Below are 53839 nucleotides of genomic sequence, written 5' to 3' on the forward strand. Positions count from 1 at the left end.
CGCAGCGATGGGCGTGGTCTTCACCACCATGTTCGCCGCCGGTGTGCTGTTGCTGGAACAGACCGACACCTCGACCGTGCATCTGGACGTCGAGCATGCGCTTTACGGCAACCTGGAAAGCCTGATCTGGCTGGACGCCACGGGCTGGGCCTCGGTGCTGGACGCCGCGGCGCTGGCAGGCCTGCCGCCGGAACTGCCGCGCATCGCCCTGACGCTGGCCGGTGTGGTTCTGTTCACCTGGCTGTTCTGGCGACCGCTCAAGATCTCGACCTTCGACGAGGGGTTCGCGCGCACGATGGGCATACGAACGGGTGCCTTGGGTATGGCGCTTGTGATCGTGGCGGCGGTCGCAGCGGTTGCGGCGTTTGACGCAGTGGGGTCAATCATCGTGATCGCGATGTTCATCTGCCCGCCTGCCGCGGCGCGGATGATGACAAACCGGCTGGAAACCCAGATCGTATGGAGTGTTCTCTTCGCCGTACTGTCCGCCGTTTCAGGCTACATACTGGCCGGGTACGGGCCACTGTGGCTGGGCGGTGCGGATGCGGTCAGCGCGGCAGGGATGATTGCGACCATGTCGGGTCTGATACTGGCGTTGGCCGCCGTATTCGGCCCGTGCCGGACCCGTGCCGGGGCGCCTGCGGCTGCCTGAAGCGGCGCTTTCCCGCCAAACGTTGACGTAACGTCTCGGCTAAAACCTGCCCAAGTGAATGCGCATTCAGAGTTAACGCGAAATTCATCAGGTCCCGTGCTAGGGACGGGTCAATTGAACTTCGAACGACCACCACTCACCAAAGAACGTTCGGGCAATTGTGATCATGACGCCGCTATCAGACCGGCGCGATGCAATTGTCCGAACGCCCCCTCGTTTCCCGAAATACAGGTTTCAAATCGGTGGCAGAATCGCTCGTGATTGTGCTAGGTCTGGTGGTATGGCGCAGGCATACCCCAATATCGGCGAAAATCGCCCCAAAATCCGTCAACTTGACGACGCGGCGATAAATCGTATCGCTGCGGGTGAAGTGGTGGAGCGCCCTGCCTCGGCGGTTAAGGAACTGGTCGAAAACGCCATTGATGCGGGGGCGACGCGGATCGCCATAGATATCGCCGATGGCGGCAAGACGCTGATTCGAGTCACAGACGATGGCTGCGGCATCGCGCCCGAGGATTTGCCGCTGGCCTTGTCCCGCCATGCGACGTCAAAGATCGATGGGACGGATCTGCTGAACATCCACACCTTCGGCTTCCGGGGTGAGGCGCTGCCGTCGTTGGGTGCCGTTGGCCGCCTGACCATCACAAGCCGCGTGCCAGGGGCGGATGCGGCACAAGTGCATGTGTCGGGCGGGAAGATAGAGCCGGTTAAACCGGCGGCTCTGCGCGCAGGCACCGTGGTCGAGCTGCGCGACTTGTTCTTTGCCACACCCGCGCGCCTGAAGTTCATGCGCACCGACCGGGCCGAGGCACAGGCGATCAACGACACGGTCAAACGTCTGGCCATGGCCGAGCCCTCGATCACTTTCGTCCTGCGCGACGTCTCGGGCGGGGGAGAGGGGCGTGTGACCTTCCGCGCCGACCGCGAGAACGGCGATCTGTTTGACGCCTTGCACGCCCGTCTGGCCCGCGTGATCGGGCGCGAGTTTGCCGAGAACGCGTTGCAGATCGATGCCACGCGCGAGGGCATCCGGCTTTACGGTTACGCCGCGTTGCCGACCTATTCCCGGGGGGCAGCGGTGGCGCAGTACCTGTTCGTGAACGGGCGACCCGTTCGCGACAAGATGCTGACCGGCGCGTTGCTGGCAGCCTATTTCGATTTCCTCAGCCGAGACCGCCATCCGGCAGCAGCCCTGTTCATCGATTGTGATCCGACGCTTGTGGATGTGAACGTACATCCCGCCAAATCCGAAGTGCGGTTCCGTGACCCGGGTCTGGCGCGCGGGTTGATCGTGTCTGCCCTGCGTCATGCGCTGGCCGATGCCGGGCACCGGGCGTCCTCGACCGTGGCCAATGCCACTTTGGGTGCGATGCGGCCGGAACCGGCGCATCCGGCGCCGGCGCGGGTCTACCAGATGGACCGCCCTTCACCAGCCGCGCGCCAGGCGGCCTACCGGGCGCAGGCCCCGGGCTTTGCCGAACTGGCAAACGACTACAGCGGAAGCATCGTTGACGCGGCGCCTTTGGCGTCCGCGATTGCGACGGTGGAAGAACCGCCTGCACAGGACCTGCCGCTGGGTGCCGCGCGCGGGCAGGTGCATGAGAATTACATCATTGCCCAGACCGCCGATGGCATGGTGATCGTTGATCAGCACGCAGCGCATGAACGGCTGGTCTATGAAAAGCTGAAAAACCAGATGGCCGCAAATGGCGTTGCCGCGCAGGCCTTGCTGATCCCCGAAATCGTTGAAATGTCCGAAGGGGATTGTTCGCGTCTGATGGCGGTGGCCGAAGATCTGTCCCGCCTTGGCCTGACCATCGAACCCTTTGGAGGCGGTGCAATCGCCGTTCGCGAAACCCCGGCCATTCTTGGTGAGGTCGATGCCAGGGCGATGATCCTGGATATCCTGGATGAGCTGACCGATCAGGGCGAAAGCCAGAAGGTACAGGCGCGGATCGAGGCGATCCTCAGCCGGGTGGCCTGCCATGGTTCCGTCCGGTCAGGCCGTCGGATGCGGGCCGAAGAAATGAATGCTCTGCTGCGCGAGATGGAGGCCACTCCACATTCCGGCCAGTGCAACCACGGTCGACCCACCTATGTCGAATTGAAGCTGAGCGATATCGAACGCCTGTTCGGGCGCAGTTGATCCTGCGCCCAAGACAGGCTAAGGGGAATAAAACAAGAACATCCGAGGCAGCATGATCGAGATTGCAGGTACCCAATACGCGTTGAACGACCCATTGATTCTGATCGTGGGTGGAGTGGTTGCGCTGATCTTGCTGCTGTTGTTCCTGTCGCTGCGGGCGGCCAACCGCTCAGCCCGGATGGCGGAACCGCTGGCGCGGCAGATGGCGCATCTGGGCCAGCATGTGCAGCAGTTGGGGCAAGGGCAGGAGCAGCTGCGTGGCGGGCTGCAGCACGTGTCGGACACGCAGGCCAATGCGCAGGTTCAGGTGATCCAGACGGTCGAGGCGCGCCTGTCTTCGGTCCAGCAGCAGATGAACGACCGGCTGGCGGACAACGCGATGAAATCGGCCCGCGCCCTGGCCGAGATGCAGGAACGGATGAAGGAATCGCTGCACGGGTCGTCGAAACAGACCGCGACCTCGCTGACCCAATTGCAGGAAAGGCTGGCCGCCATCGACAAAGCGCAGGACAACATCACCAAGTTGTCAGGGGATGTGCTGTCCTTGCAGGATATTCTTTCCAACAAACAGCGGCGCGGGATGTTCGGGGAAATCCAGCTGAACGACATCGTGTCCAAGGCGCTGCCGACCGACAGCTATTCGTTGCAGGCCACCCTTTCGAATGGCAAACGGGCGGATTGCCTGATCCACCTGCCCAACCCGCCCGGCCCCATCGTGATCGACGCAAAGTTTCCGCTGGAAGATTTCGAAGCGCTGGCCGCTGCTCAGACACGAGTCGAAGTGGACAGATGCCTGAAGGCCTTTGGTGCGGCGGTTAAGGTGCACATCAGGACTATTTCCGAGAAGTACATTCTGGACGGTGAAACAGCCGACGGTGCGCTTATGTTTGTTCCGTCCGAAGCCATCTATGCCGAATTGCACGCGCGCCTGCCCGAAGTGGTCCGCGAAGGGTTCGCGGCACGTGTCTGGATCGTTTCACCCACGACCTGCATGGCAACGCTGAACACGATGCGCGCGATCCTCAAGGACGCCCGGATGCGCGAACAGGCTGGCGCGATCCGCCGGGAGTTGGGCATGCTGCACAAGGATGTCGAAAGGCTGGGCGATCGCGTGGCCAATCTGGACCGGCATTTCGGGCAGGCCGCCAAAGATATCTCGGACATCAAGATCAGCGCCGAAAAGGCGGGACGTCGGGCACAACGGCTGGACAATTTCGATTTTGAGGAACTGTCCCCGGACGATCACGCCAACGTGGTGCCCTTGGGCAAAACCGAGGCCTGATCGCGCGGGTCAGATCCGCAGGAATGGCTGGAACAGGCGCGGCATCAGTTTGGTGAATTTCAGGGGCGCGTCCGTCACCGCCAGACAGATGCAGTCGGCCGAGATGTCGGCCACCGGCATGTGATGCAGGTCTTGATCGGCGATTTCGACATCACCACGCGCAAAGTGGTCGACCTCATCCGAAAACGCGCCCTGCAACACCATGGTCAGTTCTGTTCCATGGTGGCTGTGATCCGGTACGGCAGACCCTGCAGGGATAAACAGCAACCGGGCCGTTGACTCGCGTGTCGTCGGCAGAATCGCTTGCTTGACGCCCATGCCAATCGGCCTCCAGCGGATCGCGTTCACATCGCCACCGACGTAATCCTGCAAGGGCGCGGGCAGAACGGAACAGGCTGGCCGTGCGGGCTTGGGCGTCGGCGCGCCCTGGGAAATCAAGGCCATGGTCGCCGCCAGCGAATCCTCGCCCATTGCGGGCATCTCGGCCTGATCCTGCAAAAGCTCACCACCAATGATGTTGTAGCTTTCAGCCGCAGCCCGGCAGCGGTCGCACAGTGACAAATGTGTCGCGACCATCAGATCGAATGCTTCGGGCAGCGTACCTGCTGCATAGGCCATCAGCAGGTCGTCGGTCAGGTGATGTTTAATTGCTTCTGTCATCGTTTTCTCAGTTCATCGCATGGCGCAGGCGATCCAGCGCCAGTCTAATTCGTGATTTGATTGTTCCCAGCGGCAATCCGGTTTCCGACGCGATTTCGCGGTGACTCAGATCGCCGAAATACGCTTTTTCGATCAGTTGGCGCTGCGCTTCGGGCAGAGCCTTCATCGCAATCCGCAATTTGTCGGTTTCCTGTTGCAGGGCAACAACCTCGGTTTGATCTGGTTCGGCTTCGGGTCCCCAGCCCAGATCCTCGGGTTCGGGGCGGCGTTGTTTGCGCAGGATGTCGATCCGCTTGTTCCTTGCAATCGTGAACACCCAGGTTGCCACAGTGGCGCGGGTCGGATCGAACAGATGCGCCTTGTGCCACAACGTTGCCATCACCTCCTGCGCGCATTCTTCAGCGGTGGTGCCATCGGCACCGGACTTGATCAGGAACGCCTTGATACGTGGTGCAAAATGCCGGAACAGCTCGGCAAAAGCCGCCTGATCCTGCGTGTCACGGATGCGCTTGACGTGATCAACCCATTCGGACCTGACACCGCACTTCTTTTGCGTTCCGTTCAATTGTTTACCCTTGATGCGTTTCTTTGCGACCCAAGGCTGGCCCGCGCCACTTGGGGGCGCAGGATCGTCGAGCGTCGCGGTGTCGATCTCGGTAAACATAACCACATTACGTGGCAGCGCCAAAGCCGGATCATTTAGCCCTGCATTTTTTGATCCGATTTGCCTATCTGGCCGTAACAAAACTGAAATCAGCGCATTAAGTTTGCAGACACTGTATTATTGGCAGACTGACAGGAACCCGTAGCCGCATGAACAAAATCGACCATATCGCGGGACACACCTATCACAGCCGGAAAGGTGCGATTGAGAACGCGTTTCGGTATTCGGTCGATTTCATTCTGTTCGACCCCGAAAACCTGCCGAAAACACCATATCTGTTCTCGTTTCGGCGTGCCAACCTGATGAACTGGCGCGACCGCGATCATGGTGGCAGCCCAGGTGAAGGGCAGGGCGTGAACTGGCTGCGCAGCAGGCTTGAGGAGATGGGCTTGCCCTCGCCGTCTCGAATCTTGCTGCTGACGCAACCGCGCGTACTAGGGCACGTGTTCAACCCGGTCAGCTTCTGGCTTTGCCTTGACCCCGACGCGCAACTTTTCGCAGTGATCGCCGAAGTGACCAATACCTATGGCACGCGTCACAGCTATGTTTGCCACAAGCCCGACCTGTCGCCGATCCAGCCCGAAGATCGAATAGTGGCGGACAAGAAGATGCATGTTTCTCCGTTTCAGAAGATTGAAGGGACGTACAGCTTCCGGTTTGACTTCCGACCGGACCGAGTTGGCGTCATGATCGACTATTCCCGGAAGGATGGCGGATTGGTGGCAACCCTGACCGGGTTGCGGGCACCGTTAACCAACCGCTCTATCCTGACGGCGCTTGTCCGTCGCCCCTTTGGGGCGCGCCGGGGATTTGCCCTGATCCTGTGGCAGGCTTTGAAGCTGTGGATCAAGAAGGCCACGTTCCGACCCTTTCGAACCGCACCGGTGCCAGAGCAACCGGTGTCGCGCCCCCGCATGTAAGATTCCCTCAGACTAGGCGACGTTTGCGTAAGATCAAAGACGCGGCCGTTGCGTCGTGATTGTGATAGCCTGAAACCCGCGAACATAAGGAGATGGGACATGCTGGAAATTTCGGCCAGAAAGGTTGCCCAGGTGGCAATGATGGGGCGCGAACTTGGGCGTGCCGAAGCAGAGCTGCGCGCTTTCGTCGACCGCATGAGCGAAGACGAGCAGGCCGAGCTGGTGGCGATCATGTGGATCGGCCGCGAGAGCTTTTTTGCCGAAGATCTGGCCGAAGCCATCGCAACCGCAAAGTCCGAGGCCTCGACCCCCTGCGCCGACTACCTGATCGGCACGCCGCACTTGTCGGATCACCTGGAAAACGGGCTGGATGCGCTGGGGATTTCGGCCGAGGATGTCGAGAATGACCTGATGTAGGCTCCATTGGCCTGAACCATCGAACAGGGCCAGAGTCGTCTGATCCTAACTTTGGATTTCGAACACCCGCAAGCCGAACATTAATTCGGATTAATCCGGTGTTTTGACATCGTTAACACTCCGCTCCTTTATCAGAACTGTGACCAGAAACGTTGTTCGGATGAGAAGGAGAAGGCGATGGCACATGTACACACAGCCAGACCGCAGCGCAGCTTCTTTGCCGGTCTGAGTTCAGAATGCCGCGCGCTCAGGGATGAGTTTGCGCGTCGCCGGCAGGTCGCTGAGTCGATGCAAACGCTGGAAAAAATGACTGACCGACAATTGGACGACATTGGCATCCCGCGCCATCGGATCGCACGATCCGCCTATCAAAGCGTCTATGGTCAGTCGCCGGTGGAACTGCGTCGCTAGGCTGGTTCGTCCCGACACGGACCGATCTTTGTCTGCAATTCAAGGAACAAAACGATGTTAGATACTATTGGAGTACACCAGGAGCGCCCCATTGCCAGCGCATTGCTGCTTTTTGACCGGGCCATGCAAATCCGTGCTGTTCGGTCTGATATTGTGCGGGCCGCTCAGGAGCTGAATCGTCTGTCCGATAACCAGCTGTCCGAGCTTGGAATCAATCGGTCTGACCTTGATGAAACGATCCAGCTTTACATCTGAAAGCGGTATGTCGTAACAGCCGCATCGTCACGCCGATGCGGCTGTCTTCTTGCGCGCTGAGAAAAAGCTCAGCTTGTGTGATCCACAATCTGCAAATGTTGCGCCAGCGTGTCGATTTCGCCCATCCACGCCGCCACCAGCTTGGGATCGCTGGGCGCCGCATGAACGCCAGCGGGAATGGCGCGGTTCAGGACGGCTTCGACGGCCAATGAGACCGGGATCGATACCAGACGGGCCATGGCAGTGCCGCGTTCATCGCCCCAGGCGTCCATGACGTAGGTTTTGTGCCAGACCTCGGCCCCGTCTTTTTCGGCCTTCAGGCCGACGCACAGAACCACGCGGTCGGGTTCGCCGTCGTCATAGGCGTTTTCTTCCCAGAACTGATCGGACATCTCTTTCAGCCGCGCATCGCCTTCCGGTCCGGTCAGGGTTTCGATTTCGTGGAACACGTCCGACCAGGCATCCGCCCAGCCGTTCAGACGCAGAGTACCGCGGACGAATTCCTTGACCGGCCAGTGATCCTCGAAATGATACTGCGCCATGAACGGGATCGAGTCGCGGTTCGGGTAAACCTCAAAGCTTTCCGGCGCTGGCAGCGGCGCGATATAGCTGCTGATCGCATCCCATGGACGGGCGACATCCAGCGGGGCGTAATCGCGGATCGATTTCGAGGGCGAGCGCAGCGCCTTGAGCACACCCAACGGCGACCAACTGAACTTGTACCGGAACGGGTTGGGGTTCTTCGGGATACCGCCGCAATACGAGATGAAGCTCAGGTGGTTCTGCGGATCGAACGCGTCCGATGCGCGGTACTCATCGACCAGTGCATGTGCCATCAGGTGGTCGATACCCGGGTCCAGTCCGACCTCGTTGACCAGTACCACGCCGGCCTCGCGTGCCTTTCCGTCCAGCGCGCGCATTTCGGGCGCGATATAAGACGACGAGACAAAATTCGCCCCTTTCGAAATCGCCAGCTCCGCCAGCGGCACATGCCAGTCGCCCGGCAGCATGGACACGATCACGTCGCCCTTTTCCAGTACCGCACCAATTGCGTCGATGTCGAAAGCGCGGATGTCATCCGTCAGGTCTCCGACCTCGGCTTTGGCTTTTTCGATGGTCCGGTTCCAGACAGTGATCTTGTGCCCGCCCTCGAACAGGCGGCGCAGGCCGGGAATGGCCGATAGGCCGGTGCCACACCAGTGAATCGTCATCGCTCAGATCCCTTCGATATGTGTTTTGTAAGTTGCTTCTGCCCGGCCCCAAACACCACTTTCCAGATCGGTCAGGGTCAGCAGAGAGGGCAGCAGTTGCGCCGCGTAGTCTTCGGAACTTTCAACCGGCAGCATCGACGGCAGGTTGTCGATGGCCATTACATCCATCACCGGATCACTTGCTACGCGCAGGGCGGGGACGTCCCAGGTGGTGGCCCGGTCATAGACCGGAACCGGGTTGTAGTCGCTGTCCGGGTCGCAAGCCACGTCACCGATGGCGGTCAGCTTGCGAGTTGCGGTCAATGCCTCACGCGGGACGAAGACGGGCGTACCGGGGCGGGCGAAGATGCAGTTCAGGAACAGGTCATGGTCGAGAATTTCCGGAAAGGGCCCGCCGCTGGCGGTTTCGGCCATGTCCCATTTGGTAACAGTAACGCCCATGGCTTCGCACAGATCAGCCGCGCCTGTGCCAACGCGGCCCAAGGCACCGATGACAATGGCGCGGGGGCGGTCGGTGCCGGTCGCGTCCAGTTCGGCCAGAAGCTCCGCGTTCAGCGCATCTTTGCTGGGATAAACACCCACGGGCGGACATACCTCATTGCGCTGCTGTGCGGCCCACGTCTTCAGCGTCACCGCCGCGCCTGCGTACCCGGCCCAGTACCCGAAAGCCGCAACCCGGCGGTCGTTTTCGTCGACCAGGTATTCCAGGTCATAAAGCGTGCCGCCACCGGTCTTGAACCGCTCCAGCAGCGCGCGGCCAGAATGCTGGCCCTTAAAGGCGTGGCCGAACATGATGTGTCGATGCCGCAGGAGCGTGCCATCCTCGGGCAGTTCCTTGAGGCCGAAGATGATCGCGTCCCGCGGGGCGTCGGGCCATGAATTCTCGGCCGCGATCTCACACCCGGCGTCCTTGTAGCCGTCGATCGGGATCGCACGGACATGGCTTTCCTCGACCGTCACGCGGATGCCTGCGGCAAGCAGCGCGGCGGCGCCTTCGGGGGTCAGGCCGACCCGTTCTTCGTTCGGGCGCTGTTCTGCCCGGACCCAGAGATGTGTCATTCGTTGTCCTTTTGTCAGAGCATTCCGGTGGCGCGCACCGCCTGAACCGATGCGCGTGCTTCCATCGCCTCGCGGAAGGCGACAATCTTGGAAAAGGCCGAGACGTCCACGCCGTCGCCCTCAAGCCAGCTGCAGACGACAAAAAGATATGCATCAGCCACCGAGAACGCCTCGCCCAGCACAAATGGTCCGCGCAGACCGTTCGACGAGATATAGTCGCAGGACGCGGTCATCGTCTGCGGTACCTTGTCCTTCATATCCTTCCAGCTGGCTTTCTTGTCTGCCCAACGTGGCCCGCGCAGCTTGTGCGCGTGGTTCACATGCATCGTTGAGGCCAGATAGTACATCACTTCGCGCATACGGGCCGCCATGATCGGGTCGTCAGGCACCAGCCCGGCTTCGGGCGCTTTGGCAGCGATGTAGTCCAGCAGCGCGCCTGTTTCGGTCAGAATGCCGCCGTCAACGGCCAATGCCGGCACGCGTCCTTTGGGGTTGATCTGCTTGTAGGCCGGTTTGGTCTGCTCGGCTTCTGCAAAATCCAGACGTATGGCCTCGTATTCCAAACCCGCTTCCTCCAGCGCGATGGCGACGGCGACCGATATGGTGCGGGGCGCGTAGTAGAGTTGCATCAGATGGCCTCCGGTTTCCTTACAGATGGGTCTGGGCAAACTGCCGGTCGGGCGCTTCCAGATGTGGCACGGCATTGAACAGAACCGTACTGAGCTGCGGGCCGATCGGATGCAGACGATGCATGGACGTGTTCATGATGGCAAGAGCCACGCGAGCCATGGAAGGTATGTCCAGCCCCATCGCCTGCCGCACGACCATGGAAATCAGTCCGCCCGAGGTGACAACGATGGCCGGGCCACCCTCGGTTCCGATATCCCGCAATGCCGCCGAAACCCGGGCTTCGAATTCAGCGAAGGTCTCTGGTGTGTTGCGGATATCGCCGCTTGCCCAGGCCGCAAAGGTTCGGGGCAGGTGTTCGACAAAACCTTCCCGGTCGATTGGGACGGCCACGCCATGCTGTTCCTCGAACAGCTTTGCGATTGTGAAATATTCAATCTCGTTCAGCCGCGCGTCGCGCACCGGGTTGAGGAGACCCATACTGGCAGCGGTCTCCACATGCCGGGTCAGGGTGCCACAATACGCCCGCGTGTGATGCGTATGCGTATCCTTGAGGTACCCCCCAAGCCACCGCGCCTGCTGATGGCCCAGCTCGCTGAGCTTGTCATAGTCTTTTTCATCACGCGCAGAGGTGTTGGCCTGTCCGTGACGAACCAGTGTAATATGTGACATGGTGGTTCCTCTTGGCGTCATGTCTTAAGACAGCTTCATTGCCGGGGCCAGAGGTGTTGCACCCGCCCGGAGTGAAAAATCGCGGATCCGATGCAGCGGAAGACTTGCAGGTCAAGGCGCAGCCCATAAGGTTGATCGGCACAAAGGGGGCAATCATGGCTGTCGATGAAAACCGGTTTCTGGCCGATCTGCACAAATTGCGTTCATTTGGGGCGGCGGGTGTTGGGAAGGGCGTGGTAAGGCCCGCCTATTCCGACGCGGATATCGCGGCGCGCCGCTGGCTGGCCGGTCGGATGGAAGACGCCGGACTGCGCCCGCATTTCGATCCGGTCGGAAACCTGTTTGGGTTGGCCGCCGGTCCGTCGCTGCTGATGGGGTCGCATTCCGACAGCCAGCCAGAAGGTGGTTGGCTGGATGGTGCGCTGGGCGTCATCGCGGCACTTGAAGTGGCGCGCGCAACGGATCGCGCGATTTCGGTCGTCAGCTTTCAAGATGAAGAAGGGCGGTTTGGCGTGACCACCGGGTCTGCCGTGTGGTCGGGAACGCTGCCTTTGTCCGCAGCGGATGCTCTCACCGATCATGAAGGCACGGCATTTTCCGAGGCCCGTGCCTTGATGAGTGGTCTGGCTCAGGACTTCGTCGATCCCGATCAGTTCACCGGGTTTCTCGAGATGCATATCGAACAGGGACCCGCGCTGGACACCAGCGGGGATCAGATCGGTGTCGTGACCGACATCGTTGGCATCCGCGACATGAAAATCACCTTTGAAGGACAGCAGAATCATGCGGGCACTACACCGATGCATCTGCGTCGGGATGCGTTTCAGGCAGTGTCCCTGTTCAATTCGCTGATCAACGACCGGTTCCGGAATGTGGTTGCGCCCGAAACGGTCTGGACGATTGGCCATGTCGATCTGCATCCCAACGCCTCGTCCATCGTGCCGGGGCTTGCGCGTTTCTCGATGCAATGGCGCGACGGTACATCTGACCGGCTGGAACGGATGGAGCAGATCATCCGCACGACCGCGCAAGAGGTCGCCGATCAGATGAACATGTCGGTGACCTACGGGCCGTTGCTGGGGCTGGAGCCCGTGGCGATGGATCGGGAACTCCGCGCGGCGCTGGAACAGGGGGCGGAAAGAATTGCCCCATCCCGCTGGCGCTCCATGCCGTCCGGCGCGTTGCATGATGCAACCAATGTGTCCCGCCTGATGCCGGTTGCTATGCTGTTCGTGCCGTCGATCAACGGGATTAGTCATGACTTCTCAGAAGATACGTCCGAACATGATCTGATCGCGGGGCTGCATGTTCTTGAACATGCAGTCAACGCGCTGCCTTCGGGCAAATCCGTTGCCTGACGGAGAAAAGTTTCCTAAAGGGGAATTGTTGGTTGTATATCCTGGTATACAACTGCTGCCAAAAACAACGTTTGCGCCTCAGCCATCTGAGATTGTGTCGTTGCCGTTTGTTTTGCAAAACTACAAGCGTTGAAGTCAGGAGAGAACAGGAATGTCGACGTATTATTCTGAAGAGCACGAGTGGCTGCGAGTTGAAGGAGAAGTTGCGACGCTGGGGATTACGGTTCATGCGGCTGAGCAGCTTGGCGATGTTGTTTTTGTCGAGCAGCAGGAAGCGGGTGACGAGTTTGAGAAGGGCGGCGAGATCGGCGTGATCGAGTCGGTCAAGGCGGCGTCCGAGCTTTATGCGCCGGTGGATGGCGAGATTGTCGAGGTGAACGAGGCGCTGGCGGACAATCCCGGTTCGCTGAACGACGACCCCGAGGGCGAGGCGTGGATCTACAAGATCAAGATCGCGGATGCGTCGCAGCTGGAGGATCTGATGGATCTGGACGGCTACAAGGCCCTGATCGGCTGAGCAAACGGCGGGTTCCGACGGGATCCGCCCCCTTCTTTCACCCGGAGCCGCTGATTTGGGCTCCGCCCGTTTGGGCCTGAAACTGTCCCCGGACAGGTTCCAGGACGGCCCTTACCCCACGCCGGAGGCTCCTGCCAGAGCGGCTGGGTGAGACATTTCATGAGGAGCGCTGCAATGGCCTTCAAACTGACCGATTACGAAGCCTATGACTTCGCCAATCGCCGCCACATCGGCCCGTCGCCCACCGAGATGCGCGACATGCTGAAGGTGATCGGCTTCAAGACGCTGGACGAGCTGATCGACGCCACCGTCCCGCCGGCGATCCGGCAGACAGAGCCGCTGGACTGGGGTCCGGCGATGACCGAGCGCGATGCGCTGTTCCACATGAAAGAGGTGGCGCGCAAGAACAAGGTTCTGACCTCGCTGATCGGTCAGGGCTATTACGGCACCACCACGCCGGCGCCGATCCTGCGCAACATCCTGGAAAACCCGGCCTGGTACACCGCCTATACGCCCTATCAGCCCGAGATCAGCCAGGGCCGTCTTGAGGCGCTTCTGAACTTCCAGACCATGGTCAGCGACCTGACCGGGCTGGACGTGGCCAACGCCTCGCTGCTGGACGAAGCCACCGCGGCGGCCGAAGCCATGGCGATGGCCAAGCGCGGCGGCCGGTCCAAGGCCAACAACGCGGCCTTCTTCGTGGACAAGAACTGCCACCCGCAGACCATCGCGGTCATTAAAACACGCGCCGAGCCTCTGGGCATCGACGTGCAGGTGGCCGATCCGGATACGCTGGATGCTGGTGCGGTGTTTGGCGCCATCTTCCAGTATCCGGGCACCTATGGCCATGTGCGCGACTTCTCTGCCGAGATCGCGGCGCTGCATGAACATAAGGCGATCGCCATCGTAGCGGCCGATATCCTGTCGCTGGCACTGCTGAAGTCACCGGGCGAGATGGGCGCGGACATTGCCATCGGCTCGACCCAGCGCTTTGGCGTGCCGATGGGCTATGGCGGCCCGCACGCGGCCTACATGGCGACCACCGACAAGCTGAAACGGTCGATGCCGGGGCGGATCATCGGCGTCAGCATCGACAGCCGTGGCAACAAGGCCTATCGCTTGGCGCTGCAGACCCGCGAGCAGCATATCCGCCGCGAGAAGGCGAACTCGAACGTCTGCACCGCGCAGGCGCTGCTGGCCGTCATTGCCTCGATGTATGCGGTCTATCACGGCCCCGACGGCATCAAGGCCATCGCGCAATCGGTGCACCGCAAGACCTCGCGCCTGGCCGACGGTCTGGAGGCGGCAGGCTTTGCCGTGGAACCCGAGGTGTTCTTCGACACCATCACGGTCGAGGTCGGCCATCTGCAGAAGACGGTCATGGAGGCCGCCGTGGCCCGGGGCGTCAACCTGCGCAAGGTGGGCGAGACCAAGGTCGGCATCAGCCTTGATGAACAGACCCGCCCCGAGACCATCGAGGCGGTCTGGGGTGCCTTCGGCATCGACCGCAAGGATGACAGCTCGAACAAGCATTACCGCCTGCCGGAACATGCGCTGCGCGAAAGCGCGTACCTGACCCACCCGATCTTCCACAAGAACCGGGCCGAGGCCGAGATCACCCGCTACATGCGCCGTCTGGCCGACCGCGACCTGGCACTGGACCGGGCGATGATCCCGCTGGGGTCCTGCACCATGAAGCTGAACGCCACGATCGAGATGATCCCGGTCACCTGGCCCGAGTTCGGCAATCTGCACCCGTTCTGCCCGGAAGATCAGGCGCAGGGCTATCTTGAGATGATTGCCGATCTGAACGACAAGCTGTGCCAGATCACCGGTTATGACGCGATCAGCCAGCAGCCCAACTCGGGCGCGCAGGGTGAGTACGCGGGTCTGCTGACCATCCGCAACTATCACTTCGCCCGTGGCGAAGGGCACCGCAATGTCTGTCTGATCCCGACCTCGGCGCATGGCACCAACCCGGCCTCGGCGCAGATGGTGGGCTGGCAGGTGGTGCCGGTGCAGTCGGATGACAAGGGCAACATCGATGTCGCCGATTTCCGCGCCAAGGCGGAAAAGCACAGCGACCATCTGGCCGCCTGCATGATCACCTACCCCTCGACCCATGGCGTGTTCGAGGAAACCGTGCAGGAGGTCTGCCAGATCACCCATGACCACGGCGGTCAGGTCTATATCGACGGCGCCAACATGAACGCCATGGTCGGTCTGGCCCAGCCGGGCAAGATCGGCGGCGACGTCAGCCACCTGAACCTGCACAAGACCTTCTGCATCCCGCATGGCGGCGGCGGCCCCGGCATGGGCCCGATCGGCGTCAAGGCGCATCTGGAAGAGCATCTGCCCGGCCACCCGGAATACGGCACCGCCGTGGGCCCGGTCTCGGCGGCGCCCTTCGGCTCGCCCTCGATCCTTCCCGTATCGTGGGCCTATGTGCTGCTGATGGGCGGTGAGGGTCTGACGCAGGCGACGAAAGTGGCAATCCTGAACGCCAACTACATCGCGGCACGGCTCAAGGATGCCTATCCGATCCTATACACCTCGGAAACGGGCCGGGTGGCGCATGAATGCATCCTCGACACCCGTCCGCTGGACGAGGCCGCGCATGTCAGCGTCGACGACATCGCCAAGCGTCTGGTCGATAGCGGCTTCCACGCGCCGACCATGTCCTGGCCGGTGGCGGGCACCCTGATGGTCGAACCCACCGAATCGGAACCCATGGCCGAGCTGGACCGCTTCTGCGATGCCATGCTGTCCATCCGGGCCGAGGCGCAGGACATCATCGACGGCAAGATCGACGCGGACAACAACCCGCTGAAAAACGCCCCCCACACGGTGCGCGATCTGGTCGGCGACTGGGACCGCCCCTACACCCGCGAACAGGCCTGCTTCCCCCCGGGCTCCATGGGCGTCGACAAATACTGGTCCCCCGTCAACCGCGTCGACAACGCATACGGCGACAGAAACCTCATCTGCACATGCCCTCCAATGTCAGAATACGAAGAAGCCGCTGAGTGAAAGATAATACCCCTCGCCGGAAACATCCGGCGGGGTTTTTCGCCAATCGGAAACCTGCGTTCCAATTTGTGCCATTTTCAGATGTCGTTTTCACCCAATGAAGCGTCTTTTCTGCTTGCTGCGGGTGCAAACTGACCATACCTCTGTCCGTGGGACACCCCTCCCCAACGAGGGGCGTGTATCTGGAAGGGTAATACAGATGACTATCGAACAACCGGCGCCGCGCGACGCCGTGCGCAAACCCGAACTGCGGCCGGCGAACCCGCGTTTTTCTTCGGGCCCCTGCGCCAAACCCCCTACATTCGAACTGAACAAGCTGGCCGATGCCGCACTCGGTCGGTCGCACCGGGCCGCTGTCGGCAAGGACAAGCTCAAGGCGGCCATTGAAGGCACGCGCGAAATTCTGGGTATTCCGGCCGACTACAAGATCGGCATTGTTCCCGCTTCGGACACCGGCGCGGTTGAGATGGCGCTCTGGTCGCTGCTGGGCGAACGCAAGGTCGAGATGCTGGCGTGGGAGAGCTTTGGCGCGGGTTGGGTGACCGATGTGGTCAAGCAGCTGAAGATCGACGCCGAGGTCAAGACTGCGGATTACGGTCAGATTGTTGATCTGGCGACGGCCGATTTTGCCAATGATGTGGTGTTCACTTGGAACGGCACGACTTCGGGTGTGCGGGTTCCGAATGGCGACTGGATTGCTGATGACCGTCAGGGCCTGACGATCTGCGACGCGACTTCGGCAGCTTTTGCGATGGACCTGCCGTGGGACAAGCTGGATGTGACCACCTTCAGCTGGCAGAAAGTGCTGGGCGGTGAGGCGGCGCACGGTATGCTGATCCTGAGCCCTCGCGCTGTGGAGCGGCTGGAAAACTACACGCCGGCCTGGCCTCTGCCCAAGATTTTCCGCCTGACCAAGGGTGGCAAGCTGATCGAGGGCATCTTTACCGGCGCCACGATCAACACGCCGTCGATGCTGGCGGTCGAGGATTACCTGTTCGCGCTGGACTGGGCGCGCTCGGTCGGCGGGTTGCAGGGGCTGATGGCCCGTGCGGATGCCAATGCCGGTGCGGTGCACGCGTTCTGCAAACAGAATGACTGGATTGCCAATCTGGCCGAGGATGCGGCGACGCGGTCGAATACTTCGGTCTGTCTGAAGTTCACCGACGCGCGCATTCAGGACGGAGCGGGTTTCGCCAAGGCCGTGGCCAAGCGGCTTGAAGCCGAGAATATCGCGCTGGACATCGGGGCCTATCGCGACGCGCCTGCGGGCCTGCGCATCTGGTGCGGCGGCACGGTTGAAACCTCGGATATCGAGGCGATGCTGCCTTGGCTGGCGTGGGCCTTCGAGGCTGAAATCGTGGCGCAATCTGAGGCCGCCTGATCTTATTCACCGGGCCACATCCGGCCCGGACATCCAATACAATTCAAGGACCAGAGAATATGGCTCCCAAAGTACTCGTCTCTGACAAACTCAGCGAAACCGCCGTGCAGATCTTCCGTGATCGCGGCATCGACGTGGATTTCATGCCTGACCTGGGCAAGGACAAAGACAAACTGGCCGAGGTGATTGGCCAATATGACGGTCTTGCCATCCGGTCGGCCACCAAGGTCACACCGACAATTCTGGAGAAGGCGGACAAGCTGAAAGTCATCGGCCGCGCCGGGATCGGGACCGACAATATCGACAAGGAAGCGGCCTCGAAAAAGGGCGTGATCGTGATGAACACGCCTTTCGGCAACATGATCACCACCGCAGAACATGCGATTGCGATGATGTTCGCCGTGGCACGGCAAATTCCCGAGGCCAGCACCTCGACCCATGCGGGCAAGTGGGAAAAGTCCAAGTTCATGGGGATCGAGCTGACCAACAAGACCCTGGGCGTAATCGGTGCGGGCAATATCGGCGGCATCGTCTGCGAGCGCGCGCATGGGTTGAAAATGAAGGTCATCGCTTATGACCCCTATCTGAGCGAGGAAAAAGCCGACGCGATAGGAGTCGAAAAGGTCGACCTGGATCAGCTGCTGGCCCGCGCGGATTTCATTACTCTGCACGTGCCGCTGACCGACCAGACACGCAATATCCTGAGCCGCGAGAATCTGGCCAAGACCAAGAAGGGGGTACGCATCATCAACTGTGCCCGAGGTGGTCTGGTCGACGAAGAGGCGCTGGCCGAAATGCTGCAGTCGGGTCACGTCGCCGGGGCCGCGTTCGATGTGTTCAGTGCCGAGCCTGCGAAAGACAATCCATTGTTCAACCTGCCCAACGTGGTCTGCACACCGCACCTTGGGGCGGCGACGACAGAGGCTCAGGAAAACGTCGCGCTTCAGGTGGCCGAGCAGATCTCGAACTACCTGCTGACAGGTGCGGTCGAGAACGCGCTGAACATGCCCAGCGTCACCGCCGAAGAGGCCAAGATCATGGGACCGTGGATCAAGCTGGCGGGTCATTTGGGCAGCTTCATTGGCCAGATGACGGATGAACCGATCAAAGCGATCAACATCCTTTACGATGGTGTCGCGGCGGAAATGAACCTGGCGGCGCTGAACTGTTCGGTGATCGCTGGGATCATGAAGAAGTTCAACCCTGAGGTGAACATGGTGTCGGCACCTGTGGTTGCCAAAGAGCGTGGTATCAAGATCTCGACCACCAATCAGGACAAATCGGGTGCTTTTGACGGGTATATCAAGGTGACTGTCGTCACGGAAAAGCGCGAACGCTCGATCGGCGGAACCGTGTTCAGCGACGGCAAGCCGCGATTTATCCAGATCAAGGGCATCAATATCGATGCCGAGATCGGGTCGCACATGCTCTATACCACCAACGAGGACGTTCCGGGCATCATCGGTACGCTAGGACAGACCATGGGAGAGCATGGTGTGAACATCGCGAACTTTACGCTCGGCCGGTCCGAAGCTGGCGGCGAGGCGATCGCCTTGCTCTATGTTGACGAACCCGTCCCGGCCGAGGCACGGGCCAAACTGGCGGAGACCGGATTGTTCACGCAGATCAAGCCGCTGGAATTTGATGTGGCCTGAAGCCTGTTGAGAATCTGAGACGCTCGGATACCCGCAGGTGCATCCTTGCGGGTATCGGCTTTATGAAAGTCGTCAATTGCGCCAGAACGTTCCCTGTGGTCGTCACCGGAGGATACCAATGACAATGCCAGTTTACGCAGTCGGCGATCTGCATGGGCAAGTGGCCGAGTTTGAACGGGCGATGCAACTGGTCGAGCGCGATGGCGGGCCGGATGCGCGCATCGTGTTTCTGGGGGACTATGTCGATCGCGGCCGGGACAGTCGGGGTGTGATCGAAAGGCTCATTGCGGGCCGCGGTGAAGGCCGGGACTGGATCACGCTGCTGGGCAATCACGATCGCATGTTTGCCTGGTTCATGGAGGATGTTCCCCGCCACGACCCCCATCTGCTGGTCGGGTACCACTGGCTGCACGAGCGCCTTGGCGGTATCGAGACCTTGCGCAGCTACGGAGTGGAGTTCGAGGATCGCATCCGGCTTGAAGACCTGCACGCAATGGCCCGTGCGGCGGTTCCGAAGTCGCATGTGAATTTCCTGCGTGGTCTTCTTGCCATGTACCAGACCCAACAGGTTGCTTTCGTGCATGCCGGCGTCCGCCCCGGCGTGTCGCTGAGCGATCAGAACGAAAACGATCTGGTCTGGATCAGACAGGCCTTTCATGCGCACAAGAAGGCGTATTCAAAGCTGATTGTGCATGGCCACACACCGGTAGACAGGGCGACCCATTACGGAAACCGGGTCAATCTGGACAGCGGCGCGGGCTATGGAAAAAGCGTGAGTGTCGCGGTGTTCGAAGGTCGAAGATGCTGGTTGCTGACGGATCAGGGACGCGTGGAACTTCAGGCACCTGTCGGGTGACGGGCGGGCACGACCTGACCCAGCGGGGCGTGTTTTCGCAACGGCCTCTGGCCAAAATACTGTACCCGCGATTCTTCGCAGGTGAGCTTGCAGGAGATCGAATATGTACATTGCCACTCTGTTGACCAGCCCCGAGACACGGACGCTGGACCAGGCTTTGGTCGAGTCGTTGCGAAATGCCTGGGGCGGCGGCGAGATACTGTGGCTCAGCCCGGATGAGGCGGCGGAATTCCCGCTGTCAGAGATGCCCGGAAATCGCTGGGACGTCTGGGCGGATTTGCAGCAGATGGGGGTCGATCTGATCGTGCAGCCAGCGGAAGGGCGGCGCAAAAGGATGCTGCTGGCGGACATGGACAGCACCATGATCCAGCAGGAGTGCATTGACGAACTGGCCGATGAGGCGGGTGTCGGTGAACGGGTCAAGGATATCACGGCTCGGGCCATGAACGGCGAACTGGATTTCGAAGGCGCGCTGACGGAGCGGGTCGGCCTGCTGAAAGGTCTTGATGTCGGCGTCATCGAGAAAGTTCTGGATGAACGTATTACACTGATGCCCGGTGGTAAGACCTTGTTGGGCACGATGCGGACAAATGGCGGTTATGCAGCGCTGGTCTCTGGCGGGTTCACCGCTTTCACCGCACGGGTCGCTGAACTGTTGGGCTTTGACGAAAACCGGGCCAATACGCTGCTGTTCGAAAACGGCAAGCTGACCGGAAAAGTCCAGCACCCCATCCTGGGGCGTCAGGCCAAGATTGAAGCCCTGGAGCAGGTCACGAGCCGCCTGGGCCTGGCCGAGGCCGATGTTATTGCGGTGGGCGACGGGGCCAACGATCTGGGCATGCTGAGCCGCGCCGGAACCGGCGTCGCGCTGCACGCCAAACCCTCGGTCGCTGAGCAGTGCGAGGTTCGCGTCAACCATGGTGATCTGACGGCGCTGCTTTACCTGCAGGGCTACACTCGCGCGGAATTCGTCTCGATCTGATCGAGGCTTTCCTTTATTTAACGCATGTGTTAATTATTGGTCATGAACACGCTTCTGACCGCTTTTTCTGCCCTGTCCGACGCCACTCGCTTTTCGATCGTTGAACAACTGATGGAGAAGGGTGAGCTGCCCGCCGGTGATCTGATTGAAGGCCGGGGCATGTCCGGTGCCGCGATCTCTCGTCATCTCAAGGTTCTGCGGGAAGCCGGACTGGTGCGGCAACGGGTGAACGGCACTCAACGGATTTACTCAATCCAGCCCGATGGCCTGCGCGCGATTGCGGAATGGACCATTTCCAAGCGGCAGTTCTGGGAGGCCAGCCTTGACCGTTTGGGCGACATTCTTGAACAGGAGAATTCATGGCCGACCTGAAACTCGAACGGGAATTTCCCGTCAGCCCCGAAACCCTGTTTGCCTGGATCAGCGACGGCGCAAAGCTGTTGCGATGGTGGGGGCCGGAAGGCGTACACGTGCCCGAGCATGATCTGGACTTTTCACGAACCGGACCATGGTTCTCGGTCATGCAGAACGATGAGGGCAAACAGTTCAAGGTGTCCGGTCACGTGACCCATGTTGATCCGCCGAAGTCGGTTGGCTTCACCTGGGCCTGGCATGACGATCAGGACAAGCGCGGTGCGGAAAGCCACGTGACCTTTTCCGTTGCAGCGACGCAAACCGGGGCGCGACTGACCGTGGATCACCGCGAACTCGCGGATGCCGAGGCCGCAGCCAATCACGAGATGGGCTGGACATCGTCCCTGCGCAAATTGCAGGCCCAGTGCACGTAGGTTTTCAAAAAGGGAGGAGCGATATGCCCCAATATTTGTTTGTCTATCACGGGGGAACAACCCCAACCGACCCCGCCGAGATCGAGGCGACCATGGCCGCATGGGGTGCTTGGTTTCAGGGCATGGGCGATTCGCTGGATATCCCCGGCAACCCGGTGGGTCAGTCCTATACGGTCAGCAACAATGGCGTTGCCGATAATGGCGGCGCCAACCCCGCCTCGGGGTTCACTGTGGTTCGGGCCGACAGCATCGATGCCGCGACAGAAATGGCCAAAGGCTGTCCAATGGTCGTTAATGGCTCGGGCTCGGTCGAAGTGGCCGAGGTGCATGAGATCGAGATGTAGCGGGCTTAGCCGGGAAACCCCGGTGCAGGTCTGATCACGCCGCATTCCAGCCCGCGGCGGCTGTATTGAATGGCGTTCATAAACTTGCGGGTGGCCGGGTGATCGGCCTCCAGCACACCGAGGCTGACCAGAATAGCGGCGATGGCGCACTCGCTGGCGCGGGTTGTGCCATCGGTGACTTTCAGCGCAACGCCCATTCGTTTCTCGGGGATGATGGCGACAAAAACCGCCTCGGCCCCGGTTTTGATTGCAGCGCGACCATTCATGGCGCGCATCAGTTCGGTACAGGCCCGGGTTTCGCCGGCAACCAGTTCAGGGTGCGCGAGCATGGCCTCAGTCAGTTGGCGCGCGGCATCGCTGGCCCGGTCAGATCGGTCCGCCGCCGAGGCGAACCAGGCCATCGACCGCGCCAGACCCGAAAGTGTTGTTGCGAAATTCGGGGCGGAACACCCGTCAATTCCAAAGGTCGGGCTGGATTCACCCGTGGTTTCTTCAAAGGCCGCCAGGCAGGCCTGCTGAACCGGGTGATCGATTTCAAGATATTCCGGCCCGGCGCCCATATGTTGCGCCACCGAAAGGAACCCGCAATGTTTGCCTGAACAATTGTTGTGGATCTGGCAGGGCGTATCATCGGCCAGGATCAACCCATCCCGCGCGGCCATGTCCTGCGGCTCTTGCGGGCCGCAGCGCAGGTCAGGCTCGGCCAGACCCAGATGATCCAGCCACGCCGACACACGATCAGTGTGAATCGCGGCACCGCTATGTGACGCGCAGGCCAACGCCAGATGTTCGCTGTTCAACCCGTATCTGGCTGAAGCACCCGAGGTGAGCAGCGGCAGAGCCTGGATCATCTTGGCCGACGACCGCGGATAGATAACCGCCTGCGGATCGCCCCAGCTTTTTACGATCTGGCCACTGTCGTCACAGATCACTGCATGGCCCAGATGCAGGCTTTCCAGCAGCGAGCCGCGCCACAGTTCTGTCATTGCCACGGGCTGCGTCATGTTATCCTCCGAAATTATGCGCAAATTTCTGCCAATCGCCCTTTCGCCTGTGGCGAAACCTGCGTTAGTGTGTGTATGTCGGCAATTATCGGAATGCGCAACATACGAGAGACGGACCATAAGGGTTCGCGGGCGCGTCCGATCGGTTTGGGGTATGAGTCGGGCTAGGAGGCTGGACAAATGGGATCAAGACTAGTCCGCGCAGTTGCGGGCTTGTGCATGGCCGGGATGGCAACAACCGCAACGGCCCAACAGGCAAGCAGCACCAACAGGGTTGCGGCAAAAACCGACTGGAGCGTTTTTGTCGAAAGCGATCCGACGGAATGCTGGAGCGTTTCTGCGCCAAGGGAAACGGTCAACACACGCGGTGGCCGAGTGGTTTCGGTGCGCCGCAGCGATATTCTGCTGTTTGTGTTCTTCCGCCCCAATGCCGAGGTTAAAGGGCAGGTCACGTTTACCGGCGGCTATCCCTTTGCGCCTGGATCGACGGTCAATCTGAATGTCGACGGGACCGAGTTTGAACTGATCACCGAGGGCGAATGGGCCTGGCCAGCAACTGAAGGCGAAGACCTTAAGGTGGTTGCAGCAATGAAGCGCGGCACCGAAGCAGTTCTGACGGCGCGCTCAGAACGCGGAACTCAGACCAAAGACACGTTCTCGCTGCTGGGGTTCACCGCAGCGATCGAAGACGCCGAGAAGCGCTGCACCAACTAAGCGCTCATTTCAAGTTCATGCGGCCCCGTCATCCGGCGGGGCTTTTTCGTGAAAAGGCGCAATGCAGTCTTTTCCTTGACGCAACGTTCGATCCTGAACTTGATCCGCATCAAGGCAGGCTACCCGCTTTTTCTGAACTAATCGGTTCAGGAATTCAGAAGGAACCTGCCAATGCTGAACAAATCACTTGCCGCGCTGATGATGGCCGCGATGTTGCTGAGCGCGTGTGAAAAGACCGCCGAAACATACCCTGTGACCGGTGAACAATGTGGCCCGGAAGATCCCGTACAAACCCTGGACGCTGCGGATTGCGATATCCTTCCCCCGGGCGTTTGACGTATTCGCCTGATCTGAAACCCTGAAAGCGAAATGTACTTGTTTCGGTCGCATCGACTTGGTCTTTGCGACCGAACTGCGATTGGGACGCCGGAAAACACGTGCTACTGTGACCTGATGTAAGGGTTCACATGTGGAAACGATGATGCGTTACGTCTTGATCGCACTGCTATTCTCATCCGCAGCGTTGGCCGACCCCAGCCTGGAATGCTCTGACGCGGGTTCGCAGGTTGAGATCGGGTCTTGCGTCGGGAAAATGGAAGAACGCGTAAACATGGCAGTGAAGGCCAGTTACGATTTTGCCATGCAGACAGCAGCAGAGTTGGATGAGGTTACAGGCCGCATGGCCGCGCAACCCGCACTTGAGGCCGCACAAAAAGCTTGGACCACGTATCGCGATACGCAGTGTGACGCCGTAGGTGCGTCGTATGGCGGCGGGTCTGGAACCGGGATTGCCATCACGTCCTGCCGCATTGATCTGGGTCGGGCGCGCGTGGACGAATTGCTGCGCATGGCAAATTAAGTCGCACGATTCCTTTTGATCTTTGCGTGCAATCCTATATAGAGGCGCATCCCAAGCCAGAATTCTTCGAGATAACCACATGTCGCCCAAAGCGCCGATCACTCAGGATGTCATGACCATCCCCCGCAAATTGCCCGAGGGGAAGGTGAACCTTGTCGGTCTGACCCGTGACCGCTTGCGCGAGGTTCTGATCGAACACGGGACGCCGGAAAAGCAGGCCAAGATGCGCACCGGCCAGATCTGGCAGTGGATCTATCAGTGGGGCGTGCGCGACTTTGCCGAGATGACAAATCTGGCCAAAGCCTATCGCGCGCAACTGGCCGAGCATTTCGTCATAGAGGTTCCCGAGGTTGTGACCCGTCAGGTGTCCGAAGACGGCACCCGCAAGTACCTGTGTCGCATCGCCGGCGGGCATGAGGTCGAAGTGGTCTATATCCCCGAAGAAGACCGGGGGACACTGTGCATCTCGTCTCAGGTCGGCTGCACGCTGACCTGTTCGTTCTGTCATACGGGCACTCAGAAACTTGTGCGAAACCTGACGGCGGCCGAGATTGTAGGTCAGATTATGATGGCCCGCGACGACCTTGAGGAATGGCCCGTCCCCGGCGCGCCCAAGGACGAAACCCGTCTGCTGTCAAACATCGTTCTGATGGGCATGGGCGAGCCGCTGTATAACTTCGACAACGTCCGCGATGCGATGAAGATTGCCATGGACCCTGAAGGGATTTCCCTGTCGCGCCGCCGCATCACGTTGTCCACATCCGGCGTGGTGCCGGAAATTGCACGGACTGCCGAAGAAATCGGGTGTCTGCTTGCGATCTCTTTCCACGCGACCACGGATGAAACGCGCGATGTGCTGGTGCCGATCAACAAGCGCTGGAACATCGAAGAGTTGCTGCAGGCGCTGGCCAGCTATCCAAACGCGTCGAACTCGGAACGGATCACGTTCGAATACGTAATGCTGGATGGCGTGAACGACAGTGACGAAGACGCGCACCGCCTGATCGACCACATCAAGCGCCATAACATTCCGGCAAAGATCAACCTGATCCCGTTCAACGAATGGCCCGGCGCGCCGTACAAGCGCAGCTCGAACAACCGCATTCGGGCCTTTGCCAACATCATCTATCAGGCCGGATACGCCTCACCCATCCGCAAGACGCGGGGTGAGGACATCATGGCGGCCTGTGGGCAGCTGAAATCGGCGACCGAACGCGCGCGGAAGTCCCGTAAGCAGATCGAGGCCGAGGCCGGTCTGGGAACCTGACCCTGACCCTTGCAACCCTGCCGGTCGCGAGAATTAATGTTCCCGCGCCTGTTCTTTATATGCGCGATTTGTTATGTTTCATCTTGTCGGCGCCCGGGGGGTTCACGCGTGTGCACAAGGCGGTGAAAGCCATGGACCGGTTGTGGCAGGTTTTTTTGCGCCTGTTATTATCGAATCTGACGCAGGTGCGCTGAAACAAGGCAAGCCTTTTTCAACTCAGGTGGGTCATCCAGTATGATTGCACGTTACCAGATTCAGCTTTTGAAACCCCTCGTTTTCCTGATCATGGCAACGGCCCTGCCGACCTTCTCTGCGGCTCAGTCCAGTGATGAAGACGCGCATCTGGCCATCGAGAACCCGGCGGATTTGTCGAAAAAGGATGCGCGCAAGTTCTATAAGTCCCTGCAAAAGCGTCTGGCGCGCGGGTACGCGGCTGCGCAGATGGATTTGATCCGGAACTATCAAAGCTGGCCGCTGTTCAACGATGCGCCTTATATCTCGGCCACACACGGTCAGCGCTACGTGAACAGTTACGCCAATCGCATGGCGCATAATTACGGAACCCTGCAAGAGGGCGAAGAGTTGCCGATGGGGTCTGTTCTGGCCAAAGACAGCATGACGGTGACCGATACCGGCAATCTGCACCCGGGTGCCATGTTCGTAATGGAAAAGCTGGCCAAAGGCGCCAGCCCTGAAACCGGTGACTGGCGCTATATCATGGTTATGCCGGACGGATCGCTCTTTGGGGACACGATGGGCGCTCGGTCAGAAGCTGTTTCCTATTGTCACGACTGCCACGAGGTCGTGGCGGATCGGGATTACACGTTTTTCGTGCCGGAAGACTACCTTGTGAACAACTGATCGCAGATTATCTGCGACCAAACCGGGCCGACCCGATGACCTCGATCAGGGTTTGGCGCACCGGTTCGGGCTGGGTATCGACGGCATTCAGAACCTCGCGCAGTTCGGCGCGCAGACAATGCATCTGGTCGATCAGGGAAATCATCATCGACAGCGCGTCGGGCTCCATCTCGTATTGATCATGCAGTTCGCAGGCCAGTTCCAGACGGGCGACGTCGATGCTTTGGTAGACAAGCCCTTGCTCCGTTTGTTCGGGGATCACAATTTCGGCGGCCAGATAAACGGACAGCCGGTCCGGGGTCAGGCGGGCAATAGTTGCGAGCACTTCGTCTTCGGTCAGGTGTCGGGTCATGACGGTATCCCCTCGCGAGGATCGTAGCGATGCGTTTCACGCCAGGTTTCCATGAAGGCCCTGAGGTCATCATCGACCTTGTCCGGCAGGGTCACGATCAGTTCGATCAGCTGATCCCCGCGCTCGGACGCACCCCGCTTTTTGACACCCTTGCCGCGCAGGCGCAGGGTCTTGCCGCTGCTGGTCCCCGCCGGGACGCTGACGTTCACGCCACCGTCTATGGTGGGGGCGGGAACCTTGCCGCCCAGAATCGCCTCGTCGATCGAGATCGGCAGAGTGATGTGGATGTCGTCGCCCTGCCGGTCAAAGACCGGATGCTTGGCGACCGAGATGGTGACAAGCGCATCGCCCGCAGGCCCCTGTCCATATCCGGGCGCACCCTTGCCGCGCAGCCGGATGGTCTGACCATCGGTGATGCCAGCGGGGATTTTGACCTCGATTCGATCACCATCGGGCAGGGTTAACTTCTGACTGGCCCCGAACACCGCGTCCAGAAAGCTGACCTGAAGCGAATAGTTCAGGTTGTGACCGGGCGCGTGAAATTCATGGCTGCGGTGCCGGCCGCGCCCGCCACGCCCACGCATGAACTCGGCAAAGATGTCGGACATATCCTCGGGGTCGCCATAAGACGCACCTGAACGATAGGGATTTCCTGCCGCCTCGGCATAGTCGCGGTAATATTGCTGCTGCGGTCTCTCCTGACCCGATGCATCAATTTCGCCATTGTCATAGCGCGCCCGCGTTTCGGGGTCTTTCAGCAGATCATAGGCTGCTGCGGCAGCTTTGAACTTTGCCTCGGCTTTGGCGTCACCCGGTTTCAGGTCCGGGTGGCAATCCTTGGCAATGCGCCGGTAGGCTTTCTTGATATCAGCGGCGCTTGCGTCTTTCTGGACGCCAAGGACCGAATATGGATCGTCGCTCATCTCACTCTCGCGGGTCACGTCTGATCGTTGGGCATGTTTTTTATCATGCGATTTCAATGCCCCGATTGGAAGAGGCTTTTGAAACCGCTCGCAAATTCCCGCAGGTCTGATAACATATGCATATTTCAGCTTGTTTTCTGACGGAGCCCCCATGACACGCAGAATTAAATCCGCACTGGCCCTTCTGGCGGGGAATGCCATCGGGTTGTTGATCGCCTCACTTCTGTTGTCCGGTTTCGCGATCCGGCCAATCTCGTTCATTGTCGTGGTGATCGTATTCACCCTTGTTCAGGTCGTGGCCGAACCGCTGATCCTGAAGCTGGGAGAGAAGAAAGCGCCCGCGCTGAAAGGCGGGATTGCGCTGATCGTGTCCTTTGTAGGCCTTTTGGTAACTGATCTGGTGACGACGGGCCTGACCGTCGGCGGCATCTCCAATCTGCTGGCTGCAACTTTGCTGGTCTGGTTGGGGGCTTTGATCGCCAGTGTGGTGCTGCCGATCTACGTGTTCACAGAACTGCGTGAGCCCAAGAAGTAATCACAGCGCGTTCAGGCTTGCCTCGATGGCCTGCCACAGTTCCTCCACCGGCTCGCATCCGACCGACAGGCGGATGAAGGCAGGATCGACGGCGTCGCCCCACCGTGCGCGACGCTCGGCCGAACTGTGGATGCCTCCGAACGAGGTGGCCGGGCGCAGCAATGGGCAGGCGTTGATGAAGGATTCAGCGTTGGCCTCGCTGTCCAGTGTCAGAGACAGCAGAAAGCCGAACCGCGCTGTTTGGGCATGTGCCAGTGCATATGACGGATCATCGGGCAGACCGAGGTAACGGACTTTTTTCACGGCCGGGTGCGCCGCTAGCCGTTCTGCCAGAACCTGTGCCGACGCGCACATGCGGTCGAACCGCACGTCCAGCGTTTCCAGCCCGCGGTGCAACAGCCATGCCTCATGAGGTCCGGGGATCGAGCCGGAGATCTTCCGCCATTCCTCGACCCGCTCCATGATCTTGGCGTCGCGGCTGGCCACATGGCCCATCAGCATGTCGGAATGCCCACCCATCGCCTTGGTGTCCGAAGACACGACGACGTCGATGCCCAGATCCAGCGGGCGCTGGCCCAATGGTGTCAGGGTCGTATTGTCGGCAATGGTCAGCCCCCCGGCGGTGCGCACATGTCCGGCTACGGCTGCCAGATCGATCATGTCCAGTCCGGGGTTCGAAGGGCTTTCGACAAAGACCACATCGAACCCGTCAAAGCCGCCTTCGGCAAAGGCGGTGGTGGGACGTTCCTCGATCTTCACGCCAAGGCGTGAGAGGAACCTGTCCGCCAGCAGGCGCGTGACGTAATATCCGTCCGATGGGATCAGCAGGCGCGATCCGGCTTGCACGGTCGCAAACAACGCCGCTGATATTGCCGCCATGCCGGACGGAAAGCTGAGGCAGGGCGCGTCTTCCAGATGTGCCAGCACGTTCTCAAGATGTACCCATGTTGGATTGTCGACGCGTCCGTAGGTCGCGTGACCATCCGGCGGGCCCGGCAAGTGGAACATGCTGCTTTGCGTCAGCGGCAGCGCCACCGGCTCGCCCATTTTCAGGGCATTCCCGCGCAGGTGAAGCATTTCTCCGGTCTTTGGCGCCGTCATCCGTCAGCGCCCCGGGATTTCGTCGCGGGGCGGGGCGGGTTCCCAGTTTTCGATGATCCCGACCGCCTCTTGTGCCGTGTCGACGAAACGGAAAAGGTCCAGGTCTTCGTCCGAAATGGTGCCAGCGTCCGCCAAAGCTTCCCAGTTGATGACCTTTTCCCAGAATGCGCGGCCAAACAGCAAGAAGGGGACGCGTTCCATACGACCGGTCTGGATCAGGGTCAGCGACTCGAACAGTTCATCCATCGTGCCGAAGCCGCCGGGGAAGATGGTGATGGCGCGGGCGCGCATCAGGAAATGCATCTTGCGGATCGCGAAATAGTGGAAATTGAAGCTCAGGTCCGGTGTCACGTAAAGGTTTGGTGCCTGTTCGTGCGGCAGCACGATGTTCAGACCGATCGAGTAACCTTCGGCATCCTGTGCACCGCGGTTTCCGGCCTCCATCACGCCGGGACCGCCGCCGGTGACGATCACGTTTTCACGGCAGCCGGTTTCCTTCGACTTCAGGGTCATCAGCCGGGCAAATTCCCGCGCTTCGTCGTAATACTGCGACAGACCGGCCAGCGTTTCGGTCCGGGCGGTGTGCTTTTGTGACGGTTCGGGAATGCGGGCCCCTCCGAACATCACGATGGTCGAGGTGATCTCGCGCTCGGTCATGATCATCTCGGGTTTCAGCAATTCCAGTTGCAGGCGCACCGGTCGCAGTTCTTCCCGGCACATGAAGTCCTCGTCGGCAAAGGCCAGACGATAGGCGGGCGACCGTGTCTGTGGCGTGTCCGGCACCTCGCTTGCGGTCGACCGGTCGGTCTGCGCGTCGCGGAAGGGGCTGAGTCGGTCTTCTCTCATGGGTGAACGATCCCTGCTTGCGTGTTTTTCAAACAGCTATAGGGTTCGCGGACAGAGTGCCAGCCACGGAAAGACAAGAATGAACTGGAAGAGTGAAATATCGGCGGCGCGGGATCGCATTGCCGGCTATGCACAGGTCACGCCGGTGATGGAAAGCCGCATTCCGGGGTTTCCGGTTGAAATGAAGCTGGAGCATTTGCAGCACACCGGCAGTTTCAAGGCACGCGGGGCCTTCAACACGCTGCTCAGCCTGGATGTGCCCGAGGCGGGCGTTGTTGCGGCATCAGGCGGCAACCACGGTGCGGCGGCGGCCTATGCGGCGCAGTCGCTGGGCCACCCGGCCAAGATTTTTGTGCCGGAACTGGCGGGGCCGTCCAAAATTGCGCTGATCGAGCAGACCGGCGCCGACCTGAGCGTTGTTCCCGGCGAATACGCCAATGCGCTGACCCAGGCCCGTTCTCATGAAGAAGAAACCGGGGCAATGCAGATCCATGCTTACGACGCACCGGCGACGGTGGCCGGGCAGGGCACCTGTTTCGCCGAGTGGGAGGCGCAGGGCTTGCAGGCGGATACCGTTCTTGTCGCGGTCGGTGGCGGCGGTCTGATTGCCGGGGCTTTGGCCTCGTTTCAGGGTGCGCGCAAAGTTGTGGCGGTCGAACCGGAAACCTCCTGCGCGCTGCACGCCGCGTTGCAGGCCGGGGAACCGGTGGATGTGTCCGTATCAGGGGTTGCGGCAAACGCATTAGGCGCGAGGCGGATCGGATCGATCTGTTTCGATCTGGCACGCGGCATGTCATCGGTTCTGGTCCCGGATGCGGCCATCACCAAGGCGCAGCGCGCATTGTGGCAGGCCCATAGGCTTCTGGTGGAACCGGCGGGGGCAACGGCTTTGGCGGCCTTGATGTCGGGTGCCTATCGGCCGGAACCGGGCGAGAAAGTGGCCGTTCTGATTTGCGGCGGCAATATTGCCCCGGACCCGTTCGCGGGCTGAATTATCTGCTTGTGGAAGGCGGGCTTCATTTTTATCTACAATCTATGACCGCGACCATTGCCGATACGATCTATCAGAAACTCAGCCAGCAAATCGTCACCGGCGACCTGATCGCCGGTGAAAAACTGCGTCAGGACCATATCGCCCGCGCATTCGAGACCAGCCATGTTCCGGTGCGCGAAGCTCTGCTGAGGCTGGAGGCGCATGGGCTGGCCAAAAGCGAGCCGCGGCGGGGGATGCGGGTCACTGCGCTGGACCCATCCGAAGTGCGCGAGGTCATCGAAATGCGCGTGGCGCTGGAATCGCTGGCGATGCAGCACGCGGTTCAGAACCTGACGCCAGCCGCCTTGCGGAAAATTGACGAAGCACGGCTGGCCTGCGACGCGGCCCGGACCATGCCGGAGTGGGAGGCGGGAAACCGTGCTTTTCACCGGGCCATCCTGACACCCTGCGGGTTGCCGCGCCTGCTTCACACGATTGACGATCTGCATATCGCCAGCGCGCGCCATCTGTTTGCCTATTGGCGTCCCCGGTGGAAGCAACGCGCAGACACTGATCACGCCGCCATCGTGCGCGCGATGAAAGGCAGGGACGCTGCCGCCGCTGTCTCGATACTGGTTCGGCACATACGCCGGGCCAGCTGACAAAAGCCGCGAAAGGCTGCGGATAATCACCCGGGCGATGGTCTTTGTCCCACGAGTGACGCAAAACCGCCCGCCTACGCCGCATTGCGCCCTGTGTGTGGCTTGCTTATAGGCAAAAACAACGTGAACAGATTCAGCAGGGAGTGATCTCATGTCCAATGCGCAACTGGAAGCCGCAATCGAAGCCGCCTGGGAGGTTCGCGACACGATCTCGCCCGCCAGCACCGGCGAGCAGAGAGAGGCGATTGAGGAAACACTGAACGCGCTGGACAGCGGATCGCTGCGCGTTGCCGAGAAGCTGGAAAGTGGCGATTGGCACGTGAACCAGTGGGCCAAAAAGGCAGTTCTGCTGGGCTTTCGCATCAAGGACATGGAAATCCACGCTGGCGGACCGCAGGCCGGTGGCTGGTGGGACAAGGTCGACAGCAAGTTTGCCGGTTGGGGTGAGAGCCAGTGGCGCGCCGCCGGCTTCCGCGCCGTGCCCAACTGTGTTGTCCGCAAATCAGCCTATATCGCACCGGGTGCGGTTCTGATGCCGTCCTTTGTGAACCTTGGCGCCTATGTTGACGAAGGTACCATGGTCGACACCTGGGCCACCGTCGGATCCTGCGCGCAGATCGGCAAGAACGTGCACCTGTCAGGTGGCGTCGGCATCGGCGGGGTACTTGAACCCATGCAGGCTGGTCCGACCATCATCGAAGACAACTGCTTTATCGGTGCCCGCTCGGAAGTGGTCGAAGGCTGCATCATCCGCGAAGGTTCGGTTCTGGGGATGGGTGTTTTCATCGGTAAATCCACAAAGATCGTGGATCGCGAAACCGGCGAGGTCATGTATGGCGAGGTTCCGCCCTATTCGGTGGTCGTTGCGGGTTCGATGCCGTCGAAGAACAATATCAGCCTCTATTGCGCCGTAATCGTGAAGCGTGTGGACGAAAGAACCCGTTCGAAAACCAGCATCAACGAGCTGCTGCGCGACTGAAGATATCGTACAGAGTTGAAAGGCCGGTGCGGGACAGCACCGGCCTTTTTTATTGAACTTTCCCGAAGGATTTTGATCCTGAGCTTTCAAAGCTCTGATCAATCGGCTTTTCGGGTAATACCAACCGTGTTTGGTTAGCGATCTTCGCCCGGCCGTTCTACGTCATTCTCGGTTGACCCTTCGTCATCTCCCGAATTGCCTTCGGTGTCTCCATCGTCTTCGGTGTCGCTGCCGCCTTCATCACCGCCCGAGTTGCCATCGGTTTCACCACCGCCTTCGGTCTCGCCACCGCCTTCGGTTTCACCACCGCCTTCGGTCTCGCCACCGCCTTCGGTTTCACCACCGCCTTCGGTTTCACCACCGCCTTCGGTCTCGCCACCGCCTTCGGTCTCGCCACCGCCCTCGGTCTCGCCACTGCCTTCGGTTTCGCCACCGCCCTCGGTTTCACCACCACCCTCAGTCTCGCCTTCGCCTTCCTGGGCATAAGCGGAGGTTGCGACAAAGCCGGTCAAAACAGCCGCCGCCGGGGTCATTGACAATACAAGAACACTTGCAGTGGTAGTCAGCAGTTTGGACAAAATGCTCATTTGATTCCCCTTTTGATGAAATTTCGGATGCAGTGCCGTCATTCTAGGGACGGGGGTGCTGGCTTCGTAACGGCTTGACCCTGTCTCATTCTGATAGGCCATTACCCGCGTGACTCAGCGCGGGTTGTTGGCAGTTTGATGCTCAATACAACCAGGTAGAGACTCGCCAATGAGCGCGACACTTTTCAGGTGTGGATTCGATTCGCCCTGCCAGTGAACTGCTCCAAAGTACCAAGGACGGTTTCAAGCTTTCTGACTGGCCGGGCAATGTCGCACAGACAGAACTAGTGACGCTCGATGAGGTGTAGCGCTGTGGCTCGTTGGCCTGCGATGGTCCAGTCGAACAGGCCTCCGGTCTTGCGGCTTTTGCGCGATCTGAACTTTTGCTGGCAAGGCCGCCGCAGGTTGCGACGGGTGAAAATCCACGCGCACCAAACCCGCCCTAGTTCAAGGGCGGGCCGGGTCCGCTATGAAATCCTGTGTCTTTGGGGTCAGCCCATCATCTGATAACTGACGGGGACAAACCGGAACCCTTCACCCCGGGTTTCGACATATCCCGCTGCGGGAAATGGCATGTGATAACCGATCATCGGCACCTTGTCGGCGGCCAGAAGCCCAAGCACATTGCGCCGTGCCGCGGTGGCTGCCGCCTTGTCCATGTCGAACCGGACTTCCCATTCCGGATGGGCGAACGACCAAACATAGTGGTTTGCCAGATCCGCAGTCAGGATCAGACGCCGGCCGTTGCTTTCCAGATGATAGACCGTATGGCCGGGCGTGTGGCCAAAGGCAGACATGGCCGTGATGCCGGACGCAACATCGCCGCCGTCTTCGACAAAGGTCATCTTGTCCGCCAGTGGCGTCACCTTGGCCGCAACCAGACCGCCGACCCGGTTTCCTGCCTCCTGCGCGGCCCAGAAATCGTATTCGTTCGAAGCAGTCACATAGCGTGCATTCGGAAAGGTCGGTGCGTCATTGGTTGTCATACCGCCGATGTGATCGGGGTGCATGTGGGTGATGACCACCACGTCGATCTGATCGGGTGTCACACCGGCATCGGCCAGTGCCGCCTGAATACCACCTTTTCCGAGGCCTGTGTCGAACAGCACCATTTCGGACCCGGTATTGACCAGCGTTGGCGTGAAGAAGAACTGGGCCATGTCGTCTGGAATAAAGTTCTCGGCGGAAACCCTCGCGAATTCCTCGTCCGATGCACCGCCGCCGAAAATTTCCTTGGCGCCGTCGCGCGGCAGACTGCCATCCAGCAATGTTGTAACAGTGAAATCACCAAGCGCGAACGATCTGGCGGTTGTCGGGTTTGCGCCGGTTTCAGCATCATTGGCCAGAACCGGAGCTGCAGCCGACGCAAATGGCATTGCTGCAGCAGCGCCGAGCGCTGCTCTTCTCGTCAAATTGATGGTCACTATGTTTCTCCCTGTCAGGACACCAGGTTGGGAACTAGCCCGCTATGGGTCGTTTGCCATATCTTACCCGCCTGACATGGGCTGCATGGATGAACATTACGTGTTAATTTTTGCTCATGTCCCGATCCGAAAACAAAACACAGCCGACAGGGCAGGCCGTCGACGGGTTTTTGTCATCCGTCCTGCCACCGCGAAAGGCAGACGAGGCGCGGGTGCTGGATGCGCTGTTTCGCGAAGCCACCGGATTTGAACCGGTGATGTGGGGACCTTCGATCATCGGGTATGGCCGCTATCACTATCGCTACAAATCCGGGCGCGAGGGAGACTTTCTGGCAACCGGGTTTTCCCCGCGCAAGGCGGCGCATTCCATCTACATCATGCCCGGTTATGCTGATTTCGGTGACATCCTGTCCCGGCTGGGAAAACACAAACTTGGGAAATCCTGTCTTTACGTGAACAAGCTGGCGGATATCGATCCTTCGGTTCTGTCTGAGCTGATCGTCGCGGGGCTTCAAGATCTGGGCCGGCATTGGCAAGTCGAGCCGACCTGAGTATTACTGGCACGCTCAATCCTGTCCGGATCCTCATTCGCTTGCTGGACAAAACGCCCCTCATGTGACAAGAGCCGCGCCAACAGGAGATATCCATGACCACCACCCGCTTCGCCCCGTCGCCCACCGGTTACATCCACGTGGGCAACCTGCGCACTGCTCTGATGAACTATCTGATTGCCCGCAAAAACGGGGGTACGTTCATCCTGCGCATTGACGACACCGATCCTGAGCGGTCGAAGGAAGAATATGTCGATGCCATCAAGCAGGACCTTGAATGGCTGGGCCTGCACTGGGATCGGGTCGAACGTCAATCCGAGCGTCTGGACCGTTATGCCGAGGCCGCTGACAAGCTGCGCGGGATGGGGCGGTTCTACGAGGCGTTCGAGACGCCGACCGAACTGGACCTGAAGCGTAAGAAGCAACTGAACATGGGCAAACCGCCGGTCTATGACCGCGCCGCGCTGAACCTCAGCGACGCCGAGAAAGACGCGTTGCGCGCCGAACGTGGCAACGGGGTCTGGCGCTTCAAGCTGGATCACGAGCGGATCGAGTGGACCGACGGTATTCTGGGCGACATCTCGATCGATGCAGCCTCGGTTTCCGATCCGGTGCTGATCCGTGGTGACGGTCAGGTTCTTTATACGATCGCTTCCGTTGTGGATGACACTGAGATGGGCGTGACCGACGTGGTCCGCGGCTCGGACCATGTAACCAACACGGCGACCCAGATTCAGATCATCAGGGCACTGGGCGGCACCTGCCCGCGCTTTGCCCACCATTCTTTGCTGACCGGTCCGCAGGGCGAGGCGCTGTCAAAACGTCTGGGCACGTTGGCGCTGCGGGATCTGCGTGAACAGGGCGTGCAGCCGATGGCCTTGCTGAGCCTGATGGCACGTCTGGGATCGTCCGACCCGGTCGAACTGCGCGCAGATATGGCCGAATTGATTGACGGGTTCGACGTAAGCCGCTTTGGTGCCGCGCCCACCAAGTTTGACGTGCAGGACCTGTTCCCGCTGACCGCGAAGTATTTGCAATCACTGCCGCTTGCCGATGTGGCTGATGCTGTTGCCGATGCCGGTGTTCCGGCAGATCTGGCCGAGCCGTTCTGGGCCATGGCGCGCGAGAACATCACCACGCTGGGCGATTTGAAAGCCTGGTGGGAGCTGTGCCGCGTAGGCGCGGAACCACTGATCGCCGATGAGGATTGCGCGTTCATCGTTGAGGCGATGGCGCTGCTGCCGGAGGGCCCGTTTGACGGCGAAACCTGGGGTAAATGGACCAGCGCCGTGAAAGAAGCGACCGGCCGCAAGGGCAAAGGTCTGTTCATGCCGTTGCGCAAGGCGCTGACGGGGATGGAACGCGGGCCCGAGATGGCGGCCCTGTTGCCCCTGTTGCAGGTGATCCGCGCGCGGGGGTGATGAAACGCGCCTTGCGGCGCGTGCCTTCGGCGAGAGTATTTTGAAAAAGATGAAGAGGGCTGGTTGAATCCGGCCCCTTTTTTATGCGTTTTGAACGATGTTTGCCGAGATACTGCGCAGGCGGTCGTCGACGAAGTCTGTTTCGTCGGGGCGGAGCTGTTGATGGCGCGGATAGCGGGGTTCGGAGCGGTCATTCAGGATCGGGGCGTCCCACCCGTCCGTGGTGGCGAAGAAACGATCTGCTCCGTCCAGACCGAAAGCGCGCAGATAACCCTGTACCACCACGTCGATATAGCTGAGCAGCAGCGGATGTTTGTTGCTTGGCGCATTGTGCCGATCCCGCGGAACGGCATAGACGGCGATTTCAACCTCATGCGCCAGGGGGTGGGTCACTGATTGCGTCGCAGTCACGCGATCGTAGGCCCATTCGCGCTGATCCAGCGCTGCCCAGTCGTTCTTTGGAACATGCGCGATCATGCCTTCGATTTCGGCATCGGGGTCAAGTACCGCGGTGAGAAACGCCACTTCGCGCAGGTCGGTATGTCGCCATGCGCGCCGCCAGCCCTTCAGCCGGGCCGGATGCGGATCGGGAAAGTCATGGGTGGCCAGATTGACCAGGCTGCCATAACCGAAGAAATACGGGTCTTTCATGCGCTGTGCCGTCCTGGATCTTGATTGATGTATGTCAAACCGCTTTTTTGCGGAACATGCAATAAGACTGCATCTTGATATTTGGGAGGCCTGTGATGCGGATTACCAAACGGACGAATATTGCAGTGCGCCTGCTGATGTATTGCGCGGCGCATCAGGATCGGCTGGTGACAAAGGCCGAGATTGCCGAAGTGTGCAACATCTCAGAAAACCATCTGGCGCAGGTGATCAACCAGCTCAGCCAGCTGAATTATCTGAACACGCAACGCGGGCGCAACGGCGGCATGATGCTGGGCCGTCCGGCGGAACAGATCCGGATCGGGTCGGTGTTTCGCCATGTGGAAGGCAACCTGCCGATTACGGAGTGCTTTGCCGATGCGGACAACACGTGCCCGCTGACCGATGCCTGTCGATTGCGGTTGGCCCTGCGCGATGCAGCCGAAGTGTTTTATGCGTCGCTGGATGAAATCACACTGGACGCGCTGGTCTGTGATAATGATCGCTTGTTGCAGATTTTGCAGCCGGTGGCCTGTGTTCGCTGAGACCTAACCGGCGGCGCGCAGGATGCGCGCCGGCCTGACAGCCAGAGGGCGCAGGGCAAAGACCAGGCCGGCTCCTGTGGTCACCGCGATTCCGGCCAGAACGATGGCAAGGGCGGATGGCCAGATGATCGTGAAGCCGGTGTCAAAAATGAACGTTGCCACGGCCCAACCGCCGGTGATGCCGGCCAACAGGGCCACGCCTCCGGCTGCCGTGCCAAGAAGTACGGCGCGCAATGCAAAGCTGAGAAGAATGCGGCGGCGGCCAGCCCCGAGCGTTTTCAGGATCGCAGCCTCGTAGCGGCGCGCGGGCTCTCCGGCGGCGGCTGCGCCGATCAGCACGAGAAACCCGGTCAGCAGTGACACCCCGGCCCCGTAAGACGTGGCGGATGCCAGCCCGGCAAGCAGGCCGGAAACCCGGTCGATCGCGTCCCGCACACGGATCGCGGTGATGTTGGGAAATTGCCCTGCCAGATCGCGTAGTATGGCGGCCTCGGCCTGTTCTTCGGCATAGACCGTTGCGATGAAACTGTGCGGTGCCCCGGCCAGCGCGCCGGGGTTCATGGACATGACAAACCCCATTCCGGCGGTTGAGAAGTCAACTTCACGCAGAGAGGTCAGCCGGGCCGTGATATCCCGGCCGAGAATGTTAACCGTCAACTCATCGCCCAGCTTGAGACCCATCTCAGCAGCTTCTTCCGCGGCAAAACTGACCTGCGGCGCGCCGGAATAGTCATCTGACCACCATTCCCCTATGGTGATACGCGCGTTCTTGGGGGGACGTTCGGAATAGGTGATCCCCCGGTCTCCGTCCAGAACCCAGTGATCGCCAGCCACCTCGCGTGCAGGCTGTCCGTTGATCCCGGTTATGACTCCGCGCAGCATTGGCGCACTTTCGATGCGGCTGACCGCCGGGTCGGTTTCCAGCCGTTCAATGAACCCGGGCATCTGGTCTTTCTGGATGTCGACAAAGAAGTATGACGGCGCCACGTCCGGCAGATTGCCCGAGATTGCGTTGCGCAATGTTCCGTCAATCTGCCCGACGGCCGCCAGCACCGACAGGCCCAGCCCAAGCGACAGCACGACGGGACCAGCACCTTCGCGCGGGTCAGAGATGGCCGACAGGGCCCAGCGCAAGGCGGGCCGCCCGCGTGTCGCCGAGGCGCCGGCTCGGGCAACCCGTCTTATGATCCACGCGGTTGCGGCCAGCAAAGCCATCGCTCCGGCCAAACCGCTGCTGGTCCACAGGGTCAGGCGGGCGGAACCGCTGAACCATGCGGCGGCTGAGATCAGGAAGGCAAGGCCCAAGGCGGTGGCGATCACGTAAGCAGGACGGGGAAAAAACCGCGCCGATGTCAGGGCATCGCGAAACAAGGTTGCGGCGCGGACCTCTTCGGTTCGGGCCAGCGGCCAGAGGGTGAACAGGAACGCCGTCAGAACGCCGTAGAGGGCAGCCTCGGCCAATGGCTGGGGATAGATCGAGAATACAGCGGGAACCGGCAACCGGTTTTCGATCAGCGGTGACAGCATCAGGGGGGCCGAGCCGCCCAGGGCTAGGCCCAGCGCGATGCCGATGACAGACAAAATGCCGATCTGGATCATGTATGTCTGAAAAATCGTGGCACGGTCGGCGCCAAGAGTGCGCAATGTGGCAACCGTTTCCGTCTTTTGCGACAGGTGCGCCCGTACCGCTGCCGAGATGCCGATGCCGCCCACGGCCAGACCTGACAGACCTACAAGCACCAGAAAGGCGCTGAGCCTTGCGACGAATTCAGCGATGCCAGGGGCACCGTTGCGAGCATCTGTCCAGCGCATGCCAGTGCCGGCAAAGGCTTCTTTTGCTTCGGTCGACAGGGTGGCAAGATCTGTGCCGGGCGGCAGGTCCAGTCGGTATTTTGTGGAAAACAGCGTGCCGGGTTCCAGCAAACCCGATTTGTCCAGGTCCTTGGTGCGCACCAAGGTACGCGGCCCCAATCCGAATCCGTCAGCGGCCCCGTCCGGCTCGAACATCAGCGCGGCCATTACGACAAACTCCTGCGTCCCGAGCGTGACGGTGTCCCCTGCCTCCAGGTTCAGCCGATCCATCAGGGCGGGGTCCATCACCGCTCCGGGCAGATCGTCCTGACCGTTCAACGCAACTGGCAGGGGCATCGCGGGCTCCAGCGTGACAGAGCCAAGCAATGGGTAGGCGTCATCGACCGCCTTCACCTGTGTCAATGCGCGATCCGGACCGTCATCGTGTTGCGTGACAGCCATGGACCGGAAGTCGACGATTTCGGATACCTGCCGGGCTGACGCGTTCATCCAGCTGCGTTCTTCGTCGCTGGCATAGCGGTAGGTGAATTCCAGCTGCGCGTCCCCACCCAAAAGGGCGGCGCCCTCTTGGGCCAAGCCAGCCTGAATCGCATGCCGGACTGAACCCACTGCGCCGATCGCGGCGACACCCAGCGCAAGGCAGGCCAGAAACACGCGAAATCCCTGCAATCCGCCGCGCAGTTCACGGCGCGCCAACCGTCCGGCCAGCCGCAGGCTCATTCAGCGGCCTCCTGTTGGGCATCCCCGGCAATGCGGCCATCCCGCAAGCGCACGACTCGGTCGCATTTCCGGGCCAGTGCGTGGCTGTGCGTTACCAGAACAAGGGTGGAACCGTGTTTGTCCCGCAACCCAAACAACAGCTCGACAATGGCGGCGCCATTGCTTTCGTCCAGATTGCCGGTCGGTTCATCCGCCAGCAGGATCTGAGGCCGGGGGGCCGATGCGCGGGCAAGGGCAACGCGCTGCTGTTCCCCGCCCGACAACTGCGCCGGGTAGTGATTGCGCCGGTGCGACAGTCCAACGGCTTCAAGCTCGGCCTCGGCGCGGGTGAACGCATCCTTGTGACCAGCCAGTTCCAGTGGCGTGGCGACGTTTTCAAGCGCGGTCATTGTCGGGATCAGGTGAAAGTTCTGAAACACAACACCCATGTAGTCGCGCCTGAAACGCGCCAAAGTATCTTCGTCCAGCCCTGTCAGATCGCGCCCAAGCGCCGAGACGGTCCCACGGGTCGCCTGTTCAAGCCCACCCATCAGCATCAGAAGTGAGGATTTGCCTGACCCGGACGGTCCGACCAGGCCTATCGTTTCACCCTGCCGCACAGTCAGGTTGATACCATGCAGGATATTCACCCGACCGGCATTGCCATCCAGCGACAATGAGGCATCTTGGAGCGTAAGAACTGGTGACGTCATCAGTCTTTCCGAAAAGGAGCGGTCATTTGGGATATGGAGCGGTTGGGACCTTGCGCAAGACCTTGATGTCGGGCCTGTTTGTCTTTTGCGGCTTTGCGGCCACAGCCGAACCGGTGGTCATCGCGGCGGTAGGGGATTCTCTGACGCATGGCTATGGCTTGCCCGAGCAGGAGGGATTTGTCCCTCAGCTCGGCCGCTGGCTTGAAGATCGCGGCGCCGAGGTGACGCTGATCAACGCAGGTGTGTCGGGGGACACAACAGCCGGTGGCGCGGCGCGTATCGAATGGACGCTGACACCGGAAGTCGATGGCGTAATCGTTGCCCTCGGGGCCAATGATCTGTTGCGCGGTGTTGATCCTGCGGTGTCGCGTGAGAACCTCGATACCATCCTGCAGACAGCCAAAGCGGCCGATGTCGAGGTCTTGCTGATCGGGATGGAAGCGCCGGGAAACTTTGGCCCTGACTACAAACAGGCCTTTGACGCCATCTATCCTGAATTGGCGCAGAAACACGGAGCGCTTTATGCAGAAAGCTTTTTCGCCGGCCTTGATGCCGGTGGCGATCCGACTGCCGCGCTTGGGTTCATGCAGGCTGACGGCATTCATCCCAATGCACAGGGCGTGGCCCTGATTATCGAGGCGCTTGGGCCAGATGTTCTCAAGCTGGTCGGGAACGCAAACCGATAGGAGCGCATCATGCCGGGGCGGTTTTTTCTGACGCGGCCCATTTCCGAGATTGCCCGGTTTCTGGGTGTGCCCGCTGAGGTGGCCGCTCAGCCGCCGCGTCATAACATTCAGCCGGGGCAGGAGGTGATGACCCTGACAAGCGCGGGGCTGGCGCCGATGCGCTGGGGCATGATCCCGGTGGGGCGGGTCAACGCGCGGGGCCGCCCGGTGATGGAGACGATCATCAACGCAAGATCCGAAACGGTGTTTGATAAGACGGCGTTTCAGGGTGTGGGCAGGGCTGTGATTCCTGTCGACGGCTGGTACGAATGGACCGGAGAGAAACGGCGCAAGACAGCGTGGCGCATTTCCTCGGTTGACGGCGCGCCGCTGATATTTGCGGCGATTACGGACACCTGGCAGGCCCCCGGCGGACTATGCGTCAATCAGGTTGCCGCAGTGACCTGCGAACCGAACGCCGACGTCCGGCCGATCCATCATCGCATGGGGGTTTTGCTGAACCTGTCCGATGTGCCGGGATGGCTGACCGGAACCGAGGCTGAAGCGCAAAGCCTTGCACGCCCGTGGCCAGAAGGGCGGTTAAGGATCGAGCAGGCTGCGGATGTGGATTGGTCAGCGCCCTGATCGGATTAAACCACACTGACCACCGTGCCCAATGGTACGCGCTGGTAAAGGTCGATCACATGCTCGTTCAGCATTCGGATGCAGCCGTTTGACACCGCCCGTCCAATGGTCTGCGGCTGTGTTGTACCGTGAATGCGGAAATAGGTGTCGACGCCGTTTTGGAACAGATAGAGCGCCCGGGCCCCCAGTGGATTGTCTCCTCCGCCGGGCTGGACATAATCGTTGTCCTTGAACTTGGCGTAAGTCACCGGTTCCCGCTCGATCATTTCGTCCGTTGGCCGCCACGTCGGCCATTCCTTCTTCACGTCGATTGTCGCGGTGCCGGTGAATTCCAATCCGGCTTTGCCGACCCCGCAGCCATAGCGGATCGCCTTGCGCGGCTCGGTCACGAAATACAGATAGAACGAGCGTGGCACGACCAGCAACTGACCAGGCTGAAACTGTTTCTTGATCCGGACCACCTGCGGCGTGGGGTCGTATTCGACGGCTTTCTTCTTGGCCAGGCTCATTCCCGGTGTGAGGCTGGCTGCTGCTGTCGATGCAAGAAATACACGGCGCGTGAACATGGTGGGCTCACCTATCCTTCATGAAAAACATGAATTCAGTCTCGGAAGGATACACCATCCGGTCAATCGCTGCGCACTGATAAAGGGATTGTGATGTATTTTGCGCGCCACAGTTCAAGGGCGCGGCAAGAAAAAGGGCGGAGAGATTCTCCGCCCTTTTTAACTGGTCAGGCCAGTTCGATATTGTCCGCGCTTTCGCGGCCGTCACGACCCGAGCGCAGCTCGTACGTGACTTTCTGGTTGTCGGCCAGACCGGTCAGGCCGGAACGTTCCACGGCCGAGATGTGTACGAAGATGTCTTTGCCGCCATCTTCGGGTGCGATAAAGCCGTAGCCTTTGGTGGTGTTGAACCATTTTACGGTGCCTGCTGGCATGTCCGTTGTCTCCTGTTTTGATGCTGCCCACGGGGTTGCGGCAGCCTGGCGTCGTCGGTCTGGATCGATAGACTGAGCGCCGGAAACGGAGACAGTAGGTCGAAATAGAAAAACGTAAGCAACCGGGATATGGCACCGCGCAGGGCGTGTGACAAGGGAGTTTGTGTGCTTTGTACAACGGTTTAAGGGCCTGCAGCGCGTTTTGAACGGTTTCCCGCCGAAGGGTTCGGCCCGAATCCCGCGCATGTCGAACCTGATACGGGGACCGCGATTTCAACAACCTGAGCAGGATTGACAGAAGCGCCTACCACCATGGACCGTGCCCGGGCAATCGTCAGTTGTGTCCCGAGTCGCAGAGCACCCGAAAAACTATAGGGTAGAGAAGCAGGGTTGCCCACAACCCTCAGATTTTATTCAGATATTACGATGTTTTGAAAAGCAGGCTTTTGGTGCTATAGTAACGCACATAACCGTGGGGGCGGATATGAGACTTGTTTGTACATTTGCGGTCCTTTGCTGGGCTGGTTCTACCGATGCATTGACTGTTACAGTTGATTGGGAAAGCCCGTTGCCTGATGGTATCGAACGGGAAACCAACCGGTTGTCCACGTATTCGAGCGAAAAATCCCGTGAGGATATGGAATGGGACATGTTCCGAATCATCCAGTCGGCAGCAACCTCTGATCGCCACCTCGAAGAAATTCGGCATCTTGAAGAGCTGGAGTTGGAGCAGGAGCAGGACCCAATCGAACAGGATCCCATCGAACAGGATGAGGAATTGACGGAAGTTACAGAGCCCGACTTCTGTGAATTGTGGTGCGAAGAGCCCGGGTCGGAAGGTACCGTGACAGAAGTGAATGTCTCTGCCGTCCCAATTCCGGCCACTGGGTTGTTGCTGATCGCTGCTTTGGCGGGATTGTTCGGGTTCAGACGGATGGGTGGCAGCCGGTCCGGTTAGGTTCGGCAACGAACGACCCCTTGGTATTTCGAAAGTGAATTGTGTAATCCGATGGAGCGGTGCTTTGGCGTCGCGCGGTCGCGTATGCAATGAGTCGCTGGATGGGTGGAACCGCCCGTCCTTCCGGTCCTTTACCGTTTCAGTCCAGCCCTTTACGAGTTGGTAGTCATAGCTGCCGTAAACCGGATGTTTGTCCAACTATCGACGCGCGCGTATCCCCGGAGCCAGGTATTTATTCACCGTGTCCTTGGCTGATCGTTCGCCGGGCCTGTTGACGCGCGCGGTGGCGCATCTGAGGGCGGCCTTTGCGATGACGCAGAGGGAGCGGCCATTCTGGTGCGATGCGTTTGTTGTGTTGCCGGATCATTTGCACGCGATTTGGACCTTGCCGCCGGGGGATGCGGATTATTCGACGCGGTGGGGTGCGATCAAGTCGCGGTTTACGCGCGGGGTGAAATCCGGGGAAATGATGGAGTGAAACCCCATCTTACGCACGGAATCGAAAGTTGCGAAGGAAGATGCCGGGATTTGGCAACGCCGGTTTTGGGAGCATGTCATTCGGGATGAAACGGATTACCGCAATCACATGGCGTATTGTTGGGGGTGAGTGCCGATCCACCGCAGGTGGCGAAACATCCAGTGGACATTTCGAGGCGCGAACGGGCGGAGCCCCGGTCAATCATGGGTTGGTGGAGTATCCAACCGATTGGCCGTATTCGTCGATCCATCGTGATATCCGCGCAGGTCAGGTTGATCCGGAGTGGAGTGGCGTGGTCACCGATGGCACGTTCGGAGAGCCGTAGGATGGGGTTCCACCCCATCATTTGGGACGTCGGGTATGGAAGTGGTTTGATACGCAGGAATAGATTGTACCGGTGTTTGGGGATGATTGTTGAGTGAGAGATGGGGTGGAACATCATCCAATGTTTGCTAAGCTTACCAAATTACACCGAAATGTGCTCAGATAGGCGATATTCAGCGTACGGAGAGCGCAAAATTGGTTTCGTTTGCTACTGTTGTTGGTCACAAGCTTTTTTTGAATTTTGGGGTGCCACTGATTGCTGTGGCGGTGTCCATATTCGTAAAATCTGTATCAAGAAATGATGCTCACACGTTTGTTAAGAAAGAAGATTTTGCATTCGGTTTCGATCTGATGATCTCTTCGATGCTGATCTTTGTAACAAGTATGTCAGCAATGGCGAGCAGATTGGCCCTAGATCCCAAAAATACCGCGCTAAGTGAGAAGCTGGAAGGAGCCCCCTGGCTGATAGCTTCGTTCTTGATTGTGCTCTGGGGACTATCTACCCTTGTGCGAAAAATTGGCTGGGATGGTGAAGATCGTTTAAACTACCCTTGGGGGATCTTTATGCCATGCTTATTTGGTGTGTCGTAGGATGGACGCAAATATGAAGACACAACTTCATGGCATTGACGCCCGGACCCTCTTGGCAATAGCTGCTTTATCGATTGGATCGGTTTCACTGTTGATGTTGGCCCAACCATTTCAGCTGTCGGTGAGCAGTCTTTTACTCGTAGTTGCAGGTTCTGCGGTCGGCGTCGCAGTCGCTGGCGGAGCGTTGGAGGTGCGAAAACTCCTGGCTAAACACAATTCCACACGAACTGTCCTTCTGGACCGCCTGGACAATGAAGAATCAAAATCTTTATTGTTCTCATATCACGACAAGGATCAGGAGGTGGCTGGCAAAGTTACTGAATTTTTGAAGCTAATGGAGTTTGAAGTACACCAACCCTCTAGCTCGTTGTTTTTATGGGACGACTCTATTGCGGAAAAACCCAGTCGTTTTGTGTTCCTGCTATCGGAAAACTCGCTGCGTTCAAATTCTTTGGTGCATCAGTTGCACGATGTTTTGGGTTCAGGCAAAGAGGTTGTTTCCCTGAATCTGCAGCCGCTACCTACGTCAAACGAGCTCATAGCCAAAATTGTTGCGGATTTAGCTGGTACGAAAGCCGATCTTGGAAAGGGCGAGGTCGCTAAATATCACGTTAAGCATGTGGACTTCACTGGAGATATCCTCAGTTCTTTTACCGAGCTTCGCGAAATTCTGAACGTTGAAAAGCCTAGGCCAATCAAGACAATTGAGGCAAAGGTGGAAAGTTAAGTGCCAAACCCTTTGTTTGGCACTTAACTCAGTTTGAAAACCTACCGCGCAAACTTCTTATGCTTCAACCGCTTGGGCTCCAGCGCGTCTGGTCCCAGACGGCGCTTTTTGTCCTCTTCGTAATCCTCGAAGTTGCCCTCGAACCACTCCACATGGGCATCGCCCTCAAAGGCCAGAATATGGGTGCAAATCCGGTCGAGGAAGAAACGGTCGTGCGAGATGACCACAGCGCAGCCGGCGAAATCGACCAGCGCGTCTTCCAGCGCGCGTAGGGTTTCGACGTCGAGGTCGTTGGTGGGTTCGTCCAGCAGCAGGACGTTGCCGCCCTCTTTCAACAGGCGGGCCATGTGGACGCGGTTGCGCTCACCCCCTGATAGCAGAGAGACCTTCTTCTGCTGGTCGCCGCCCTTGAAGTTGAAGGACGAGCAATAGGCGCGGGAATTGACCTGTGCGTCGCCCAGCTGGATGATCTCGGCGCCGCCGGTGATCGCCTCCCACACGGTGTCGTTGTCTTTCAGGTCGTCGCGGGACTGGTCGACATAAGACAGCTCGACCGTGTCGCCCAGCGTGATGGTGCCGCTGTCGGGCTGTTCCTGACCGGTGAGCATCTTGAACAGGGTCGATTTACCGGCGCCGTTGGGGCCGATGACGCCGACGATGCCGCCGGGGGGCAGGGCAAAGTCCAGCCCTTCGATCAGTTGCTTGTCGCCCATGTGTTTCGACAGGCCCTCAACTTCGATCACCTTGCCGCCAAGGCGCTGGCCGTTGGGGATGACGATCTGGGCGCGGGTCAGCTTTTCCCGCTCGGACTGTTCGGCCAGTTCGTTATAGGCGTCGATCCGGGCCTTGGATTTGGCCTGACGGGCCTTCTGGCCCTGACGCATCCATTCCAGTTCGCGCTGCAGGGTCTTTTGCTTGGACTTGTCCTCGCGCGCTTCCTGCTCCAGCCGTTTGGCCTTTTGTTCCAGCCATGCGGAGTAGTTGCCCTCGTACGGAATGCCGCGGCCGCGGTCGAGCTCCAGAATCCAGCCGGTGATGTCATCCAGGAAATACCGGTCGTGGGTGACGATCAGGATGGTGCCCTTGTAGTCGATCAGATGCTGTTGCAGCCAGGCGATCGTCTCGGCGTCCAGGTGGTTGGTCGGTTCGTCCAAGAGCAGCATGTCGGGCGCTTCCAGCAGCAGCTTGCACAGCGCCACGCGGCGTTTCTCACCACCCGAGAGGTTGGCGATGTTGGCATCGTCCGGCGGGCAGCGCAGCGCCTCCATCGAGACGTCGATCTGGCTGTCGAGGTCCCACAGGTTTTCCGCGTCGATGGCGTCCTGCAGGGTGGTCATTTCCTCCATCAGCTCGTCCGAATAGTTCTCGGCGATCTCCATGGCGATCTCGTTGAAGCGGTCGACCTTGGCCTTTTTCGCCGCCACGCCCAGCATGACGTTTTCGCGGACAGTCAGGGATTCGTCCAGCTGCGGTTCCTGCGGCAGATAGCCGACCTTGGCACCTTCGGCGGCCCAGGCCTCACCGGTGAAGTCGGTGTCGAGACCGGCCATGATCTTCATCAGCGTCGATTTACCTGCGCCGTTGACGCCGACGACACCGATTTTCACGCCGGGCAGAAAACTCAGGTGGATGTTTTCAAAGCACTTCTTGCCACCGGGATAGGTCTTTGAGACACCCTGCATGTGGTAGACATATTGATAGGCGGCCATGTCGCGTCCTCTGGGTCGGGGAATTGGGTTGGAACGCTAGATATCCAAGCGGGACGGGCGGGGCAAGCTGGTGGTTTCGTGAATTTCGTTCACGGATCGCGACGGGTATTGTGGCCATGATCGAAGGGGAGAGTGTTTTGTCGGAACTGGCAAGTTTGATAGCTGGATGGGCGCAGCCGGGGCACGTTGAATGGATCGGGTTACGTCCTGACCGGCGGGCCGCGATGATCCCTGTGAAACAGGTTCTGGTATCCGAGGCCGGACCCGAGGGCGATCGGGGCCGTGCGGGTAAACGCGCGGTGACGCTGATCCAGCAGGAGCATCTGGCGGCGATTGGTGCGTATCTGAGACAGGGGCCTGTTTCGCCGGACATTCTGCGGCGCAATCTGGTGGTGTCGGGGATCAATTTGGCCGCGCTCAAGGGGCGCGAGGTGCAGGTGGGTGAGGCCATTTTGCGGTTCACCGTGATTTGTGCGCCCTGCAGCCGAATGGAGGAGGCGCTGGGCAAAGGTGGCTACTCAGCCGTGCGCGGTCATGGCGGCTGGTGTGCCGAAGTGGTGCGATCCGGGCAGGTCCGCCTGGGCGACGCGGTGCAACCAGTTGATTGACAAGCCCGACCGAATTTGAACATCAGCAAAGAATGAAGCGGTATTCGATCCCTTTTGCGCGGCCCGGGCAGGTCGTGGGGCTGTTCGGTGGATCCTTTGATCCGCCGCATCGCGGTCATGTGCATGTGACGCTTGAGGCGATGAAGGCGTTCGGGCTGGACCGGGTGTGGTGGCTGGTTTCGCCGGGCAATCCGCTGAAAGAGCGCGGCCCCGCGCCGCTGAAACAGCGGGTTCGGGCGGCAAGGGCGGTCATGCGGCACCCAAGGATTAAGGTCACGGATATCGAGGCGCAGACGGGAACGCGGGCGACGGCGGATACTCTGGCGGCGTTGCAGAGGCTCTATCCGCAGGTCAGGTTTGTCTGGCTGATGGGTGCGGATAATCTGGCGCAGTTTCACCGCTGGAAAGACTGGCGGAAGATCATGGACAGTGTACCTGTGGGTGTGGTCGCGCGGCCCGGTGACCGGATTTCGGCGCGGATGTCTCCGGCAGCGCGGGCTTACGCAAGATATAGGATTGACGGGCAGGCGCGGCATTTGCTGGGGCGGGCCAGCGCCCCCGCTTGGTGTTTCGTGAATGTGCCGATGGTCGATGTCAGCTCGACCGAAATACGCGGGCGCGGTGAATGGGCAAATCAGGTGTTGCCGGAATAGCCCCCATGGCCACATAATCCTGTGCAGGCGGTTGTTTGGGCGAAAACTCTGGGATTTTAATTGACCTATGGTTGATCGTTATTCGCGTCGATTCATTCTTGGCGGGCTTGGGGCCGCGCTGATCCCTGCTACCGGACTGGCTGGGGCGCCGCTGGTGTCACTGCGGCCGCAGATGCGCGGGCCGGAGTTGAACGGTGTCGAGCGGATTGTCCGCGCAGCCGGACTGCAGGGTGAGGTCGTCTTTGCCGTCGCCGATGCGGAAACCGGGGCGCAGCTGGAAGGATATGGCGCGCAGGACGGATTGCCGCCAGCCAGCGTGGCCAAGGCGCTGACGGCATTGTATGCGCTGGATGTACTGGGGCCAAAGCATCGGTTTGAAACCAGATTGATGGCGGACGGACCGGTCGAGAACGGTATTCTGAAGGGCGACCTGATCCTTGTGGGCGGCGGCGATCCGCTGCTGGATACGGATGCGCTGGCCAGCATGGCGGCCAATCTGCGCGAGGCCGGGATCACCGAGGTGCGCGGCGCGTTCAAAGTGTATGATGGCGCGCTGCCCTACGTGAACAGCATCGACCCGGGCCAGCCGGATCATCTGGGCTACAGCCCGGCGATCAGTGGCATATCGCTGAATTTCAACCGGGTTCATTTCGAATGGAAGCGCGACGGCAAGGGCTATGATGTGGCCATGGATGCGCGCAGTGCACGGTATAACCCGGCCGTCGACATGGCGACGATGCAGGTCGAAGCCCGCAGTTTGCCGATTTACACCTACCAGCCCAGTGCGCGGCAGGACCGGTGGACTGTTGCCAAGGCGGCGTTGGGCAATGGCGGCGCGCGGTGGCTGCCCGTTCGAAAGCCGGCGCTATATGCGGGCGATGTGTTCCGCACGCTGGCGCGGGTCAACGGCATCGTTCTGGGCCGGGTTCAGGTCACACGGCAGGCGCCTGAGGGCACGATTCTGGTGGTGCACCAGAGTGACCCGCTGGAGAGCATCCTGCGGGGAATGCTGAAATACTCGACCAACCTGACGGCCGAGATGGTCGGGTTGGCGGCCTCACGGGCGCGGGGCGCGCGGCCGCAGACTCTGGCCGAATCCGCGTCCGAGATGAACCGATGGGCGGCTGAAACCTATGGTGTCGAGCGGATCGCCATGGTGGATCATTCGGGTCTGGGCGATGCCTCGCGCATGGCACCCGGCGATCTGGTCAAGGCGCTGGTTGCGGCGCGCAAGACAAATGTGCTGCGCCCGTTGTTGAAGCCCTTCACCCTGACCGACAGCAAAGGACGCGCCGTGCGGGATCACCCCGTCAAGGTAGCCGCCAAAACCGGAACGCTGAATTTCGTTTCCGGCCTGGGCGGGTTTTTGACAACGGTTGACGGAACCGATCTGGCCTTTGCCATCTTTACCGCCGACGTGGACCGGCGCGCCACAATTCCACGTGCGCTGCGCGAACGCCCCGAGGGTGCGCGCAACTGGAACAGGCGCTCGCGAAAGCTGCAGCGCACGCTGATCGAGCGCTGGGGGTCACTTTACGGCAGTTGAACTCAGACGGTGTGGCGGGCGCGGGCCCCCCGCTCGATTGCGGCGGCGTGCAGACGGTCAACGTCCAGTTCGTACCGGATTTCCTCGAGCAGGCGCAGTTCGGTTTCCGCAAGGGTGCCATCGGCGGCTGCAACATCGCAGGCCAGCGCGTAGGCGGTTTCGTTCAGCCGCTCGGGCAGGTTTTCCCGGATCAGGCCAAACAGGGCGTCCAGGCCGTCTTCCTGTTCGAACAGGTCAAACACGATCTGTGACACCCGGCGGGTACGGTCGATGTCGTAATCGGCAAAGACCGGCAGCATGTTGACGGCGGTTTCTATCTTGACCAATTCGGCAGTGCGGATGTTTTCGTCCGAGGCCGAGACCGCAACCATGATCGCCACGAGGCAATCCTGCGGGGACATGGGATGTGCAATTTGGTCGGTCATGGCCTGTTCCTGACTGGTTTTTCTGAGTGGGCACGATAGGAGGGCACGCAGGCAGGTTCAACACCTTGTTTTCTGTGACTTGGTCGGGGAATGCCCGCGGTTCGTATCCGGAATGCCGCTCCGGACGGATCAGCTTGTGTTCACCCGGCCGCCGACATCCTGAGGTGCCAGAGCCACGGTTTTGATTACGGCGTAACAGGTGCGTCCCGGGGCCAGGCCCAGGGCCGACACCGACCGGCGTGTGACGCGGGCCAGAACCGGGCCCGCGGGGGTTTGCACCGATACGATTGCCCCCGGACCGTCACCGGCGCGGATCGTATCGACCGTGCCTTCCAGGACGTTCAGGGCCGACAGACCTTCGGGTTTTCGGTCTGACAGGATGACTTCCTGCGCCGGGATGCGAATGCGCAGGTTTTCCCCGACCCGGTGCGGGATGCGAGGCAGGAACAGGCGTGCACCGCCCGCGTCCAGTTCGCTCAGCCCGTCGGCGTGGTGATCGTGGACCCGAACCCGCAGCACCGCGCCGACCGCGCGCACACCGGCAGGTGCAACAGAAGGGTCTGCCAGCACGTCCGAGGCGGGACCGTGCCGCACGACCTTGCCGTCCTGCAAGGCCACAACCGAGGTCGCCAACCGGGCCACCTCGGCGGCGGAATGCGTGACATAGAGGATCGGCACCGATACTTCGTCCCGCAGCCGCTCGAAGTAGGGCAGGATTTCCGCCTTACGGGCTTCATCCAGCGCGGCGAGCGGTTCGTCGGCCAGTATCAGGCGGGGGCTGGCCAATAGCGCCCTGCCGATGGCAACACGCTGCTTTTCGCCACCCGACAGGTCCGAGGGGCGGCGATCTAGCAGATGACCAACGCCCAGCATTTCGATCACTTTGCCGGGATCTTCACGGTGCGCCCTGCGGGGCGCAAACCAGCGGCCGTAAGCCAAATTCTGGCGGACGGTCAGATGCGGAAACAGTCGGCCTTCCTGAAAGATATAGCCAAGACGTCGCCGGTGAGGTGGCAGCCACAGTCCCTGATCCGTGTCGAACAGAACCCAGTCATCCACGGCCACCCGCCCCGTCCGGGGACGCAGCAGACCGGCCACCGCATTCACAACGGTGGTCTTGCCGGAACCCGATCGCCCGAACAGGACGGTCACACCGGGCGGTGCGTCAAAGCTGAGGTCCAGATCGATCCCCGGCAGTTCCTGTTGCAAGCGGACAGAAAGGCTCATGACCCGGCCACCCGTTCCGCCGCGCGGCGGCCGACATATTCGGACAGGAGCAGCGCGCCCATGGCAATGATGATGGACACGATGACCAGCCGGGTTGCGGCGGCCTCACCGCCGGGAACCTGCAGAAAGGCATAGACTGCGGATGGCAGCGTCTGTGTCTGACCGGGGATGTTGGACACGAATGTTATGGTGGCCCCAAACTCACCCATTGCCTTGGCAAAGGCCAGAATGGCCCCGGCGATGACGCCCGGAAGGATCATCGGCAGGGTCACGGTGGCAAACACCATGGGCCGTGAGGCCCCCAAGGTCGCACCTGCCTGTTCCAGTTTGGGGTCCACCGCCTCAATCGACAATCGGATGGCGCGAACCATTAAGGGAAAGGCCATGATGCCGGCGGCCAGCGCCGCGCCGGTCCAGCGAAAGGCAAACACGATGCCGAACTCGGCCAGGAAGCTGCCTAGTGGTCCCTGAATGCCGAAGGTCAGCAACAACAGATATCCGGTCACGACAGGTGGCAGGATCAGGGGCAGATGCACCAGCCCGTTCAGCACCTGCCGCCCCGGAAAGCGCCAGCGTGCCAAGGCGTAGGCCACAAAAATGCCAAACGGCAGCGTGGCCAGTGTGGCCCAGAACGACACCCGCAGGGACAGTTTCAGCGCCTCAAGCTCTTCTGGTCCCAACCAGCCCATCGGCGTTACCCGTTCGGCAGGGAAAAACCCTGCGCGGCAAAAACGCCCTGAGATGGCGTAGATTGCAAGTGTTCGAGAAAGGCCCGACCTGCCGGATTGGCGGTTGCGGTCAGGGCGGCGGGATAAATGATTGGGGGGTGCAGGTCACCCGGTATCGCGGCGACCACGCTGACCCGGGTTTCGGCCTGCGCATCGGATCGGTAGACAATGCCCAGCGGGGCTGCGCCGCTTGCGACCAGCGCAAGTGCGGCGCGCACGTTGTCGGACTGTGCAACCTGTTCCTGCACATCG

62 protein-coding genes (2 of these 62 cut by a window edge) are annotated in these 53839 nt (G+C 60.3%); 39 read left to right on the forward strand and 23 right to left on the reverse strand.

The genetic code is table 11. From position 1 onward, the window contains the following. From ACR3EQ_RS15300 to ACR3EQ_RS15310, 3 genes are all read left to right on the forward strand, one after another. A protein-coding gene (locus tag ACR3EQ_RS15300; RefSeq protein ID WP_480491119.1) for a metal ABC transporter permease crosses the window boundary here: on the forward strand, positions 1 to 652 show its 3' portion. 278 nt of this gene lie to the left of the window's left edge; 652 of the gene's 930 nt are visible here — the last part of the coding sequence; its start codon lies beyond the left edge, outside the window; the stop codon is at positions 650 to 652. A 280-nt stretch (positions 653 to 932) separates the two neighbouring features. Continuing rightward, complete coding sequence (gene mutL / locus ACR3EQ_RS15305) at positions 933 to 2798, forward strand: DNA mismatch repair endonuclease MutL (RefSeq protein ID WP_480491121.1); 1866 nt, start codon at positions 933 to 935, stop codon at positions 2796 to 2798. Between the two features lie 52 nt (positions 2799 to 2850). Beyond that, positions 2851 to 4080: a DNA recombination protein RmuC gene (locus ACR3EQ_RS15310; protein WP_480491123.1), complete on the forward strand. Its 1230-nt coding sequence runs from the start codon at positions 2851 to 2853 to the stop codon at positions 4078 to 4080. A gap of 9 nt (positions 4081 to 4089) precedes the next feature. Here ACR3EQ_RS15310 and ACR3EQ_RS15315 read toward each other — a convergent pair whose 3' ends face one another. Both ACR3EQ_RS15315 and ACR3EQ_RS15320 read right to left on the reverse strand, forming a co-directional pair. After that, positions 4090 to 4740: a ChrR family anti-sigma-E factor gene (locus tag ACR3EQ_RS15315; RefSeq protein WP_480491125.1), complete on the reverse strand. Its 651-nt coding sequence runs from the start codon at positions 4738 to 4740 to the stop codon at positions 4090 to 4092. A 7-nt stretch (positions 4741 to 4747) separates the two neighbouring features. Then, the gene (locus ACR3EQ_RS15320) at positions 4748 to 5404 is read right to left on the reverse strand and encodes a sigma-70 family RNA polymerase sigma factor (protein WP_480491794.1); all 657 of its coding nucleotides are present in this window, start codon (positions 5402 to 5404) and stop codon (positions 4748 to 4750) included. A 149-nt stretch (positions 5405 to 5553) separates the two neighbouring features. Between ACR3EQ_RS15320 and ACR3EQ_RS15325 the strand changes: the two genes are divergently transcribed. The 4 genes from ACR3EQ_RS15325 to ACR3EQ_RS15340 all read left to right on the forward strand — a co-directional run bounded on the left by ACR3EQ_RS15325 (position 5554) and on the right by ACR3EQ_RS15340 (position 7407). Beyond that, positions 5554 to 6324 carry a DUF1365 domain-containing protein gene (locus ACR3EQ_RS15325; RefSeq protein ID WP_170613117.1) on the forward strand — a complete coding sequence of 257 codons (771 nt, stop codon included), beginning with the start codon at positions 5554 to 5556 and terminating at the stop codon, positions 6322 to 6324. Between the two features lie 99 nt (positions 6325 to 6423). Continuing rightward, on the forward strand, positions 6424 to 6741 hold the full coding sequence (locus tag ACR3EQ_RS15330; protein WP_170613119.1) for a DUF3775 domain-containing protein: 318 nt from the start codon (positions 6424 to 6426) through the stop codon (positions 6739 to 6741). Positions 6742 to 6918: 177 nt separating this feature from the next. Further along, positions 6919 to 7152: a YjiS-like domain-containing protein gene (locus ACR3EQ_RS15335; protein WP_170613121.1), complete on the forward strand. Its 234-nt coding sequence runs from the start codon at positions 6919 to 6921 to the stop codon at positions 7150 to 7152. 54 nt (positions 7153 to 7206) lie between these two features. Then, positions 7207 to 7407, forward strand: a complete 201-nt coding sequence (locus ACR3EQ_RS15340; RefSeq protein WP_170613123.1) for a DUF1127 domain-containing protein — start codon at positions 7207 to 7209, stop codon at positions 7405 to 7407. Positions 7408 to 7475: 68 nt separating this feature from the next. Here the strand turns inward: ACR3EQ_RS15340 and ACR3EQ_RS15345 are convergent, their stop codons facing one another. Genes ACR3EQ_RS15345 through ACR3EQ_RS15360 form a run of 4 tightly spaced genes read right to left on the reverse strand, consistent with a single transcriptional unit; the run spans position 7476 to position 10976 of the window. Further along, on the reverse strand, positions 7476 to 8618 hold the full coding sequence (locus ACR3EQ_RS15345; protein ID WP_480491129.1) for a saccharopine dehydrogenase family protein: 1143 nt from the start codon (positions 8616 to 8618) through the stop codon (positions 7476 to 7478). Between the two features lie 3 nt (positions 8619 to 8621). Then, positions 8622 to 9677, reverse strand: coding sequence for a saccharopine dehydrogenase (locus ACR3EQ_RS15350; RefSeq protein WP_170613127.1), 1056 nt, complete (start codon positions 9675 to 9677; stop codon positions 8622 to 8624). A 14-nt stretch (positions 9678 to 9691) separates the two neighbouring features. Beyond that, positions 9692 to 10306: a glutathione S-transferase family protein gene (locus ACR3EQ_RS15355; protein ID WP_170613129.1), complete on the reverse strand. Its 615-nt coding sequence runs from the start codon at positions 10304 to 10306 to the stop codon at positions 9692 to 9694. 19 nt (positions 10307 to 10325) lie between these two features. Next, positions 10326 to 10976: a histidine phosphatase family protein gene (locus ACR3EQ_RS15360; protein WP_170613131.1), complete on the reverse strand. Its 651-nt coding sequence runs from the start codon at positions 10974 to 10976 to the stop codon at positions 10326 to 10328. Positions 10977 to 11131: 155 nt separating this feature from the next. On the opposite strand from ACR3EQ_RS15360, the gene ACR3EQ_RS15365 reads away from it, so the two are divergent. The 10 genes from ACR3EQ_RS15365 to ACR3EQ_RS15410 all read left to right on the forward strand — a co-directional run bounded on the left by ACR3EQ_RS15365 (position 11132) and on the right by ACR3EQ_RS15410 (position 21887). After that, positions 11132 to 12334 carry a Zn-dependent hydrolase gene (locus ACR3EQ_RS15365; protein ID WP_170613133.1) on the forward strand — a complete coding sequence of 401 codons (1203 nt, stop codon included), beginning with the start codon at positions 11132 to 11134 and terminating at the stop codon, positions 12332 to 12334. Positions 12335 to 12485: 151 nt separating this feature from the next. Beyond that, a complete protein-coding gene (gcvH, locus tag ACR3EQ_RS15370; protein WP_170613943.1) occupies positions 12486 to 12851 on the forward strand; it encodes a glycine cleavage system protein GcvH in 366 nt (121 codons plus the stop codon). A gap of 174 nt (positions 12852 to 13025) precedes the next feature. Further along, positions 13026 to 15881 carry an aminomethyl-transferring glycine dehydrogenase gene (gcvP, locus tag ACR3EQ_RS15375; protein WP_170613942.1) on the forward strand — a complete coding sequence of 952 codons (2856 nt, stop codon included), beginning with the start codon at positions 13026 to 13028 and terminating at the stop codon, positions 15879 to 15881. Positions 15882 to 16080: 199 nt separating this feature from the next. Continuing rightward, positions 16081 to 17262 carry a phosphoserine transaminase gene (locus tag ACR3EQ_RS15380; protein ID WP_480491131.1) on the forward strand — a complete coding sequence of 394 codons (1182 nt, stop codon included), beginning with the start codon at positions 16081 to 16083 and terminating at the stop codon, positions 17260 to 17262. 59 nt (positions 17263 to 17321) lie between these two features. Next, positions 17322 to 18917, forward strand: a complete 1596-nt coding sequence (gene serA / locus ACR3EQ_RS15385; protein WP_170614136.1) for a phosphoglycerate dehydrogenase — start codon at positions 17322 to 17324, stop codon at positions 18915 to 18917. 118 nt (positions 18918 to 19035) lie between these two features. Continuing rightward, positions 19036 to 19773, forward strand: coding sequence for a metallophosphoesterase (locus tag ACR3EQ_RS15390; RefSeq protein WP_480491133.1), 738 nt, complete (start codon positions 19036 to 19038; stop codon positions 19771 to 19773). Positions 19774 to 19876: 103 nt separating this feature from the next. Beyond that, positions 19877 to 20755 carry a phosphoserine phosphatase SerB gene (serB, locus tag ACR3EQ_RS15395; protein WP_480491135.1) on the forward strand — a complete coding sequence of 293 codons (879 nt, stop codon included), beginning with the start codon at positions 19877 to 19879 and terminating at the stop codon, positions 20753 to 20755. A 42-nt stretch (positions 20756 to 20797) separates the two neighbouring features. Continuing rightward, complete coding sequence (locus tag ACR3EQ_RS15400; protein ID WP_170614139.1) at positions 20798 to 21127, forward strand: ArsR/SmtB family transcription factor; 330 nt, start codon at positions 20798 to 20800, stop codon at positions 21125 to 21127. Further along, positions 21115 to 21543, forward strand: coding sequence for an SRPBCC family protein (locus ACR3EQ_RS15405; RefSeq protein WP_170614140.1), 429 nt, complete (start codon positions 21115 to 21117; stop codon positions 21541 to 21543). Before ACR3EQ_RS15400 ends, ACR3EQ_RS15405 begins: the two co-directional genes overlap by 13 nt. Positions 21544 to 21566: 23 nt before the next feature. Then, entirely contained in the window at positions 21567 to 21887 is a 321-nt protein-coding gene (locus ACR3EQ_RS15410) for a YciI family protein (protein WP_170619302.1), read from the forward strand. 5 nt (positions 21888 to 21892) lie between these two features. Here the strand turns inward: ACR3EQ_RS15410 and ACR3EQ_RS15415 are convergent, their stop codons facing one another. Continuing rightward, a complete protein-coding gene (locus ACR3EQ_RS15415; protein WP_480491137.1) occupies positions 21893 to 22891 on the reverse strand; it encodes an asparaginase in 999 nt (332 codons plus the stop codon). A 180-nt stretch (positions 22892 to 23071) separates the two neighbouring features. Here ACR3EQ_RS15415 and ACR3EQ_RS15420 point away from each other — a divergent pair, with 180 nt between their 5' ends. From ACR3EQ_RS15420 to ACR3EQ_RS15440, 5 genes are all read left to right on the forward strand, one after another. Then, positions 23072 to 23605 (forward strand): invasion associated locus B family protein, encoded by a 534-nt coding sequence (locus ACR3EQ_RS15420; RefSeq protein ID WP_170614143.1) that lies wholly within the window; start codon positions 23072 to 23074, stop codon positions 23603 to 23605. A 171-nt stretch (positions 23606 to 23776) separates the two neighbouring features. Continuing rightward, on the forward strand, positions 23777 to 23941 hold the full coding sequence (locus ACR3EQ_RS15425) for a hypothetical protein (RefSeq protein ID WP_170679265.1): 165 nt from the start codon (positions 23777 to 23779) through the stop codon (positions 23939 to 23941). A gap of 142 nt (positions 23942 to 24083) precedes the next feature. Next, a complete protein-coding gene (locus tag ACR3EQ_RS15430; protein WP_480440782.1) occupies positions 24084 to 24464 on the forward strand; it encodes a lysozyme inhibitor LprI family protein in 381 nt (126 codons plus the stop codon). Positions 24465 to 24543: 79 nt separating this feature from the next. Next, complete coding sequence (rlmN, locus tag ACR3EQ_RS15435) at positions 24544 to 25731, forward strand: dual-specificity RNA methyltransferase RlmN (RefSeq protein ID WP_170614145.1); 1188 nt, start codon at positions 24544 to 24546, stop codon at positions 25729 to 25731. Between the two features lie 234 nt (positions 25732 to 25965). Further along, positions 25966 to 26592, forward strand: coding sequence for a cytochrome P460 family protein (locus ACR3EQ_RS15440; RefSeq protein ID WP_480491139.1), 627 nt, complete (start codon positions 25966 to 25968; stop codon positions 26590 to 26592). 7 nt (positions 26593 to 26599) lie between these two features. Here ACR3EQ_RS15440 and ACR3EQ_RS15445 read toward each other — a convergent pair whose 3' ends face one another. After that, complete coding sequence (locus tag ACR3EQ_RS15445; protein WP_170614147.1) at positions 26600 to 26944, reverse strand: hypothetical protein; 345 nt, start codon at positions 26942 to 26944, stop codon at positions 26600 to 26602. Beyond that, entirely contained in the window at positions 26941 to 27867 is a 927-nt protein-coding gene (locus ACR3EQ_RS15450) for a DnaJ C-terminal domain-containing protein (RefSeq protein WP_170619301.1), read from the reverse strand. Before ACR3EQ_RS15450 ends, ACR3EQ_RS15445 begins: the two co-directional genes overlap by 4 nt. A gap of 151 nt (positions 27868 to 28018) precedes the next feature. Between ACR3EQ_RS15450 and ACR3EQ_RS15455 the strand changes: the two genes are divergently transcribed. Next, entirely contained in the window at positions 28019 to 28402 is a 384-nt protein-coding gene (locus ACR3EQ_RS15455; RefSeq protein ID WP_170614149.1) for an aromatic acid exporter family protein, read from the forward strand. On the opposite strand, the gene ACR3EQ_RS15460 is transcribed toward ACR3EQ_RS15455, so the two are convergent. Continuing rightward, positions 28403 to 29503 (reverse strand): cystathionine gamma-lyase, encoded by a 1101-nt coding sequence (locus tag ACR3EQ_RS15460; protein ID WP_170614150.1) that lies wholly within the window; start codon positions 29501 to 29503, stop codon positions 28403 to 28405. Between the two features lie 3 nt (positions 29504 to 29506). Further along, positions 29507 to 30349, reverse strand: coding sequence for an LOG family protein (locus tag ACR3EQ_RS15465; RefSeq protein WP_170614151.1), 843 nt, complete (start codon positions 30347 to 30349; stop codon positions 29507 to 29509). Positions 30350 to 30428: 79 nt separating this feature from the next. Between ACR3EQ_RS15465 and ACR3EQ_RS15470 the strand changes: the two genes are divergently transcribed. The 3 genes from ACR3EQ_RS15470 to dapD all read left to right on the forward strand — a co-directional run bounded on the left by ACR3EQ_RS15470 (position 30429) and on the right by dapD (position 32963). Continuing rightward, on the forward strand, positions 30429 to 31340 hold the full coding sequence (locus ACR3EQ_RS15470) for a threonine/serine dehydratase (RefSeq protein ID WP_480491142.1): 912 nt from the start codon (positions 30429 to 30431) through the stop codon (positions 31338 to 31340). Positions 31341 to 31384: 44 nt separating this feature from the next. Next, on the forward strand, positions 31385 to 31984 hold the full coding sequence (locus tag ACR3EQ_RS15475) for a GntR family transcriptional regulator (RefSeq protein WP_170614153.1): 600 nt from the start codon (positions 31385 to 31387) through the stop codon (positions 31982 to 31984). A gap of 151 nt (positions 31985 to 32135) precedes the next feature. Further along, positions 32136 to 32963 (forward strand): 2,3,4,5-tetrahydropyridine-2,6-dicarboxylate N-succinyltransferase, encoded by an 828-nt coding sequence (gene dapD / locus ACR3EQ_RS15480; protein WP_170619300.1) that lies wholly within the window; start codon positions 32136 to 32138, stop codon positions 32961 to 32963. A 134-nt stretch (positions 32964 to 33097) separates the two neighbouring features. On the opposite strand, the gene ACR3EQ_RS15485 is transcribed toward dapD, so the two are convergent. Both ACR3EQ_RS15485 and ACR3EQ_RS15490 read right to left on the reverse strand, forming a co-directional pair. Next, positions 33098 to 33550, reverse strand: a complete 453-nt coding sequence (locus ACR3EQ_RS15485) for a hypothetical protein (RefSeq protein ID WP_480491144.1) — start codon at positions 33548 to 33550, stop codon at positions 33098 to 33100. Positions 33551 to 34041: 491 nt separating this feature from the next. Next, entirely contained in the window at positions 34042 to 34974 is a 933-nt protein-coding gene (locus ACR3EQ_RS15490; RefSeq protein ID WP_480491146.1) for an MBL fold metallo-hydrolase, read from the reverse strand. Positions 34975 to 35090: 116 nt separating this feature from the next. Between ACR3EQ_RS15490 and ACR3EQ_RS15495 the strand changes: the two genes are divergently transcribed. Together ACR3EQ_RS15495 and gltX are read left to right on the forward strand one after the other, a co-directional pair. Next, entirely contained in the window at positions 35091 to 35525 is a 435-nt protein-coding gene (locus ACR3EQ_RS15495; RefSeq protein ID WP_480491148.1) for a DUF1801 domain-containing protein, read from the forward strand. Between the two features lie 95 nt (positions 35526 to 35620). Next, positions 35621 to 36946, forward strand: coding sequence for a glutamate--tRNA ligase (gltX, locus tag ACR3EQ_RS15500; RefSeq protein ID WP_480491150.1), 1326 nt, complete (start codon positions 35621 to 35623; stop codon positions 36944 to 36946). 81 nt (positions 36947 to 37027) lie between these two features. Here gltX and ACR3EQ_RS15505 read toward each other — a convergent pair whose 3' ends face one another. Further along, positions 37028 to 37597 (reverse strand): gamma-glutamylcyclotransferase family protein, encoded by a 570-nt coding sequence (locus tag ACR3EQ_RS15505; protein ID WP_480491152.1) that lies wholly within the window; start codon positions 37595 to 37597, stop codon positions 37028 to 37030. A 95-nt stretch (positions 37598 to 37692) separates the two neighbouring features. Between ACR3EQ_RS15505 and ACR3EQ_RS15510 the strand changes: the two genes are divergently transcribed. Further along, positions 37693 to 38139 carry an RrF2 family transcriptional regulator gene (locus ACR3EQ_RS15510; RefSeq protein ID WP_480491154.1) on the forward strand — a complete coding sequence of 149 codons (447 nt, stop codon included), beginning with the start codon at positions 37693 to 37695 and terminating at the stop codon, positions 38137 to 38139. Positions 38140 to 38142: 3 nt separating this feature from the next. On the opposite strand, the gene ACR3EQ_RS15515 is transcribed toward ACR3EQ_RS15510, so the two are convergent. Both ACR3EQ_RS15515 and ACR3EQ_RS15520 read right to left on the reverse strand, forming a co-directional pair. Further along, on the reverse strand, positions 38143 to 40671 hold the full coding sequence (locus ACR3EQ_RS15515; protein ID WP_480491156.1) for an ABC transporter permease: 2529 nt from the start codon (positions 40669 to 40671) through the stop codon (positions 38143 to 38145). Next, positions 40668 to 41363, reverse strand: a complete 696-nt coding sequence (locus ACR3EQ_RS15520; protein ID WP_480491158.1) for an ABC transporter ATP-binding protein — start codon at positions 41361 to 41363, stop codon at positions 40668 to 40670. Before ACR3EQ_RS15520 ends, ACR3EQ_RS15515 begins: the two co-directional genes overlap by 4 nt. Before the next feature lie 65 nt (positions 41364 to 41428). On the opposite strand from ACR3EQ_RS15520, the gene ACR3EQ_RS15525 reads away from it, so the two are divergent. Next, complete coding sequence (locus tag ACR3EQ_RS15525; RefSeq protein ID WP_170614445.1) at positions 41429 to 42049, forward strand: arylesterase; 621 nt, start codon at positions 41429 to 41431, stop codon at positions 42047 to 42049. Positions 42050 to 42058: 9 nt separating this feature from the next. After that, positions 42059 to 42673 (forward strand): SOS response-associated peptidase, encoded by a 615-nt coding sequence (locus ACR3EQ_RS15530; protein ID WP_170614162.1) that lies wholly within the window; start codon positions 42059 to 42061, stop codon positions 42671 to 42673. Positions 42674 to 42678: 5 nt separating this feature from the next. Here ACR3EQ_RS15530 and ACR3EQ_RS15535 read toward each other — a convergent pair whose 3' ends face one another. Together ACR3EQ_RS15535 and ACR3EQ_RS15540 are read right to left on the reverse strand one after the other, a co-directional pair. Continuing rightward, complete coding sequence (locus ACR3EQ_RS15535; RefSeq protein WP_170679301.1) at positions 42679 to 43239, reverse strand: L,D-transpeptidase; 561 nt, start codon at positions 43237 to 43239, stop codon at positions 42679 to 42681. Positions 43240 to 43406: 167 nt separating this feature from the next. Further along, positions 43407 to 43613: a cold-shock protein gene (locus ACR3EQ_RS15540; protein WP_170378838.1), complete on the reverse strand. Its 207-nt coding sequence runs from the start codon at positions 43611 to 43613 to the stop codon at positions 43407 to 43409. Positions 43614 to 44097: 484 nt separating this feature from the next. Here ACR3EQ_RS15540 and ACR3EQ_RS15545 point away from each other — a divergent pair, with 484 nt between their 5' ends. The 5 genes from ACR3EQ_RS15545 to ACR3EQ_RS15565 all read left to right on the forward strand — a co-directional run bounded on the left by ACR3EQ_RS15545 (position 44098) and on the right by ACR3EQ_RS15565 (position 46691). After that, positions 44098 to 44571: a hypothetical protein gene (locus ACR3EQ_RS15545; protein WP_170614164.1), complete on the forward strand. Its 474-nt coding sequence runs from the start codon at positions 44098 to 44100 to the stop codon at positions 44569 to 44571. 241 nt (positions 44572 to 44812) lie between these two features. After that, positions 44813 to 45049 (forward strand): transposase, encoded by a 237-nt coding sequence (locus ACR3EQ_RS15550; RefSeq protein WP_480440797.1) that lies wholly within the window; start codon positions 44813 to 44815, stop codon positions 45047 to 45049. Positions 45050 to 45134: 85 nt separating this feature from the next. Further along, on the forward strand, positions 45135 to 45374 hold the full coding sequence (locus ACR3EQ_RS15555; RefSeq protein WP_480440799.1) for a hypothetical protein: 240 nt from the start codon (positions 45135 to 45137) through the stop codon (positions 45372 to 45374). A 194-nt stretch (positions 45375 to 45568) separates the two neighbouring features. Beyond that, on the forward strand, positions 45569 to 45964 hold the full coding sequence (locus ACR3EQ_RS15560; RefSeq protein ID WP_170619297.1) for a hypothetical protein: 396 nt from the start codon (positions 45569 to 45571) through the stop codon (positions 45962 to 45964). A gap of 13 nt (positions 45965 to 45977) precedes the next feature. Further along, on the forward strand, positions 45978 to 46691 hold the full coding sequence (locus ACR3EQ_RS15565) for a hypothetical protein (RefSeq protein WP_170619296.1): 714 nt from the start codon (positions 45978 to 45980) through the stop codon (positions 46689 to 46691). A 41-nt stretch (positions 46692 to 46732) separates the two neighbouring features. Here the strand turns inward: ACR3EQ_RS15565 and ettA are convergent, their stop codons facing one another. Beyond that, positions 46733 to 48400: an energy-dependent translational throttle protein EttA gene (gene ettA, locus ACR3EQ_RS15570; protein ID WP_480491161.1), complete on the reverse strand. Its 1668-nt coding sequence runs from the start codon at positions 48398 to 48400 to the stop codon at positions 46733 to 46735. Positions 48401 to 48537: 137 nt separating this feature from the next. Between ettA and ACR3EQ_RS15575 the strand changes: the two genes are divergently transcribed. The 3 genes from ACR3EQ_RS15575 (at position 48538) to dacB (ending at position 51207) form a co-directional block, all read left to right on the forward strand. Further along, a complete protein-coding gene (locus ACR3EQ_RS15575; protein ID WP_480491163.1) occupies positions 48538 to 49008 on the forward strand; it encodes an MOSC domain-containing protein in 471 nt (156 codons plus the stop codon). A 32-nt stretch (positions 49009 to 49040) separates the two neighbouring features. Beyond that, positions 49041 to 49661 (forward strand): nicotinate-nucleotide adenylyltransferase, encoded by a 621-nt coding sequence (locus ACR3EQ_RS15580; protein ID WP_480491165.1) that lies wholly within the window; start codon positions 49041 to 49043, stop codon positions 49659 to 49661. 67 nt (positions 49662 to 49728) lie between these two features. Beyond that, complete coding sequence (dacB, locus tag ACR3EQ_RS15585) at positions 49729 to 51207, forward strand: D-alanyl-D-alanine carboxypeptidase/D-alanyl-D-alanine endopeptidase (RefSeq protein WP_480491166.1); 1479 nt, start codon at positions 49729 to 49731, stop codon at positions 51205 to 51207. 2 nt (positions 51208 to 51209) lie between these two features. Here the strand turns inward: dacB and ACR3EQ_RS15590 are convergent, their stop codons facing one another. The 4 genes from ACR3EQ_RS15590 to modA all read right to left on the reverse strand — a co-directional run. Next, entirely contained in the window at positions 51210 to 51632 is a 423-nt protein-coding gene (locus ACR3EQ_RS15590; RefSeq protein ID WP_170614169.1) for a tellurite resistance TerB family protein, read from the reverse strand. A 129-nt stretch (positions 51633 to 51761) separates the two neighbouring features. After that, entirely contained in the window at positions 51762 to 52859 is a 1098-nt protein-coding gene (modC, locus tag ACR3EQ_RS15595; RefSeq protein WP_480491168.1) for a molybdenum ABC transporter ATP-binding protein, read from the reverse strand. Beyond that, entirely contained in the window at positions 52856 to 53548 is a 693-nt protein-coding gene (gene modB / locus ACR3EQ_RS15600; RefSeq protein WP_170614171.1) for a molybdate ABC transporter permease subunit, read from the reverse strand. The genes modC and modB overlap by 4 nt, the downstream gene beginning before the upstream one ends. A 5-nt stretch (positions 53549 to 53553) precedes the next feature. Next, positions 53554 to 53839, reverse strand: partial view of a molybdate ABC transporter substrate-binding protein gene (gene modA, locus ACR3EQ_RS15605; protein WP_480491170.1) — the end only. It continues 494 nt past the right edge of the window; 286 of the gene's 780 nt are visible here — the last part of the coding sequence; its start codon lies beyond the right edge, outside the window; its stop codon occupies positions 53554 to 53556.

The sequence above is a fragment of the Ruegeria sp. AN11 genome, from assembly GCF_056536005.1.

Bases quoted from the DNA above. Each gene is read 5' to 3' on its own strand.
- ACR3EQ_RS15410 (WP_170619302.1), top strand. From the start codon at position 21,567: ATGCCCCAATATTTGTTTGTCTATCACGGGGGAACAACCCCAACCGAC.
- ACR3EQ_RS15365 (WP_170613133.1), top strand. From the start codon at position 11,132: ATGGCTGTCGATGAAAACCGGTTTCTGGCCGATCTGCACAAATTGCGT.
- ACR3EQ_RS15555 (WP_480440799.1), top strand. From the start codon at position 45,135: ATGAAACGGATTACCGCAATCACATGGCGTATTGTTGGGGGTGAGTGC.
- ACR3EQ_RS15400 (WP_170614139.1), top strand. From the start codon at position 20,798: ATGAACACGCTTCTGACCGCTTTTTCTGCCCTGTCCGACGCCACTCGC.
- ACR3EQ_RS15455 (WP_170614149.1), top strand. From the start codon at position 28,019: ATGACACGCAGAATTAAATCCGCACTGGCCCTTCTGGCGGGGAATGCC.
- ACR3EQ_RS15475 (WP_170614153.1), top strand. From the start codon at position 31,385: ATGACCGCGACCATTGCCGATACGATCTATCAGAAACTCAGCCAGCAA.
- ACR3EQ_RS15520 (WP_480491158.1), bottom strand. From the start codon at position 41,363: ATGACGTCACCAGTTCTTACGCTCCAAGATGCCTCATTGTCGCTGGAT.
- ACR3EQ_RS15465 (WP_170614151.1), bottom strand. From the start codon at position 30,349: ATGAGAGAAGACCGACTCAGCCCCTTCCGCGACGCGCAGACCGACCGG.
- ACR3EQ_RS15425 (WP_170679265.1), top strand. From the start codon at position 23,777: ATGCTGAACAAATCACTTGCCGCGCTGATGATGGCCGCGATGTTGCTG.
- ACR3EQ_RS15330 (WP_170613119.1), top strand. From the start codon at position 6,424: ATGCTGGAAATTTCGGCCAGAAAGGTTGCCCAGGTGGCAATGATGGGG.
- ACR3EQ_RS15345 (WP_480491129.1), bottom strand. From the start codon at position 8,618: ATGACGATTCACTGGTGTGGCACCGGCCTATCGGCCATTCCCGGCCTG.
- ettA (WP_480491161.1), bottom strand. From the start codon at position 48,400: ATGGCCGCCTATCAATATGTCTACCACATGCAGGGTGTCTCAAAGACC.
- ACR3EQ_RS15315 (WP_480491125.1), bottom strand. From the start codon at position 4,740: ATGACAGAAGCAATTAAACATCACCTGACCGACGACCTGCTGATGGCC.
- modC (WP_480491168.1), bottom strand. From the start codon at position 52,859: ATGAGCCTTTCTGTCCGCTTGCAACAGGAACTGCCGGGGATCGATCTG.
- ACR3EQ_RS15380 (WP_480491131.1), top strand. From the start codon at position 16,081: ATGACTATCGAACAACCGGCGCCGCGCGACGCCGTGCGCAAACCCGAA.
- ACR3EQ_RS15540 (WP_170378838.1), bottom strand. From the start codon at position 43,613: ATGCCAGCAGGCACCGTAAAATGGTTCAACACCACCAAAGGCTACGGC.
- dapD (WP_170619300.1), top strand. From the start codon at position 32,136: ATGTCCAATGCGCAACTGGAAGCCGCAATCGAAGCCGCCTGGGAGGTT.
- ACR3EQ_RS15360 (WP_170613131.1), bottom strand. From the start codon at position 10,976: ATGTCACATATTACACTGGTTCGTCACGGACAGGCCAACACCTCTGCG.
- ACR3EQ_RS15440 (WP_480491139.1), top strand. From the start codon at position 25,966: ATGATTGCACGTTACCAGATTCAGCTTTTGAAACCCCTCGTTTTCCTG.
- ACR3EQ_RS15390 (WP_480491133.1), top strand. From the start codon at position 19,036: ATGACAATGCCAGTTTACGCAGTCGGCGATCTGCATGGGCAAGTGGCC.
- ACR3EQ_RS15460 (WP_170614150.1), bottom strand. From the start codon at position 29,503: ATGACGGCGCCAAAGACCGGAGAAATGCTTCACCTGCGCGGGAATGCC.
- ACR3EQ_RS15350 (WP_170613127.1), bottom strand. From the start codon at position 9,677: ATGACACATCTCTGGGTCCGGGCAGAACAGCGCCCGAACGAAGAACGG.
- ACR3EQ_RS15355 (WP_170613129.1), bottom strand. From the start codon at position 10,306: ATGCAACTCTACTACGCGCCCCGCACCATATCGGTCGCCGTCGCCATC.
- ACR3EQ_RS15420 (WP_170614143.1), top strand. From the start codon at position 23,072: ATGGGATCAAGACTAGTCCGCGCAGTTGCGGGCTTGTGCATGGCCGGG.
- ACR3EQ_RS15495 (WP_480491148.1), top strand. From the start codon at position 35,091: ATGTCCCGATCCGAAAACAAAACACAGCCGACAGGGCAGGCCGTCGAC.
- gltX (WP_480491150.1), top strand. From the start codon at position 35,621: ATGACCACCACCCGCTTCGCCCCGTCGCCCACCGGTTACATCCACGTG.
- serA (WP_170614136.1), top strand. From the start codon at position 17,322: ATGGCTCCCAAAGTACTCGTCTCTGACAAACTCAGCGAAACCGCCGTG.
- modB (WP_170614171.1), bottom strand. From the start codon at position 53,548: ATGGGCTGGTTGGGACCAGAAGAGCTTGAGGCGCTGAAACTGTCCCTG.
- ACR3EQ_RS15580 (WP_480491165.1), top strand. From the start codon at position 49,041: ATGAAGCGGTATTCGATCCCTTTTGCGCGGCCCGGGCAGGTCGTGGGG.
- ACR3EQ_RS15405 (WP_170614140.1), top strand. From the start codon at position 21,115: ATGGCCGACCTGAAACTCGAACGGGAATTTCCCGTCAGCCCCGAAACC.
- ACR3EQ_RS15485 (WP_480491144.1), bottom strand. From the start codon at position 33,550: ATGAGCATTTTGTCCAAACTGCTGACTACCACTGCAAGTGTTCTTGTA.
- gcvH (WP_170613943.1), top strand. From the start codon at position 12,486: ATGTCGACGTATTATTCTGAAGAGCACGAGTGGCTGCGAGTTGAAGGA.
- ACR3EQ_RS15565 (WP_170619296.1), top strand. From the start codon at position 45,978: ATGAAGACACAACTTCATGGCATTGACGCCCGGACCCTCTTGGCAATA.
- ACR3EQ_RS15545 (WP_170614164.1), top strand. From the start codon at position 44,098: ATGAGACTTGTTTGTACATTTGCGGTCCTTTGCTGGGCTGGTTCTACC.
- ACR3EQ_RS15310 (WP_480491123.1), top strand. From the start codon at position 2,851: ATGATCGAGATTGCAGGTACCCAATACGCGTTGAACGACCCATTGATT.
- mutL (WP_480491121.1), top strand. From the start codon at position 933: ATGGCGCAGGCATACCCCAATATCGGCGAAAATCGCCCCAAAATCCGT.
- ACR3EQ_RS15335 (WP_170613121.1), top strand. From the start codon at position 6,919: ATGGCACATGTACACACAGCCAGACCGCAGCGCAGCTTCTTTGCCGGT.
- gcvP (WP_170613942.1), top strand. From the start codon at position 13,026: ATGGCCTTCAAACTGACCGATTACGAAGCCTATGACTTCGCCAATCGC.
- serB (WP_480491135.1), top strand. From the start codon at position 19,877: ATGTACATTGCCACTCTGTTGACCAGCCCCGAGACACGGACGCTGGAC.
- ACR3EQ_RS15430 (WP_480440782.1), top strand. From the start codon at position 24,084: ATGATGCGTTACGTCTTGATCGCACTGCTATTCTCATCCGCAGCGTTG.
- ACR3EQ_RS15515 (WP_480491156.1), bottom strand. From the start codon at position 40,671: ATGAGCCTGCGGCTGGCCGGACGGTTGGCGCGCCGTGAACTGCGCGGC.
- ACR3EQ_RS15510 (WP_480491154.1), top strand. From the start codon at position 37,693: ATGCGGATTACCAAACGGACGAATATTGCAGTGCGCCTGCTGATGTAT.
- ACR3EQ_RS15340 (WP_170613123.1), top strand. From the start codon at position 7,207: ATGTTAGATACTATTGGAGTACACCAGGAGCGCCCCATTGCCAGCGCA.
- ACR3EQ_RS15445 (WP_170614147.1), bottom strand. From the start codon at position 26,944: ATGACCCGACACCTGACCGAAGACGAAGTGCTCGCAACTATTGCCCGC.
- ACR3EQ_RS15535 (WP_170679301.1), bottom strand. From the start codon at position 43,239: ATGTTCACGCGCCGTGTATTTCTTGCATCGACAGCAGCAGCCAGCCTC.
- ACR3EQ_RS15450 (WP_170619301.1), bottom strand. From the start codon at position 27,867: ATGAGCGACGATCCATATTCGGTCCTTGGCGTCCAGAAAGACGCAAGC.
- ACR3EQ_RS15590 (WP_170614169.1), bottom strand. From the start codon at position 51,632: ATGACCGACCAAATTGCACATCCCATGTCCCCGCAGGATTGCCTCGTG.
- ACR3EQ_RS15470 (WP_480491142.1), top strand. From the start codon at position 30,429: ATGAACTGGAAGAGTGAAATATCGGCGGCGCGGGATCGCATTGCCGGC.
- ACR3EQ_RS15525 (WP_170614445.1), top strand. From the start codon at position 41,429: ATGTCGGGCCTGTTTGTCTTTTGCGGCTTTGCGGCCACAGCCGAACCG.
- ACR3EQ_RS15320 (WP_480491794.1), bottom strand. From the start codon at position 5,404: ATGTTTACCGAGATCGACACCGCGACGCTCGACGATCCTGCGCCCCCA.
- rlmN (WP_170614145.1), top strand. From the start codon at position 24,544: ATGTCGCCCAAAGCGCCGATCACTCAGGATGTCATGACCATCCCCCGC.
- ACR3EQ_RS15505 (WP_480491152.1), bottom strand. From the start codon at position 37,597: ATGAAAGACCCGTATTTCTTCGGTTATGGCAGCCTGGTCAATCTGGCC.
- ACR3EQ_RS15415 (WP_480491137.1), bottom strand. From the start codon at position 22,891: ATGACGCAGCCCGTGGCAATGACAGAACTGTGGCGCGGCTCGCTGCTG.
- ACR3EQ_RS15325 (WP_170613117.1), top strand. From the start codon at position 5,554: ATGAACAAAATCGACCATATCGCGGGACACACCTATCACAGCCGGAAA.
- dacB (WP_480491166.1), top strand. From the start codon at position 49,729: ATGGTTGATCGTTATTCGCGTCGATTCATTCTTGGCGGGCTTGGGGCC.
- ACR3EQ_RS15530 (WP_170614162.1), top strand. From the start codon at position 42,059: ATGCCGGGGCGGTTTTTTCTGACGCGGCCCATTTCCGAGATTGCCCGG.